52 protein-coding genes (1 of these 52 cut by a window edge) are annotated in these 55,407 nt (G+C 70.9%); 25 read left to right on the top strand and 27 right to left on the bottom strand.

Going from position 1 to position 55,407, the window contains the following annotated elements; genetic code table 11:
• Window positions 1-1,442: the 3' portion of a phospho-sugar mutase gene (locus ACWGJM_RS08835; protein WP_453410944.1), read on the top strand. Its footprint begins 190 nt before the window's first position; the window shows 1,442 of its 1,632 coding nt (coding positions 191-1,632); its start codon lies off the left edge, out of view; it ends in the stop codon at window positions 1,440-1,442.
• Between the two features lie 119 nt (window positions 1,443-1,561).
• On the opposite strand, the gene ACWGJM_RS08830 is transcribed toward ACWGJM_RS08835, so the two are convergent.
• Window positions 1,562-2,251 (bottom strand): PH domain-containing protein, encoded by a 690-nt coding sequence (locus tag ACWGJM_RS08830; RefSeq protein ID WP_453410943.1) that lies wholly within the window; start codon window positions 2,249-2,251, stop codon window positions 1,562-1,564.
• Window positions 2,252-2,377: 126 nt separating this feature from the next.
• Between ACWGJM_RS08830 and deoC the strand changes: the two genes are divergently transcribed.
• From deoC to ACWGJM_RS08815, 3 genes are read left to right on the top strand one after another with little or no spacing between them, the layout of a single operon-like run.
• On the top strand, window positions 2,378-3,340 hold the full coding sequence (gene deoC / locus ACWGJM_RS08825) for a deoxyribose-phosphate aldolase (RefSeq protein WP_453410959.1): 963 nt from the start codon (window positions 2,378-2,380) through the stop codon (window positions 3,338-3,340).
• 6 nt (window positions 3,341-3,346) lie between these two features.
• Entirely contained in the window at window positions 3,347-4,777 is a 1,431-nt protein-coding gene (locus ACWGJM_RS08820; RefSeq protein WP_453410942.1) for an aldehyde dehydrogenase family protein, read from the top strand.
• On the top strand, window positions 4,770-5,669 hold the full coding sequence (locus ACWGJM_RS08815) for an aldehyde dehydrogenase family protein (protein WP_453410941.1): 900 nt from the start codon (window positions 4,770-4,772) through the stop codon (window positions 5,667-5,669). The genes ACWGJM_RS08820 and ACWGJM_RS08815 overlap by 8 nt, the downstream gene beginning before the upstream one ends.
• 103 nt (window positions 5,670-5,772) lie before the next feature.
• On the opposite strand, the gene ACWGJM_RS08810 is transcribed toward ACWGJM_RS08815, so the two are convergent.
• On the bottom strand, window positions 5,773-6,180 hold the full coding sequence (locus tag ACWGJM_RS08810) for a hypothetical protein (protein ID WP_453410940.1): 408 nt from the start codon (window positions 6,178-6,180) through the stop codon (window positions 5,773-5,775).
• A gap of 127 nt (window positions 6,181-6,307) precedes the next feature.
• Between ACWGJM_RS08810 and ACWGJM_RS08805 the strand changes: the two genes are divergently transcribed.
• Window positions 6,308-6,946 carry a uridine kinase family protein gene (locus ACWGJM_RS08805; protein WP_453410939.1) on the top strand — a complete coding sequence of 213 codons (639 nt, stop codon included), beginning with the start codon at window positions 6,308-6,310 and terminating at the stop codon, window positions 6,944-6,946.
• Between the two features lie 25 nt (window positions 6,947-6,971).
• On the opposite strand, the gene ACWGJM_RS08800 is transcribed toward ACWGJM_RS08805, so the two are convergent.
• Complete coding sequence (locus ACWGJM_RS08800; protein ID WP_453410938.1) at window positions 6,972-7,379, bottom strand: peptidase inhibitor family I36 protein; 408 nt, start codon at window positions 7,377-7,379, stop codon at window positions 6,972-6,974.
• Window positions 7,380-7,553: 174 nt separating this feature from the next.
• Here ACWGJM_RS08800 and ACWGJM_RS08795 point away from each other — a divergent pair, with 174 nt between their 5' ends.
• The gene (locus ACWGJM_RS08795) at window positions 7,554-8,537 is read left to right on the top strand and encodes a hypothetical protein (protein ID WP_453410937.1); all 984 of its coding nucleotides are present in this window, start codon (window positions 7,554-7,556) and stop codon (window positions 8,535-8,537) included.
• 189 nt (window positions 8,538-8,726) lie between these two features.
• Here the strand turns inward: ACWGJM_RS08795 and ACWGJM_RS08790 are convergent, their stop codons facing one another.
• The gene (locus ACWGJM_RS08790; protein WP_453410936.1) at window positions 8,727-9,500 is read right to left on the bottom strand and encodes a SigE family RNA polymerase sigma factor; all 774 of its coding nucleotides are present in this window, start codon (window positions 9,498-9,500) and stop codon (window positions 8,727-8,729) included.
• 262 nt (window positions 9,501-9,762) lie between these two features.
• On the opposite strand from ACWGJM_RS08790, the gene afsQ1 reads away from it, so the two are divergent.
• From afsQ1 to ACWGJM_RS08765, 5 genes are all read left to right on the top strand, one after another.
• A complete protein-coding gene (gene afsQ1, locus ACWGJM_RS08785) occupies window positions 9,763-10,440 on the top strand; it encodes a two-component system response regulator AfsQ1 (RefSeq protein WP_361447381.1) in 678 nt (225 codons plus the stop codon).
• Window positions 10,437-12,005: an ATP-binding protein gene (locus ACWGJM_RS08780; protein WP_453410935.1), complete on the top strand. Its 1,569-nt coding sequence runs from the start codon at window positions 10,437-10,439 to the stop codon at window positions 12,003-12,005. The genes afsQ1 and ACWGJM_RS08780 overlap by 4 nt, the downstream gene beginning before the upstream one ends.
• Window positions 12,002-12,604 (top strand): hypothetical protein, encoded by a 603-nt coding sequence (locus ACWGJM_RS08775; protein WP_453410934.1) that lies wholly within the window; start codon window positions 12,002-12,004, stop codon window positions 12,602-12,604. Before ACWGJM_RS08780 ends, ACWGJM_RS08775 begins: the two co-directional genes overlap by 4 nt.
• Window positions 12,605-12,716: 112 nt before the next feature.
• Window positions 12,717-13,268 carry a VanZ family protein gene (locus tag ACWGJM_RS08770; protein WP_453410933.1) on the top strand — a complete coding sequence of 184 codons (552 nt, stop codon included), beginning with the start codon at window positions 12,717-12,719 and terminating at the stop codon, window positions 13,266-13,268.
• Window positions 13,269-13,361: 93 nt separating this feature from the next.
• Window positions 13,362-13,562 carry a PspC domain-containing protein gene (locus tag ACWGJM_RS08765; RefSeq protein WP_132856267.1) on the top strand — a complete coding sequence of 67 codons (201 nt, stop codon included), beginning with the start codon at window positions 13,362-13,364 and terminating at the stop codon, window positions 13,560-13,562.
• Window positions 13,563-13,640: 78 nt separating this feature from the next.
• On the opposite strand, the gene ACWGJM_RS08760 is transcribed toward ACWGJM_RS08765, so the two are convergent.
• Window positions 13,641-13,964 carry an ATP-binding protein gene (locus tag ACWGJM_RS08760; protein WP_453410932.1) on the bottom strand — a complete coding sequence of 108 codons (324 nt, stop codon included), beginning with the start codon at window positions 13,962-13,964 and terminating at the stop codon, window positions 13,641-13,643.
• Window positions 13,965-14,100: 136 nt separating this feature from the next.
• Entirely contained in the window at window positions 14,101-15,279 is a 1,179-nt protein-coding gene (locus tag ACWGJM_RS08755) for an adenosine deaminase (protein ID WP_453410931.1), read from the bottom strand.
• A 113-nt stretch (window positions 15,280-15,392) separates the two neighbouring features.
• Here ACWGJM_RS08755 and ACWGJM_RS08750 point away from each other — a divergent pair, with 113 nt between their 5' ends.
• Window positions 15,393-16,157 (top strand): alpha/beta hydrolase family protein, encoded by a 765-nt coding sequence (locus ACWGJM_RS08750; RefSeq protein WP_453410930.1) that lies wholly within the window; start codon window positions 15,393-15,395, stop codon window positions 16,155-16,157.
• 28 nt (window positions 16,158-16,185) lie between these two features.
• On the opposite strand, the gene ACWGJM_RS08745 is transcribed toward ACWGJM_RS08750, so the two are convergent.
• The gene (locus tag ACWGJM_RS08745; protein WP_453410929.1) at window positions 16,186-17,136 is read right to left on the bottom strand and encodes a LysR family transcriptional regulator; all 951 of its coding nucleotides are present in this window, start codon (window positions 17,134-17,136) and stop codon (window positions 16,186-16,188) included.
• A 63-nt stretch (window positions 17,137-17,199) separates the two neighbouring features.
• Here ACWGJM_RS08745 and ACWGJM_RS08740 point away from each other — a divergent pair, with 63 nt between their 5' ends.
• The 3 genes from ACWGJM_RS08740 (at window position 17,200) to ACWGJM_RS08730 (ending at window position 19,925) form a co-directional block, all read left to right on the top strand.
• Window positions 17,200-18,477 (top strand): MFS transporter, encoded by a 1,278-nt coding sequence (locus tag ACWGJM_RS08740; protein WP_453410928.1) that lies wholly within the window; start codon window positions 17,200-17,202, stop codon window positions 18,475-18,477.
• Between the two features lie 113 nt (window positions 18,478-18,590).
• The gene (locus tag ACWGJM_RS08735; RefSeq protein ID WP_453410927.1) at window positions 18,591-18,785 is read left to right on the top strand and encodes a hypothetical protein; all 195 of its coding nucleotides are present in this window, start codon (window positions 18,591-18,593) and stop codon (window positions 18,783-18,785) included.
• Window positions 18,786-18,908: 123 nt separating this feature from the next.
• A complete protein-coding gene (locus ACWGJM_RS08730) occupies window positions 18,909-19,925 on the top strand; it encodes a sigma-70 family RNA polymerase sigma factor (protein ID WP_453410926.1) in 1,017 nt (338 codons plus the stop codon).
• Here the strand turns inward: ACWGJM_RS08730 and ACWGJM_RS08725 are convergent.
• Entirely contained in the window at window positions 19,809-20,195 is a 387-nt protein-coding gene (locus tag ACWGJM_RS08725) for an STAS domain-containing protein (protein ID WP_453410925.1), read from the bottom strand. The genes ACWGJM_RS08730 and ACWGJM_RS08725 overlap by 117 nt on opposite strands.
• An 86-nt stretch (window positions 20,196-20,281) precedes the next feature.
• Here ACWGJM_RS08725 and ACWGJM_RS08720 point away from each other — a divergent pair, with 86 nt between their 5' ends.
• Entirely contained in the window at window positions 20,282-21,202 is a 921-nt protein-coding gene (locus ACWGJM_RS08720; protein WP_453410924.1) for an AEC family transporter, read from the top strand.
• A 3-nt stretch (window positions 21,203-21,205) separates the two neighbouring features.
• Here the strand turns inward: ACWGJM_RS08720 and ACWGJM_RS08715 are convergent, their stop codons facing one another.
• The 9 genes from ACWGJM_RS08715 to ACWGJM_RS08675 all read right to left on the bottom strand — a co-directional run bounded on the left by ACWGJM_RS08715 (window position 21,206) and on the right by ACWGJM_RS08675 (window position 31,863).
• The gene (locus tag ACWGJM_RS08715) at window positions 21,206-21,805 is read right to left on the bottom strand and encodes a Uma2 family endonuclease (protein WP_453410923.1); all 600 of its coding nucleotides are present in this window, start codon (window positions 21,803-21,805) and stop codon (window positions 21,206-21,208) included.
• A 119-nt stretch (window positions 21,806-21,924) separates the two neighbouring features.
• Window positions 21,925-23,202 (bottom strand): thymidine phosphorylase, encoded by a 1,278-nt coding sequence (locus tag ACWGJM_RS08710; protein ID WP_453410922.1) that lies wholly within the window; start codon window positions 23,200-23,202, stop codon window positions 21,925-21,927.
• A gap of 74 nt (window positions 23,203-23,276) precedes the next feature.
• Entirely contained in the window at window positions 23,277-23,687 is a 411-nt protein-coding gene (locus ACWGJM_RS08705) for a cytidine deaminase (RefSeq protein ID WP_453410921.1), read from the bottom strand.
• Window positions 23,684-24,946: an ABC transporter permease gene (locus ACWGJM_RS08700; RefSeq protein ID WP_453410920.1), complete on the bottom strand. Its 1,263-nt coding sequence runs from the start codon at window positions 24,944-24,946 to the stop codon at window positions 23,684-23,686. The genes ACWGJM_RS08705 and ACWGJM_RS08700 overlap by 4 nt, the downstream gene beginning before the upstream one ends.
• Entirely contained in the window at window positions 24,946-26,067 is a 1,122-nt protein-coding gene (locus tag ACWGJM_RS08695) for an ABC transporter permease (RefSeq protein ID WP_453410919.1), read from the bottom strand. Before ACWGJM_RS08695 ends, ACWGJM_RS08700 begins: the two co-directional genes overlap by 1 nt.
• Window positions 26,064-27,737, bottom strand: coding sequence for an ABC transporter ATP-binding protein (locus ACWGJM_RS08690; RefSeq protein WP_453410958.1), 1,674 nt, complete (start codon window positions 27,735-27,737; stop codon window positions 26,064-26,066). Before ACWGJM_RS08690 ends, ACWGJM_RS08695 begins: the two co-directional genes overlap by 4 nt.
• Window positions 27,738-28,035: 298 nt before the next feature.
• Window positions 28,036-29,085 carry a BMP family lipoprotein gene (locus ACWGJM_RS08685; protein ID WP_453410918.1) on the bottom strand — a complete coding sequence of 350 codons (1,050 nt, stop codon included), beginning with the start codon at window positions 29,083-29,085 and terminating at the stop codon, window positions 28,036-28,038.
• Window positions 29,086-29,311: 226 nt separating this feature from the next.
• Complete coding sequence (locus tag ACWGJM_RS08680) at window positions 29,312-30,340, bottom strand: BMP family lipoprotein (protein WP_453410917.1); 1,029 nt, start codon at window positions 30,338-30,340, stop codon at window positions 29,312-29,314.
• Window positions 30,341-30,633: 293 nt separating this feature from the next.
• Complete coding sequence (locus ACWGJM_RS08675) at window positions 30,634-31,863, bottom strand: amidohydrolase (protein WP_453410916.1); 1,230 nt, start codon at window positions 31,861-31,863, stop codon at window positions 30,634-30,636.
• Between the two features lie 288 nt (window positions 31,864-32,151).
• Here ACWGJM_RS08675 and ACWGJM_RS08670 point away from each other — a divergent pair, with 288 nt between their 5' ends.
• A complete protein-coding gene (locus tag ACWGJM_RS08670; protein WP_453410915.1) occupies window positions 32,152-32,832 on the top strand; it encodes a class I SAM-dependent methyltransferase in 681 nt (226 codons plus the stop codon).
• On the opposite strand, the gene ACWGJM_RS08665 is transcribed toward ACWGJM_RS08670, so the two are convergent.
• From ACWGJM_RS08665 to ACWGJM_RS08650, 4 genes are read right to left on the bottom strand one after another with little or no spacing between them, the layout of a single operon-like run.
• Window positions 32,829-33,980 (bottom strand): hypothetical protein, encoded by a 1,152-nt coding sequence (locus ACWGJM_RS08665; protein WP_453410914.1) that lies wholly within the window; start codon window positions 33,978-33,980, stop codon window positions 32,829-32,831. The two genes, ACWGJM_RS08670 and ACWGJM_RS08665, sit on opposite strands and share 4 nt — an antisense overlap.
• Before the next feature lie 59 nt (window positions 33,981-34,039).
• The gene (locus ACWGJM_RS08660) at window positions 34,040-34,978 is read right to left on the bottom strand and encodes an N-acetylneuraminate synthase family protein (RefSeq protein ID WP_453410913.1); all 939 of its coding nucleotides are present in this window, start codon (window positions 34,976-34,978) and stop codon (window positions 34,040-34,042) included.
• A gap of 13 nt (window positions 34,979-34,991) precedes the next feature.
• The gene (locus ACWGJM_RS08655; RefSeq protein ID WP_453410912.1) at window positions 34,992-36,395 is read right to left on the bottom strand and encodes a cytidylyltransferase domain-containing protein; all 1,404 of its coding nucleotides are present in this window, start codon (window positions 36,393-36,395) and stop codon (window positions 34,992-34,994) included.
• Window positions 36,396-36,415: 20 nt separating this feature from the next.
• Window positions 36,416-37,774, bottom strand: a complete 1,359-nt coding sequence (locus ACWGJM_RS08650) for a DUF6716 putative glycosyltransferase (RefSeq protein WP_453410911.1) — start codon at window positions 37,772-37,774, stop codon at window positions 36,416-36,418.
• Between the two features lie 198 nt (window positions 37,775-37,972).
• On the opposite strand from ACWGJM_RS08650, the gene ACWGJM_RS08645 reads away from it, so the two are divergent.
• The 5 genes from ACWGJM_RS08645 to ACWGJM_RS08625 all read left to right on the top strand — a co-directional run bounded on the left by ACWGJM_RS08645 (window position 37,973) and on the right by ACWGJM_RS08625 (window position 43,166).
• On the top strand, window positions 37,973-38,959 hold the full coding sequence (locus ACWGJM_RS08645) for a glycosyltransferase family 2 protein (RefSeq protein ID WP_453410910.1): 987 nt from the start codon (window positions 37,973-37,975) through the stop codon (window positions 38,957-38,959).
• Entirely contained in the window at window positions 38,959-40,290 is a 1,332-nt protein-coding gene (locus ACWGJM_RS08640; RefSeq protein ID WP_453410909.1) for an alpha-2,8-polysialyltransferase family protein, read from the top strand. Before ACWGJM_RS08645 ends, ACWGJM_RS08640 begins: the two co-directional genes overlap by 1 nt.
• A 182-nt stretch (window positions 40,291-40,472) precedes the next feature.
• The gene (locus tag ACWGJM_RS08635) at window positions 40,473-41,498 is read left to right on the top strand and encodes a glycosyltransferase family 2 protein (RefSeq protein ID WP_453410908.1); all 1,026 of its coding nucleotides are present in this window, start codon (window positions 40,473-40,475) and stop codon (window positions 41,496-41,498) included.
• Window positions 41,491-41,907, top strand: a complete 417-nt coding sequence (locus ACWGJM_RS08630; protein WP_453410907.1) for a GtrA family protein — start codon at window positions 41,491-41,493, stop codon at window positions 41,905-41,907. Before ACWGJM_RS08635 ends, ACWGJM_RS08630 begins: the two co-directional genes overlap by 8 nt.
• Complete coding sequence (locus tag ACWGJM_RS08625; protein ID WP_453410906.1) at window positions 41,904-43,166, top strand: NAD(P)/FAD-dependent oxidoreductase; 1,263 nt, start codon at window positions 41,904-41,906, stop codon at window positions 43,164-43,166. The genes ACWGJM_RS08630 and ACWGJM_RS08625 overlap by 4 nt, the downstream gene beginning before the upstream one ends.
• Before the next feature lie 54 nt (window positions 43,167-43,220).
• On the opposite strand, the gene ACWGJM_RS08620 is transcribed toward ACWGJM_RS08625, so the two are convergent.
• The 3 genes from ACWGJM_RS08620 to ACWGJM_RS08610 are packed head-to-tail and all read right to left on the bottom strand — an operon-like array spanning window position 43,221 to window position 48,735.
• Window positions 43,221-44,942 (bottom strand): hypothetical protein, encoded by a 1,722-nt coding sequence (locus ACWGJM_RS08620; protein WP_453410905.1) that lies wholly within the window; start codon window positions 44,940-44,942, stop codon window positions 43,221-43,223.
• Between the two features lie 2 nt (window positions 44,943-44,944).
• Entirely contained in the window at window positions 44,945-47,275 is a 2,331-nt protein-coding gene (locus tag ACWGJM_RS08615; RefSeq protein WP_453410904.1) for a glycosyltransferase, read from the bottom strand.
• Complete coding sequence (locus tag ACWGJM_RS08610; RefSeq protein WP_453410903.1) at window positions 47,272-48,735, bottom strand: glycosyltransferase family 29 protein; 1,464 nt, start codon at window positions 48,733-48,735, stop codon at window positions 47,272-47,274. The genes ACWGJM_RS08615 and ACWGJM_RS08610 overlap by 4 nt, the downstream gene beginning before the upstream one ends.
• 221 nt (window positions 48,736-48,956) lie before the next feature.
• Between ACWGJM_RS08610 and ACWGJM_RS08605 the strand changes: the two genes are divergently transcribed.
• Window positions 48,957-50,102, top strand: coding sequence for an acyltransferase family protein (locus ACWGJM_RS08605; protein ID WP_453410957.1), 1,146 nt, complete (start codon window positions 48,957-48,959; stop codon window positions 50,100-50,102).
• Here the strand turns inward: ACWGJM_RS08605 and ACWGJM_RS08600 are convergent.
• Window positions 50,087-50,737: a TetR/AcrR family transcriptional regulator C-terminal domain-containing protein gene (locus tag ACWGJM_RS08600; RefSeq protein WP_453410902.1), complete on the bottom strand. Its 651-nt coding sequence runs from the start codon at window positions 50,735-50,737 to the stop codon at window positions 50,087-50,089. The two genes, ACWGJM_RS08605 and ACWGJM_RS08600, sit on opposite strands and share 16 nt — an antisense overlap.
• Window positions 50,738-50,808: 71 nt before the next feature.
• Between ACWGJM_RS08600 and ACWGJM_RS08595 the strand changes: the two genes are divergently transcribed.
• On the top strand, window positions 50,809-52,182 hold the full coding sequence (locus ACWGJM_RS08595) for an FAD-dependent monooxygenase (protein WP_453410901.1): 1,374 nt from the start codon (window positions 50,809-50,811) through the stop codon (window positions 52,180-52,182).
• Between the two features lie 18 nt (window positions 52,183-52,200).
• Here the strand turns inward: ACWGJM_RS08595 and ACWGJM_RS08590 are convergent, their stop codons facing one another.
• Window positions 52,201-52,776: a Uma2 family endonuclease gene (locus tag ACWGJM_RS08590; protein ID WP_453410900.1), complete on the bottom strand. Its 576-nt coding sequence runs from the start codon at window positions 52,774-52,776 to the stop codon at window positions 52,201-52,203.
• A 93-nt stretch (window positions 52,777-52,869) separates the two neighbouring features.
• A complete protein-coding gene (locus tag ACWGJM_RS08585; protein WP_453410956.1) occupies window positions 52,870-54,450 on the bottom strand; it encodes an acyl-CoA mutase large subunit family protein in 1,581 nt (526 codons plus the stop codon).
• A gap of 82 nt (window positions 54,451-54,532) precedes the next feature.
• Here ACWGJM_RS08585 and ACWGJM_RS08580 point away from each other — a divergent pair, with 82 nt between their 5' ends.
• The gene (locus ACWGJM_RS08580; RefSeq protein ID WP_453410899.1) at window positions 54,533-55,354 is read left to right on the top strand and encodes a L,D-transpeptidase family protein; all 822 of its coding nucleotides are present in this window, start codon (window positions 54,533-54,535) and stop codon (window positions 55,352-55,354) included.
• Window positions 55,355-55,407: the final 53 nt, after the last annotated feature.

Below are 55,407 nucleotides of genomic sequence, written 5' to 3'. Positions count from 1 at the left end.
ACCGGGCCGTGGTCGTCCGGGCCGCCGCCGGACTCGCGGCGTACCTGAGGAAGAAGGGCCAGGCCGACGGAACAGTCGTCGTCGGCTACGACGCCCGGTACAAGTCGGCGGACTTCGCCCGGGACACCGCCGCCGTCATGACGGGCGCGGGCCTGCGTGCGGTCGTGCTGCCCCGGCCGCTGCCGACGCCCGTCCTGGCCTTCGCCATCCGCCACCTCGGCGCGGTCGCCGGCGTGGAGGTCACCGCGAGCCACAACCCGCCCCGGGACAACGGCTACAAGGTGTACCTGGGCGACGGTTCCCAGATCGTGCCGCCCGCCGACGCGGAGATCGCGGCGGAGATCGACGCGATCGTCTCGCTCGACGACGTGCCCCGGCCGGAGTCGGGCTGGGAGACGCTGGACGACTCCGCGCTCGACGCCTACCTCGCCCGTACCGACGCCGTCCTGGCCGAGGGCTCCCCGCGTACCGCCCGTGCCGTCTACACGGCGATGCACGGCGTCGGCAAGGACGTGCTGCTCGCCGCGTTCGCGCGGGCCGGTTTCCCGGAGCCGGTGCTGGTCGCCGAGCAGGCCGAGCCGGACCCGGACTTCCCGACCGTCGCCTTCCCCAACCCGGAGGAGCCGGGCGCGATGGACCTGGCCTTCGCGAAGGCCCGGGAGGCAGAGCCCGATCTCGTCATCGCCAACGACCCGGACGCCGACCGCTGTGCCGTGGCCGTCCAGGACGGCGGCGACTGGCGCATGCTGCGCGGCGACGAGGTCGGCGCCCTGCTCGCCGCCCACCTCGTCCGGCGCGGGGCGACCGGTACCTTCGCCGAGTCCATCGTGTCGTCCTCCCTGCTCGGGCGGATCGCCCGGAAGGCCGGCCTGCCGTACGAGGAGACCCTCACCGGCTTCAAGTGGATCGCCCGGGTTGAGGGGCTGCGCTACGGCTACGAGGAGGCCCTCGGCTACTGCGTCGACCCGGACGGCGTACGCGACAAGGACGGCATCACCGCCGCGCTCCTGATCACCGAACTGGCGTCCGAGCTGAAGGAGGAGGGGCGCACCCTCCTCGACCTCCTCGACGACCTCGCCGTGGAGCACGGTCTGCACGCCACCGACCAGCTCTCGGTCCGGGTGCAGGACCTGTCGGTCATCTCCGACGCCATGCGGCGCCTGCGCGAGCAGCCGCCGACCGAGCTGGCCGGGCTCACCGTCACCAGGGCCGAGGACCTCACCCGGGGGACCGACAGGCTGCCGCCCACCGACGGCCTGCGCTACACCCTCGAGGGCGCCCGGGTCATCGTCCGGCCCAGCGGCACCGAGCCGAAGCTGAAGTGCTACCTGGAGGTCGTCGTGCCGGTCGCCGCGCACGCCGAGCTCCCGGCCGCGCGCGCCCGGGCCGCCGAACTCCTCACGGCCGTCAAGCGCGACCTCTCGGCGGCCGCCGGCATCTGAGCCGTACGCACGACACAGCGGCAGAGCGCACCCGATGGGGGTGTCCCTGGGGGTGTCCCATCCCCAGGGACACCCCCATCAGCGGTACGTCCAGCAGCGGTACGCCCCTCAGGCGAAGGTCAGCCCATCGCGAGCAGGATCACCAGCAGGACCGCCCCGGCCACCGCCGGTGCCGCGATCTCGTACGCCCAGCGGACCGTAACCTCGCCCTGTGCCGTCTCCGCCTGCTCGCGGTCCTCCTGGAGCGCGCGCAGGTCGTCCATGACCTGGTCGGTCTCGGCCCGGGTCGGGCCGTCCGGCACGGTGGAGCCCCGCAGGCCGCCGATGCCGGGGCCGCCGCGGCCCGGCATCCCGGGTCCGCGGCCCGTCGGCGCGTCCGTCCCGGCGCGGGCCTGCTGCCGGGTGGCCTTCTTGCGGGCGCGCAGGGAGACGGGGATGGCCCACAGCTGGTACTTGGCGCCGGATTTGGCGACGACCTCGTTCGAGTAGCCGGAGCGCAGGGTGGCGATCTGGCCCCAGGGCAGCGTGATCACGCGGAAGGGGTTGCGCACGCGCAGCCGGTCGTCGTTCACGAAGACCGCCGGGCGCAGGGTGAAGGCGATCACCAGGGGGACGGCGAGGATGAGCCCGGCGAGCGCCAGCCACGGGGTGCGGCCGTTCCCCTTGATCAGCGCGTCGATGCCGAGCCACCCGACGATGGCGAGCAGCACGACACCGCCCACGACCGCCATAGAAGAGCGGTGGATCCGGTCCTTGGCGGCGGGCGCCGGGGGCTGTGGCGCGGGTGACTGGTGGTCCGGGGTCGTCATGGTCCCGATTCTGCCCGACGCCGCCGGCAGTGCTCGTACGAGGTGCTCGTCCGCCGTGGAGCGGCATGCGACGAGCACCCGGGGGTGTACAGCCGCTACGCGCGTAGATATGCTCGGCTGGTGACCATGCCCAGTACTGCACCCGCTGCATCCGCTGTTCTCGCTGACGTCACCGCGTCCGACAGCACGCTGCGCCGCTTCCTCCACGGGCTGCCCGGCGTCGACGCGGTCGGCCTGGAGGCGCGCGCCGCCTCGCTCGGCACCCGTTCCATCAAGACCACCGCGAAGGCGTACGCCATCGACCTCGCCATCTCGATGGTCGACCTGACCACGCTGGAAGGCGCGGACACCCCGGGCAAGGTCCGGGCGCTCGGCGCCAAGGCCGTCCACCCCGACCCGACCGACCGTACGACCCCCGCGACCGCGGCCGTCTGTGTCTATCCCGACATGGTGGCCGCCGCGAAGGAGGCCGTCGCCGGCTCGGGCGTGAAGGTCGCCTCGGTCGCCACCGCCTTCCCGGCCGGCCGCGCCGCCCTCGACGTGAAGCTGGCCGACGTCCGCGAGGCCGTGCTCGCCGGCGCCGACGAGATCGACATGGTCATCGACCGCGGGGCGTTCCTCGCGGGCAGGTACCTGAAGGTGTACGACGAGATCGTCGCGGTGAAGGAGGCCTGCGGGACCTCCGCCCGGCTGAAGGTGATCTTCGAGACCGGCGAGCTGTCGACGTACGACAACATCCGGCGCGCGAGCTGGCTCGGCATGCTGGCGGGCGCCGACTTCATCAAGACCTCCACCGGCAAGGTCGCGGTGAACGCCACGCCCGCCAACACCCTGCTCATGCTGGAGGCCGTGCGGGACTTCCGCGCGCAGACCGGGGTACAGGTCGGCGTGAAGCCGGCCGGCGGCATCCGGACCACCAAGGACGCGATCAAGTTCCTCGTCCTGGTCAACGAGACCGCCGGCCAGGACTGGCTGGACAACCACTGGTTCCGCTTCGGCGCCTCCTCGCTCCTGAACGACCTGCTGATGCAGCGTCAGAAGCTGGCCACCGGCCGCTACTCCGGCCCCGACTACGTGACGGTGGACTGATCCATCATGGCTTTTGAGTACGCACCCGCCCCCGAGTCCCGCGCGATCGTCGACATCGCGCCCTCGTACGGCCTGTTCATCGACGGCGAGTTCACCGAGGCGGCCGACGGCAAGGTCTTCAAGACGGTCAGCCCGTCCACCGAGGAGGTTCTCTCCGAGGTCGCGCAGGCCGGTGCCGAGGACGTCGACCGTGCCGTACGGGCCGCCCGCAAGGCATTCGAGAAGTGGTCGGCGCTGCCCGGCCCGGAGCGCGCCAAGTACCTGTTCCGCATCGCCCGCATCATCCAGGAGCGCAGCCGTGAGCTGGCCGTCCTGGAGACGCTGGACAACGGCAAGCCCATCAAGGAGACCCGCGACGCCGACCTGCCCCTGGTCGCCGCGCACTTCTTCTACTACGCGGGCTGGGCGGACAAGCTCGAGCACGCCGGGTTCGGCGCGAACCCGCGGCCGCTGGGCGTGGCCGGCCAGGTCATCCCCTGGAACTTCCCGCTGCTGATGCTGGCGTGGAAGATCGCCCCGGCGCTGGCGACCGGCAACACGGTCGTGCTGAAGCCGGCGGAGACCACGCCCCTCTCGGCGCTGTTCTTCGCGGACGTCTGCCGCCAGGCGGGCCTGCCGAAGGGCGTCGTCAACATCCTTCCGGGGTACGGCGACGCGGGCGCCGCGCTCGTCGCGCACCCGGACGTGAACAAGGTCGCCTTCACCGGCTCCACCGCCGTCGGCAAGGAGATCGCCCGCACGGTCGCCGGCACCCGTAAGAAGCTCACCCTCGAGCTGGGCGGCAAGGGCGCCAACATCGTCTTCGACGACGCACCGATCGACCAGGCCGTCGAGGGCATCGTCACCGGCATCTTCTTCAACCAGGGCCAGGTCTGCTGCGCGGGCTCGCGCCTGCTGGTGCAGGAGTCGATCCACGACGAGCTCCTCGACTCCCTCAAGCGCAGGCTGTCCACCCTCCGCCTGGGCGACCCGCTCGACAAGAACACCGACATCGGCGCGATCAACTCCGCCGAACAACTGGCCCGGATCACCACGCTCGCCGAGCAGGGCGAGGCGGAGGGCGCCGAACGCTGGTCCCCCGCCTGCGAACTCCCCACCGCCGGTTACTGGTTCGCGCCGACACTCTTCACGAACGTCACCCAGGCGCACACCATCGCCCGCGACGAGATCTTCGGCCCGGTGCTGTCGGTGCTGACCTTCCGCACCCCGGACGAGGCGGTCGCCAAGGCGAACAACACGCAGTACGGCCTGTCGGCGGGCATCTGGACCGAGAAGGGCTCGCGGATCCTGGCCGTCGCGAACAAGCTGCGCGCCGGTGTCGTCTGGTCCAACACGTTCAACAAGTTCGACCCGACCTCGCCGTTCGGCGGCTACAAGGAGTCGGGCTTCGGCCGCGAGGGCGGCCGTCACGGCCTGGAGGCGTACCTCGATGTCTGAGAAGTCAGAAGCGCGGCTCAGCGTGTTCAAGACCTACAAGCTGTACGTCGGCGGGAAGTTCCCGCGTTCCGAGAGCGGCCGGGTGTACGAGGTGTCGGACTCGAAGGGCAAGTGGCTGGCGAACGCGCCGCTCTCCTCCCGCAAGGACGCCCGTGACGCGGTGGTCGCCGCGCGCAAGGCGTTCGGCGCCTGGTCCGGAGCGACGGCGTACAACCGGGGCCAGGTCCTCTACCGCGTCGCGGAGATGCTGGAGGGCCGCAAGGCGCAGTTCGTCCACGAGGTCGCCGACGCCGAGGGCCTGTCGAAGTCCAAGGCCGCCGATCAGGTGGACGCGACCATCGACCGCTGGGTCTGGTACGCGGGCTGGACCGACAAGATCGCCCAGGTGACCGGCGGCGGCAACCCGGTGGCGGGCCCGTTCTTCAACCTCTCCTCGCCCGAGCCGACGGGCGTGGTGGCGGTGCTGGCCCCGCAGGAGTCGTCCTTCCTCGGCCTGGTCTCCGTGCTGGCCCCGGTGATCGCGACCGGCAACACGGCGATCGTGATCGCGAGCGAGAAGGCCCCGCTTCCGGCGCTCTCGCTGGGCGAGGTGCTGGCCACCTCCGACGTGCCCGGTGGCGTGGTCAACGTCCTGTCCGGCCGTACGGCGGAGATCGCGGCGCCGCTGGCCGCGCACCAGGACGTCAACGCGATCGACCTCGCGGGCGCCGACGAGGCGCTGGCGAAGGAGCTGGAGATCGCGGCGGCGGACAACCTCAAGCGCGTCCTTCGTCCACAGCCTGTGGACGACTGGTCGGCGGCTCCGGGGCTCGACCGCATGACGGCCTTCCTGGAGACCAAGACCGTCTGGCACCCGACGGGGTCGCTCGGCGCGTCCGGCTCGTCCTACTGACGGCCGGCCGCCCCAGACGGGAGCCGCGCTTCCCCTCCGTCCGGGGGAGGCGCGGCTCTCCTTGTGCGGGGCGCCGACCGCGCGGACGTCGGCCTCGCGGGCGTCAACGCCGTGCGCCGCCCCGCGCCCCCGTCACCTGCCGGACCACCGGCACCGAGCCGACCGACCGGGCATCCGTCACCGGCCCGGTCAGCGCCTTCGAGCTCATCGGCCGGAAGTCGGCGACCTCGGTGCCGACGTCGTTGTTCAGCGGGTCGGAGCCCGTGCCCGCGAGGGGGTTGGGCTTGAGGTCCGCGACCGAACCGGTGGTGTAGGACACCGAGTCGTTCACCGCCCGCAGGCCCGCCTGCGGGTCCATGCTTTTGAGCGACAGCGGGCCGTGCGCGCCCTCGGCGGCAACGGTCTTCGCGGACGCCGTCGTCGCGCCCGCGCCCAGGACCGCTCCGGCGGCCGCGAGGGTGATCAGGGCGCGCTGCACCGCGAGGTTGTGGGGGGACGCGTCTCGTGCCATTGCTGGTGCCACCTTCTGGTGCGCAGGGTAATGCGGTCGACACGAAGGGTAGTTGAGGTGTGACGCGCGCTCCAAAGACGACCCGCGGTGTCGGCAGCGGGCCCGCCATACGTCAAACTGGTGTTCCGTGAGCATTCATCCCCCGTCCCCCGCCCGCGTCGTGCTGCTGTGCGGCCCCTCGGGCTCGGGCAAGTCACTCGTCGCCGCCCGTTCCGGGCTCCCTGTCCTGCGCCTCGACGACTTCTACAAGGAGGGCGACGACCCGACGCTGCCGCTGGTGGAGGGGAGTTCGGACATCGACTGGGACCATCCGCTGTCGTGGGACGCGGACGTCGCGGTCGAGGCCATCACCCGGCTGTGCGCCACGGGGTCGACGCCCATACCGGTGTACGACATCGCGCTGAGCGCCCGTACCGGCGAGGAGACGCTGAGCATCGGCCGTACCCCGCTGTTCATCGCGGAGGGCATCTTCGCCGCGGAGATCGTCGAGCGCTGCCGTGAGCTCGGGGTGCTGGCGGACGCGCTCTGCCTGACCCGCGGCCCGGTCACCACATTCCGGCGGCGCTTCCTGCGGGACCTGAAGGAGGGCCGCAAGTCGGTGCCGTTCCTGCTGCGCCGCGGCTGGCGGCTGATGCGGGCGGAGCGCACGATCGTCGCCCGTCAGGTCTCGCTGGGCGCCCATGCCTGCGACCGGGACGAGGCACTGGGCCGGCTGGCGGCCGCGGCCTCCGGCCGCCGCGCCACGGCGCGGACGACGGCGGCCTGAGGCCTGGTGGCGCTGTCCCGGTGGCTCAGCCGCCCGGACAGCCCGCGGTCGAATAGGTCCAGCAGTGCGAGGACCACTTGTTGTCGTCCGACCCGCTGAAGTTCGTGCTGGCGCCGGGCGGCAGACCCCAGGTGTCACCGGCCCAGTTGTCCAGCTGGTAGAACCACAGGTTGTGGTTGGCGTCCTTGTTCCTGGCCGAGCTCGCCTTGTTGTCGATGGTGGTCGACGTGCCGTGGAAGACGAGTCCGCTGTAGCTCTTCTTGCTGGACAGCGTGTCGTAGATGCCGCCCGCGTAGTCCTGGAGACGGTAGATACAGGCTTCACCCGTGTTGCAGGTGCCGTCGTTGCTGGCGGCCTGCGCGGGGGTCATCGCGGCGAAGACGCCCGCGACGGACATCACCGATGCCGCGAGGAGTGCGCGTCCTCTTCTCATGTCTGTTTCCTTTCGGTACGGAGCACGTGACCCTGACACACGGGGTGAGACCGGATGGGACCCCGTTCCCGCGATTGACCGAAAGATCGACAATCATGGCCGAAAGGCATGTGTTCGAACTGCCCTTCACTCCAGGCGACTTGACGGCGCGTCCCACCAGTGATCATCTGAAACATGCGTAACTGGACGATCTCGGCCGACGGCACGGGCGCGACGATCACCCTGGCGGCCGCTCTGGCGGTCCTGGCCACGGCCTGCGCGGGCGGGAAGACGGACGGAAAGGGCCGGGAGACCCGGGACAGCACGCCGGCCGTCGTCACCTCGTTCGCCCACGCGCCGAAGGACTACCCGCTGGACGCGTACCGGCCGACCACCGCGGAGACCGGAACCGTCGACCACGCGGTCGTCATCCTGGCCCGTTCCTGCATGCGGAAGTTCGGCGCAAGCTGGCCCGCGTACCAGGCTCCACCGGGCAGCATCCCGCTCAACGCCCGCAAGTACGGTCCGACCGACCTCGCGTCGGTCCGCGTCTACGGCTACAAGCCGCCGCTGCCCGACGGCATCACCCGGCAGCAGGCGGTGGTCGCCCAGCAGCGGGCCACCGCCGCGGAGAAGACGATCACTCCGGTCGCGAAGGCCGTCTTCACCGGAGCCGCGGCGGAGGGCGCGAAGGTCCCCCCGGGCGTCCCCGAAGGGGGCTGCCACGGACAGGCCCAGCGCTCGGCACGGGCCGACGGGGCGGCGGACGACCTCATGGAAGTACAGACGCTGTTCCTCCAGGCGTCCCGCGGCACCGCGAAGGACCCGGCCACGGTCGCCCTGGACAAGCGGTGGAGTGCCTGCATGCGCGAGGCCGGGCTGGACTACCCCGATCCGCTCACCGCGGTCGACGACTCGACCTGGCGCGAACAGAAGACCAGCGCCTACGGCCCCCACCCGGCCTTCCCGGCCCCTTCCCGCAAGGAGATCTCCACGGCCGAGGCCGATGTGCGGTGCAAGGCCGAGACCGGCTACGTGGCGAAGCGGTACGCCGTCGAGGCCCGCCGCCAGCGGCAGCTCATCAAGGAGCACGGGACCGCGCTGGCCGCGGTGCTGGAACGTAAACGGCGCATGGTGGAACGGGCCGAGGCCGTGGTCGCGGCCGACAAGGGGAAGTAGGGCACGCGCACGTCGCCGGACACACGAAAGCGGGACTGGACGGACCCCCCGGCCCTCCAGTCCCGCCACTCCGTCCACGTCCCCCGTGACGGAGTTCCCCGCTGTTTCCCCCGATCCCCCGTGCTTTCCCCTGTTCCCCCGTATTCCCCCGTGTTCCCCCCAGGTGGGACTCCCCCGTCCCCCCTACCTTCAGGCAACCAGCTCCCCGAAGGCGTATTCCTCGTCACGGCCGAAGCTGAGGACCTCGTCCTCGCGCAGCCGGCGGAGCGACCGCCAGATGCTGGACTTCACCGTGCCGACACTGATGTCGAGGATCTCCGCGATCTCCGGGTCCGTGCGGCCCTCGTAGTAGCGCAGGACCAGCATGGTGCGCTGGAGTTCGGGCAGCCGGGCCAGCGCCTGCCACAGGACCGCGCGCAGCTCGGTGCCGCGCATCGCGTCCGTGTCGCCGGGCGTCTCCGGCAGTTCCTCGGTCGGGTACTCGTTGAGCTTGCGGCGCCGCCAGGCGCTGATGTGCAGGTTGGTCATGGTGCGGCGGAGGTACCCGCCGACCGCCGCCTTGTCACTGATCCGGTCCCACGCCTTGTACGTCGAGAACAGCGCGCTCTGGAGCAGGTCCTCGGCCTCGTAGCGGTCACCGGTGAGGTGGTAGGCGGTGGCGTACAGGGAGGCGCGGCGCTCCTGGACGTAGGCGGTGAACTCCACCTCCGTCAGCGAGCGGCGCTCCCCCGAGGCCTCCCCGTACGCGGCTCCCCCGTGCGATTCCCCCGTGTGCCCGTCAACCACCGACATGTAGGCCGGGTGCTGACGCCCGGTGCCGCGAGCGCACCCCCGCCCTCCCCCACGCTCGAATACGCTCGCGCGGGAGGGACCCCCATCAGCACCGGACTTCTCGGAACCCCGGTTCACGTCGTGCAGACGCGTGACCACTGCCCTGGTGCTGATGCCGTGCAGCGTGTTCATCTCGCGCCCCCCGTCGTGGACTTCCGGTGTTCGTCTCGCTCAGGCCGGTGTTCCTTGCCTGTGCCGAAAAGCTTGCCGACGGGACTTCATGGCCGTGTCCGCCGACTGTCACAGACCTGTCACAGGGGTCGGCCACACCGCTGTCACACAGTGCGCACAGGTGGTGGCGGTACGAGCCGGTCCGGCGGCCGGGGTCACCGGAAGTGGGGTCACAGCGGCCCACAGGTCGTCCAAGAGGCTCTCCATGGGCCAGAATGAGCCCGTGCCTTCCCTGTTGCTGATCGAGGACGACGACGCCATCCGTACGGCCCTGGAGCTGTCTCTTACGCGCCAGGGCCACCGGGTTGCCACCGCTGCCACCGGCGAGGACGGGCTGAAGCTGCTGCGCGAGCAGCGGCCGGACCTGATCGTGCTGGACGTGATGCTGCCCGGCATCGACGGGTTCGAGGTGTGCCGGCGCATCCGGCGCACGGACCAGCTGCCGATCATCCTGCTGACCGCCCGCAACGACGACATCGACGTGGTGGTCGGGCTGGAGTCGGGAGCGGACGACTACGTCGTCAAACCCGTGCAGGGCCGGGTCCTCGACGCCCGGATCCGGGCCGTGCTGCGGCGCGGGGAGCGGGAGTCCAGCGACTCGGCGACCTTCGGCAGCCTCGTCATCGACCGCTCGGCGATGACCGTGACGAAGAACGGCGAGGACCTCCAGCTGACGCCGACCGAGCTCAGGCTGCTGCTGGAGCTGAGCCGGCGGCCCGGGCAGGCGCTGTCCCGGCAGCAGCTGCTGCGGCTGGTCTGGGAGCACGACTACCTGGGCGACTCGCGGCTGGTGGACGCGTGCGTCCAGCGGCTGCGCGCCAAGGTCGAGGACGTGCCGTCGTCCCCGACGCTCATCCGTACCGTGCGCGGTGTCGGCTACCGGCTGGACAACCCTCAGTGACCGACACGCAAGGGGGGTTCCGCGGCTGGTCCGCGGGTCGTAAGGGAGCTGTGTCGCGGCTGCGCTTCACCAGTCTGCGGCTGCGGCTGGTCCTGGTCTTCGGGCTGGTCGCCCTCACCGCCGCCGTGTCGGCGTCGGGCATCGCGTACTGGCTGAACCGGGAGGCGGTGCTGACCCGCGCCCAGGACGCGGTGCTGCGTGACTTCCAGCAGGAGATGCAGAACCGGGCCGGTGCGCTGCCCGCGCCCGCCACCCAGGACGAGCTGCAACACACCGCCGGTCAGATGGCGGCCAGCAGCCAGCGCTTCAGCGTGCTGCTGGTCGCGACGGACGCGAACGGCAAGACGCTGTACGGCAACTCCGGCGGCCTGAACGGGTTCTCGCTGGAGGACGTGCCGCTGTCGCTGCGGGCCGCGGTGAACAAGCAGCAGAAGGTGGCCGACGGCAACAAGTCTCCGTACCACCTGTACTGGCAGCGGGTCGTCGACCACGGCACCCCGTATCTGGTGGCCGGGACGAAGGTGATCGGCGGCGGACCGACCGGGTACATGGTCAAGTCGCTGGAGCCGGAGGCCAAGGATCTCAACTCGCTCGCCTGGTCGCTCGGCATCGCCACCGGGCTGGCGCTGATCGGCTCGGCGCTGCTCGCGCAGGCCGCCGCGACGACCGTGCTGAAGCCGGTGCACCGGCTCGGCGTCGCCGCCCGCCGGCTCGGCGAGGGCAGGCTGGACACCCGGCTGAGGGTATCCGGCACCGATGAACTCGCCGATCTGTCGCGGACGTTCAACAACGCCGCGGAGGCGCTGGAGAAGCGGGTCGCGGACATGGCCGCGCGGGACGATGCGTCCCGGCGGTTCGTGGCCGACATGTCCCACGAGCTGCGCACACCGCTGACCGCCATCACCGCCGTGACGGACGTGCTGGAGGAGGAGCTGGAGTCGGAGGCCGGGGGCATCGACCCGATGGTCGAGCCCGCGGTGCGGCTGGTGGTGAGCGAGACCCGGCGGCTGAACGACCTCGTCGAGAACCTGATGGAGGTCACCCGCTTCGACGCGGGCACCGCCCGCCTCGTCCTGGACGACGTCGACATCGCCGACCAGATCACCGCCTGCATCGACGCCCGTGCCTGGCTGGACGCCGTGGAGCTGGACATCGAGCGCGGCATCCACTGCCGGCTCGACCCGCGCCGTCTGGACGTCATCCTCGCCAACCTGATCGGCAACGCGCTCAAGCACGGCGGGTCACCGGTGCGGGTCTCGGTGCGCATCGACGGCGACGACCTGGTCGTCGCGGTGCGCGATCACGGGCCCGGCATCCCCGAGGACGTCCTGCCGCACGTCTTCGACCGCTTCTACAAGGCCAGTGCCTCGCGGCCGCGCTCCGAGGGCAGCGGACTCGGCCTCTCCATCGCGATGGAGAACGCCAACATCCACGGCGGCGGTATCACCGCGGCCAACTCGCCCGAGGGCGGCGCCGTGTTCACGCTGCGGCTGCCGAAGGACGCCTCGGCGCTGACGGAGGAGAACGACGCCAAGGTCGACGGTTCCAAGGAGGGGGCGTCATGAACGTACGACGCCTGCTGGCGGTCCCGGCGCTCGCCGCGCTGCTCACGGGCTGCGGGATCCGGGCCACCCAGGTGCCGACGGACTTCGGCGCGGCGCCCTCCCGGGTGCCGTGCTCGCTCACCCAGCCGGACCTCGCCACGCAGTCCTCGCACGGGGTGCCCGTGCAGGTCTTCCTGCTGTGCGGTTCGTCGCTGGTCACCGTGGACCGGTCGGTACGCGTGCCGGACGGCGCCGCGGACGCCAGGCGGCGGGTGATCGTGGCCCAGGAGCTGCTGGACCAGCTCGCCCAGTCACCGTCCGCCGGCGAGAAGGACGCCGGCTACAGGACGTACGTGCGCGGCGGCATGACCGTGGGCGGGCCGCGCCCGAAGGACCCCGAGGACGCGCTGCGCCTGAGCACCGCCCCCGGCCGGCTCACCCCGTACGCCCTCGCGCAGATCGTGTGCACGTTCTCCGACTCGGCGGCGGCCGAGGGGGACGGTTCGGTGATCCTGGGCGGGCCGGGCGGCGAGCCGCTGCGCCGGTACGAGTGCACCGACGACGTCCGCTCCCAGCCGGGCAGCGCGAAGCCGCCGTCCAGCGAGGTCACGGCGGGCTGACGAGGCTACGGCGAGCTGTCGGGCCGGCCGACATGAGGTGTGGCGAAAGCCGCACGCACGTACGCCTGCCGGATCCGGAACCGATCGTGCACGCGGGCGCGTCTTGGGGGGCGTGCAGCGTCAAGGCTCCATCGGCGGCAGCGCCGCGATCCGCGTCCGTGTGACAGGGGGTGCTCTCCTGGTCGCACACCTCGCGCTCGTCGCCTGGCTCATGCTGCGACCGCTGGACGTCCCCTGGGTGATGCCCGCCAACCTGCACCCGCTGGCCGGGATCCGGGCCGACCTGGCGCTGGGCCGGCCCGAGGCGGCCCGCCGGATCGGTGAGGGCCTCGCGCTGCTGGCCCCACTGGGTGTGCTGCTGCCGATGGCGCACGGCAGGCTCGCCGTCTCCCCGCTCGCCTCCCTGATCCGTACGGCCACCACGGGCGCCCTGATCTCCACGGGCATCGCACTGCTCCAGACGGGAGTGCCCGGCCGGGTCGTCGACGTGGACTCGCTGCTGCTGAACACCGCCGGTGTGGTCCTGGCCCATCTGGCCCTGGTCCCGGCGGGCCGGTCCTGGCTGCGCCGCAGGGGCGAGCGTGTCCGACGTACGACGGCTCCGCAGGAGGAGACCTCTCAGGGTCGGACCCCGACGATTCCCAGGGTCGGGATCGCACCGTAGAGCGACGCTTCGTCCCCTTCGTCTCCGTACCGTGGATGTCAGATGAGGCAGCCGCACCGGCCGCCTCCGCCGACGCTCACGAAGGAGCCGACCATGACCGCCCTTGCCCGCCCCACCAACGGCCGCATGATCGGCGGAGTGTGCGCAGCGCTGGCGCGGCGCTTCGGCACCTCCGCGACGACGATGCGGGTGATCTTCCTGCTGTCCTGCCTGCTGCCGGGCCCGCAGTTCCTGCTCTACATAGCGCTGTGGATCCTGCTGCCCTCGGAGGACAAGGCGCGCACGGCCTGGTAGGCCCTCCTGCCGTGATACGCCGCTGGGGCACGCCCGGTACGTGACGGGCGCGCCCCAACGGCGGGCGTGGCGGCTCGGTCAGCCGAGCGGGAGGCCCTTCAGCAGCGGCAGGCCACCGAGCAGCTGGCCGACCGGCGAGGTCGGACCCTGCTTCATCGCACGCTTGCCGGCCGGCTGGGCGGCAGCGCCCGGCACGGCCGCGGGCCGGGCCTGGGCGATCGTCGATCCGGCACCCGGCAGCGCCTTGCTGACGCTCTCGGTCGGGACCGTCTTGGAGACCTGGTCCAGCGCCTGGGCGGTGTTCGGGAGGGACGGGGCCGCGTTGGCCGTACCCGCGCCGACAGCGGCGATGGCGACGCCGACGACGGCGGCACCGAGGGACTTGGCAGCAGACTGCTTCATGGTGAATGCGTCCTAAAGTGGATGACGAGGACTGAGCGGTCCACGACCGTAAACACACCAGGCCAGACCCGCAAACATCGAAATGCGGACGGTTTGTGAATCCCCGTCCGCATTCCGTGCAGCCCATCGACCCCCGTCAGCTCCCGGAATCCACAGAACCGCTGGTAGACGCCGTCTGACGGAACAGCCATTCGGATTTCAGTTCGGCATATCCGGGCTTGACGACGTCATTGATCATCGCCAGTCGTTCATCGAAAGGGATGAACGCCGACTTCATGGCATTGACGGAGAACCATTGCATGTCGTCGAGCGTGTAACCGAACGCGTCGACGAGGTGCTCGAATTCCCGGCTCATGCTGGTGTGGGACATCAGACGGTTGTCGGTGTTGACCGTGGTCCGGAAATGCAGGCGGCGAAGCAGCCCGATCGGGTGCTCGGCGTAGGAGGCGGCGGCCCCGGTCTGAAGGTTGGAGCTCGGGCACAGCTCCAGTGGGATGCGCTTGTCCCGGACGTAGGAGGCCAGCCGTCCGAGCTTCACGGAGCCGTCCTCGTGGACCTGGATGTCGTCGATGATCCGCACCCCGTGCCCGAGCCGGTCGGCGCCGCACCACTGGAGGGCCTGCCAGATGGACGGCAGCCCGAAGGCCTCGCCGGCGTGGATGGTGAAGTGGTTGTTTTCTCGCTTCAGAAATTCAAAGGCGTCCAGGTGCCGGGTGGGCGGGTATCCGGCCTCGGCGCCCGCGATGTCGAAGCCGACGACACCCAGGTCACGGAAGCGGTTGGCGAGTTCGGCGATCTCCAGGGCGCGGGCGGCGTGCCGCATGGCGGTGAGCAGGGCACCGACCCGGATGCGGTGACCGTTCCGGCGGGCGATCACCTCTCCCTGCCGGAAGCCCTCGTTGACGGCCTCGACGACCTCCTCGAGGCTGAGTCCGCCCTCCAGGTGCTGCTCGGGCGCGTAGCGGATCTCGGCGTACACGACGCCGTCCTCGGCCAGGTCCTCGGCGCACTCGCGGGCCACCCGGAGCAGCGCGTCGCGGGTCTGCATCACGCCGACGGTGTGCGAGAAGGTCTCCAGGTACCGCTCCAGGGACCCGGAGTCGGCGGCCTCGGCGAACCAGGTGCCGAGCTTGTCGGGATCGGTCTCCGGGAGCTGGTCGTAGCCCGTCTCGCGGGCGAGTTCGACGATGGTCCCGGGGCGGAGGCCTCCGTCGAGATGATCGTGCAGCAGAACCTTGGGCGCCCGGCGGATCTGGTCCGGCGTCGGGACGCCACCGGTCGATGCCGTCTGGCTCGGTGCAGTCTGGCTCGTCATTTTCGCACTCTAACTCCTACGCGCGTAGATCGCCGGGTGTACGAATTCGTCGATACGTAACGGTGACCGCACGGACGGGTGGCGTACACCGCTACTTCTGACACTGTTCTGTCATGGCACAGGATGTGACGCCGGCCCGAACGGCCCGGCTGGGCAGGGCAGTCGGCCCGGAACCGTCGTCGGTGAGCGGCGCGGTTCTGCTGCTGCCCGGCGGCGAGGAGGTATCCGCCCGAAGGCCGTCCCCCGTCTGGGCGACGGCCTTCGTCCGCGCCCTCGGACGCCGGCTCGCGCGCGCGGGCCGCGAGGAGGGGCTCGCCACCCATGTCGTCCACTACCGCTATCGCGGCTGGAACGGCAGCGAGGCGCATCTGGCGGGCGACGCGTCCTGGGCGGCGGACGAGGTCGTACGGCGCTACGGCGACGTCCCCGTCTGCCTGATGGGCGTCGGCATGGGCGGCCGGGCGGCGCTTCGGGCGGGCGGGCACGAAGCCGTCAACTCCGTCGCGGCGGTCGCTCCGTGGCTGCCCGAGGACGACGTGGCCGCTCCCCCCGAACCGGTGAAGCAGCTGGTGGGACGGCGGGTCCTGATCGTGCACGGTACGAACGACGAGCGCAGCGACCCGGAGCTGTCGTTCCGGCTGGCGGTCAGGGCGAAGAAGGCCAACCGGGAGGTGTGCCGGTTCGAAGTGCACTCGGACGGACACGGGTTGCACCAGTACCGGAGTGAAGTGCAGGCACTTGTCTCGGACTTCGCGATGGGGTCGTTGTTCGCGCACTCCTTCGCACGCCCCCTGGAGGACGCGCTGGCCGCGCCGCCGCCGATCGGGTTGCGGATGCCGCTGGCCGCGGGGTTCGGGCAGTCGATCCGCAGGCTGTAGGACCTGTTGCGCCAGGCGGACAGGCCCTCTAGGGGAGCAGGCTGCCTCTTCTGGAGAGCAGGAATTTCTTGAACGCCGCCACCGGGGGCGTGTCCGGGTGGCCCTCCAGCCAGGCGACGCCGATCTCCCGTGCCGCTCGCGGTGCCGTGACCGTCAGTTCCACGACTCCTGGGCGCGGGAACACCGGGGGCGGCAGGAGGGCCACGCCCAGTCCCGCCGCCACCAGTCCGCGCAAGGTCTCCGCCTCCTCGCCCTCGAAGGCGATACGGGGTTTGAAGCCCGCCTCCTTGCAGAGGTCGTCGGTGATGCGGCGCAGACCGTAGCCGGGCTCCAGGGTGACGAAGGTTTCGTCGGCCGCCTCGGCGAGACGGATGCGTCTGCGGGCGGCCAGGGGGTGGTCGGCGGGGACGACCAGGCGGAGCTTCTGTTCGTCGAGGCGGCGGGCGACCAGATCAGGGGCGTCGGGCACCGGGGAGGTCAGGCAGAGGTCCAGTTCACCGGCGCGCAGACCCTCCAGCATCGCCTCGCCGTAGTTCTGCACGAGGCTGAAGCGGACGCGGGGGTGATCGGCGCGGAAGGCCTGGAGGAGGCCGGGGACCGTCTCCGCGCCCATGGTGTGCAGGAAGCCGAAGGCGACCTTGCCGGTCGTCGGGTCGGCGTCGGCGCGCACCTCGTCGGCGGCCCGCCCGATCTCGGCGAGGGCCCTTTCCACGGAGGTGAGGAAGGTGCGGCCGGCGGGGGTGAGGGCGACGGTGCGGCCGCGGCGGGCGAACAGGTCGACGCCCAGGTCCTGCTCCAGGCGGGCCATGGCCCGGGAGAGCGTGGACTGCGGGACGTTCATCTCCTGGGCGGCGCGGGTGACGTGTTCGGTGCGGGCGACGCCGGCGAAGTACGCCAGGCGTGGCGCGAGTGTTGTGACGATGTCTTCTGTGTCACTGGACTGTGACAGACGCTCTTGTGACCTCGGCTGATGCACCATGGGAACGATTATGGCGTTTCCATGCATTGGACGGATGAGCGGGATCGTCCGTAGGTTCGAAGCATGTCTCCCGCCGATACCGGGGCGTCCACCGTCGTGGGCGCCGCAACGTCCCTCCCCTCCTCCGATTCCCGCATGGCCCCGGGCGGGCCCGGCTACCGCCGGATGAGTTTCGCGCTCTTCCTGGCCGGTGTCGCGACCTTCGCGCTGCTGTATTCCACCCAGGCCCTGCTGCCGCTGATCTCCGGCGAGTTCGGGGTGGCGGCGAGCGAGGCGAGCTGGACGGTGGCGGCGGCGACCGGCGGCCTCGCGCTGTTCGTACTGCCGATGAGCGCGCTGTCCGAGCGCTTCGGCCGCCGTACGGTGATGACGGCCTCGCTGGTGGTGGCGGTGAGCGTCGGAATGCTGGTGCCCTTCGCGCCGTCGCTGGGCGTGCTGGTGGTGCTGCGGGCCCTCCAGGGGGCGGCGCTGGCCGGGCTGCCCGCCTCGGCCACGGCGTACCTCGCGGAGGAGGTCCGGCCGGGGGCGCTGGTCACGGCGATCGGACTGTTCGTCGCGGGCAACAGCGTCGGCGGCATGAGCGGCCGCGTGATCACCGGCTGGGTGGCCCAGGAGTGGGGCTGGCGGATCGCCGTCGGCGTGGTCGGCGCGATCGCCGTCGCCTGCGCGGTGGCGTTCCGCCTGCTGCTGCCGGCCCCGAAGCATTTCACCCCGGGCTCGCTGCGCCCGCGTGTGCTGGCCCGCACGGTCCGCGACCACCTCGCCAACCCGCTGCTCCGCCGCCTGTACGCGATCGGCGCGCTGTTCATGACCGTCTTCGGCGGCGTGTACACGGTGATCGGCTACCGCCTGACGGAGGAGCCGTTCGGGCTGCCGCAGGGCATCGTCGGCTCGATCTTCCTGGTGTACCTGGTCGGTACGGTCTCGGCGTCGACGGCGGGCCGGCTGGTCGGCCGCCTGGGCCGGCGCGGCGCGCTGTACCTGGCCGGCGGCACCACGGCGACGGGCCTGCTGCTGTCCCTCGCGGCCTCGCTCCCGCTGGTCCTGCTGGGCCTGGTCCTGATCACCGCGGGCTTCTTCGCGGGCCACGCGGTCGCGTCCTCGGCGGTCAGCAAGACGGCGACGACCGGCCGGGCCCAGGCCTCGGCGCTCTACCAGTCCTCCTACTACATCGGCTCCAGCGTCGGCAGCACGCTCGGCGCGACGGCCTTCCACGCGAGCGGCTGGGCCGGCACGGTCGGGGTGGGCGTCCTCGCGGTGCTCGGCGTCGTGACGATCACGGCGGTCGGCTCGCACGCGGCCCGGGCGGCGACACGCCGGGAGCCGGTGGGCGCGCACTGAGTCCTGACCGGGCCCCGACCGGGTCCTGACGGCATTCCCCCTGCTCGGGGCCGGTTGTCAGTGGTCGCTTGTAGCGTCCGCGCGTCAGCCGGGCCGAGCAGGGGGTTTGTCGTATGGAGTTCCGGATCGAGCGCGGGGATCTCGCCGAGGCCGTGGGGTGGGCGGCACGGGCACTGCCCGCACGGCTGCTGGGGGCGGGTCAGCGGGCGCTGCTGAGCTCGGGCAGGGAGGACGGCGAGGACGGCGGGGACGGGGAGTCGTTCGAGGCCCACCGGCATCTGCTCATGTCCGTCAAGCAACTGGTCTGACCGGGGCCCGTCATGGCTCTGACCTGGCCGCCTGCGCGCTCAGGGGGCCATTGTCAGTGGGCTGCGGTAGCTTCCGAGGTGCTGGGCGCGAAGGCGCGCGACAGGGACGGCCAGGGGTGGACGATGGGCGACAGCGGCACGGCGACGACGGATCTCGACCTCGCACTGGAGAAGCACCGGACCGAGCTGACGGGGTACTGCTACCGCATGCTGGGTTCGTCCTTCGAGGCGGAGGACGCGGTACAGGACACCCTGGTACGAGCCTGGCGGAGCTACGACAAGTTCGAGGGCCGCTCCAGCCTGCGCTCCTGGCTGTACCGGATCGCGACGAACGTCTGCCTGGACATGTTGTCCGCGGGCAGCAAGCGCGCACGGCCGATGGATCTCACGGAGTCGACGCCGCTCGCCCAGGCGGCCCTCTCCCCCCGCCCCGACCACACCTGGCTGGAGCCGATGCCGGACGCCCGGGTGCTGCCGGCGGTCGAGGACCCGGCGGAGGCCGCCGTCGCCAAGGAGTCGGTGCGGCTCGCCTTCATGGCGGCGCTTCAGCAGCTGCCGCCCAAGCAGCGGGCCGTGCTGATCCTGCGCGAGGTGCTGGCCTGGCGGGCGAGCGAGGTCGCCGAGCTGCTCGGCACCACGGTCGCCTCGGTCAACAGCGCGCTCCAGCGGGCGCGGGCGACGCTCGCGGAGCGGGACGACAAGGCCGCCGGAGCGGCGGTGTCCGATCCGCTGGACGAGGAGCAGCAGAAGCTTCTGGAGCGCTATGTGAAGGCGTTCGAGGGGTACGACATGACGGCGCTGACGGCGTTGCTGCACGAGGATGCCGTCATGACGATGCCGCCGTTCGACCTGTGGCTGACCGGCCACGACGACATCACCGGCTTCATGACGACCCTCGGCGCGGCCTGCGCGGGCTCCCGGCTGCTGCCCGTACAGGTCAACGGCCTGCCGGGCTTCGCCCAGTACAAGCCCGACCCGGATACGGGCGGCTTCGCCCCCTGGTCCGTCCAGGTCCTGGAGATATCAGACGGCCGGCTGACCGGGTTCCACTTCTTCCTCGACACCAAGCGCTGGTTCCCGCTCTTCGACCTGCCCCTCCACCTGGAAGCGGAGCCCGACGAGGCCGAGCAGGGCGCGTAGCGCCGGAGTCGGGTCCCTCAGGCGTATCCGGCCCCCGGCCCGGCGGGCGGCCAGCTCGAGACGGGCGAGGAGGTCGACGACGCCGAGCCCTGGGGGCCCGAGCCCGGCCACATCGCACACGACGACCTCGGCCCCGGAGGCGTTCAGCAGCGCCCGCACATCGTCACAGAGCCCGTTCACCTCGTCCTTGCTGACGGGGCCGGGCAGCACGAGTACGGCGGGTGTGTTGGCGTCCACGTGCTGTAGACCGGTGGGACGGCCCCAACTCATCGCGGGTCTTTCGCCCGCCCCACCCGGCGAAGATCACATGGACCCGCGATTGACCCGCTCTCCCGCTCCCCCGGAGGGTTGGCTCCGTGCAGGGGGTGCTGAGCGGGTTCGCGGTGATCGCGGTCGTCATCGGGGTGGGCTATGTGCTCGGGCGGCGCGGCTCGCTCGGCGATCAGGGCCGTGAGGTGCTGACCGGGCTGGCGTTCACCGTGGCGGGTCCGGCGCTCCTCTTCACCACCCTGGCCAAGGCCGACCTCGCGGTGCTGTTCTCCAGCCGCCTGCTGGTGACGGCCCTGAGCACGGCTGCCGCCTCGGGCGTCTTCGTCGGGCTCGGCGCGCTGCGCCACTGGGGCGTGGGCCGCACGACGATCGGGGCCCTGTGCTCGGGTTACGTCAACTCGGGCAACCTCGGCATCCCGATCGCCGCTTACGTCCTGGGCGACGCGTCCCTGGTGGCGCCGGTGCTGCTGTTCCAGGTCGTCCTGGTGACTCCCGTCGCCCTCACGGTGCTGGACCTCTCCGGCATGGGCGAGAAGGGCACGGTGTGGCGCCGCCTGCTGACCCCGCTGCGCAACCCGATAGCGGTGGGCTCCCTGACCGGAGTCCTGGTGTCGGCGGCGGGCTGGAAGGTCCCCGGCCCGGTCATGGATCCCCTCACCCTGATCGGCAACATGTCCGTCCCGGCGGCCCTGCTGGCCTTCGGCATGTCCCTGCACGGCAGCGCGGCTCCCGGCCGGGGGCGGGACCGTCACCTGGTCCTGCTGTCGGTGGCGCTCAAGTCGGTGGGCCAGCCGGCGGTGGCGTGGGCGCTGGCGAGGGGCGTCTTCGGGCTGCACGGTGCGCCGTTGCTGGACGTGGTGGTGACCTCGGCGCTGCCGGCCGCGCAGAACCTGTTCACCTACGCGAGCCGCTATCGGGTGGCCGAGGCCCTGGCCCGCGAGTCGGTTCTGTTGTCGACGGTGGTTTCGGTGCCGGTGTTGGTGGGGGTGGCGGCGGTGTTGGGATGAGGGTCAGCCGACAGGGAAGTCGCTGGTGTCGAGGTCGAGTTCGAGTTCGAAAGGCTTCGGCAAGAAGATGGTGACGCCGAACTTTCCTGCGCGCAGGACGCGGTACACCTGGCCTTGGGGCTCGCCGTACAGCGTGATCGTGGGTCCTCCAGGAGCCCAGTTGTCGATGAGGAGATAGAGCGGGACTCCGGCCTGGGCGTAACCTGCGGCCTTCTTGATCCGATCATTGTTCGCGTTCGACTTGGAAGTGATCTCCACAACGAGCTCGGCCGCAGCTGCGGAGATGTAGCTGCTCTTCTGGGCTCGCAGCACCTCCCGCGGCGCTACGGCGATGTCCGGGATGTAGAGCCCGCCACGAGAGGGCACGGCCGTACCCAGCGTCTGGTAGATGCCCCAATTCTTGGGGATCACCGCGTACAGGCTGCGCTGCACGAGGTCGGCAATGTCGTTGTGGTCGTTGGACGGCGGTGGTGCCACGGTGACGAGTCCCTCGATGATCTCCACCTTGCAGCCCTCGGGTGCGTCCGTCTCCTCCCAGATCCGGACGAGGCCGTCCCACTCGTGGCCGCTGGCCGTCGAGTGATCAACGGTGAGTGCGCTCATGGCGGTCTCCCATCGGTGCGTCACCGGTCCCAGCATGCCGAAGGGGACCGGTGCAGGTCCACCGATCCCCTTCACCCGAACGGGGCGTGACACCAGCGGCCTCCGGCCGCGGGCCCTGGTCAGGCGATGCGTTCCAGCACCACCGGCGTCGCCGGGAACTCCGTGCCCTCGGGCGCGATGTCGAAGGAGCCCTCCACCGACTGGAGTGCGTACTCGAAGCGCTCGGGGGTGTCGGTGTGGAGGGTGAGGAGGGGCTCGCCCTCGCGGACCGGCTCGCCGGGCTTGGCGTGGATCTCCACGCCGGCGCCCGCCTGCACCGGGTCCTCCTTGCGGGCGCGGCCCGCGCCGAGGCGCCAGGCGGCGACGCCGATGTCGTAGGCGTCGAGGCGGGTGAGGACACCGGAGGCCGGGGCCTTCACCACGTGCTGCTCCCTCGCCGTGGGCAGCGGGGCGTCCGGGTCGCCGCCCTGGGCCGCGATCATGCGCCGCCAGACGTCCATCGCCGAGCCGTCGGCCAGGGCCTTCGCCGGGTCGGCGTCCTTCACGCCGGCCGCGTCGAGCATCTCGCGGGCCAGGGCGATGGTCAGCTCGACGACGTCCGCCGGGCCGCCGCCCGCGAGGACCTCGACCGACTCGCGGACCTCGAGGGCGTTGCCCGCCGTCAGGCCCAGCGGGGTGGACATGTCCGTGAGCAGCGCGACCGTCTTCACGCCGTGGTCCGTGCCGAGGCCGACCATCGTGGAGGCCAGTTCGCGGGCGTCCTCGATGGTCTTCATGAAGGCACCGGAGCCGACCTTCACGTCCAGGACCAGCGAGCCCGTGCCCTCCGCGATCTTCTTCGACATGATCGAGGAGGCGATCAGCGGGATCGCCTCCACCGTGCCGGTGACGTCACGGAGCGCGTACAGCTTCTTGTCGGCCGGGGCCAGGCCGTCGCCCGCCGCGCAGATCACCGCGCCGGTGGTGTCCAGGACGTGCAGCATCTCCTCGTTGGAGAGCAGGGCGCGCCAGCCGGGGATCGACTCCAGCTTGTCCAGGGTGCCGCCGGTGTGGCCGAGGCCGCGGCCGGAGAGCTGCGGGACCGCCGCGCCGCAGGCGGCGACCAGCGGGGCCAGCGGCAGGGTGATCTTGTCGCCGACGCCGCCCGTGGAGTGCTTGTCGGCCGTAGGACGGGAGAGCGCCGAGAAGTCCATGCGCTCGCCGGAGGCGATCATCGCGGCGGTCCAGCGGGCGATCTCACGGCGGTTCATGCCGTTGAGCAGGATGGCCATCGCGAGCGCGGACATCTGCTCGTCGGCGACCTCGCCGCGTGTGTACGCGTCGATGACCCAGTCGATCTGCTCGTCGCTGAGCTCACCGCGGTCCCGCTTGGTGCGGATGACGGAGATGGCATCCATGGCCATGTGTTTCCCTTCCGGGGGTTGCGAAGGTGCACGGCCCCCCTGAACGCGTCAGAGGGGCCGTACGGGAGTTACTTGGTGAGATGGTCCGGGCCGAAGGCCTGGGGCAGCATCTCGGAGAGCGGGAGCACGCCCGCGGGGGTGTCCAGGAGCAGGTCCGGGCCGCCGAACTCGTACAGCAGCTGGCGGCACCGGCCGCACGGCACCAGCAGGCCGCCGGTGCCGTCCACGCAGGTGAAGTGCGTGAGACGGCCGCCGCCCGTGCGCTGGAGCTGGGAGACCAGCCCGCATTCGGCGCACAGGCCCAGCCCGTAGGAGGCGTTCTCGACGTTGCAGCCGGTGACCGTGCGGCCGTCGTCGACCAGGGCCGCGACGCCGACCGGGTAGCCGGAGTAGGGGGCGTAGGCGTGGGACATGGCCTCCCGCGCCTCGGCCCGCAGCGCTTCCCAGTCGAAGCCGGCGGCGGCCGGGGCCGGGGTCACTTGCCCTGCCCCTTCCGGTACGGCAGGCCGTCCGCCTTCGGCATGCGCAGCTTCTGCGCGGACAGCGACAGGACGAGCAGCGTGACGATGTACGGGGTGGCCGTCACCAGCTGACGCGGAACCTCGTTGGTGGAGGTGTACCAGAGGAACATCAGGGCGGCGACGACGACCGTGACGACGGCGGGGACGTACTTCTTCTTCCACGCCAGGTAGGCCGCGCCGAAGACCAGCAGGATCGCCAGCAGCAGGATCAGCGCGTGGACGTTCACCGTGCCGCCGCGCAGGTTGAGGCTGTCGGTGTAGCCGAACAGGCCGGCACCGAGGGCGAGGCCGCCCGGCATCCAGTTGCCGAAGATCATCGCGGCGAGACCGATGTAGCCGCGGCCGGCCGTCTGGCCGTCGAGGTACACGTTCGAGGCGACGATGGACAGGAACGCGCCGCCGAGGCCGGCGAAGCCGCCGGAGATGATCACCGCGATGTACTTGTACTTGTACACGTTGACGCCGAGGGACTCGGCCGCCACCGGGTTCTCGCCGCAGGAGCGCAGGCGCAGGCCGAAGGAGGTCCGCCACAGCACCCACCAGGTCGCCGGGACCAGGGCGACCGCGACGACGGTCAGCGGCGACAGGTCGGTGACCAGACCGCCGAGCAGGCCCGCGATGTCCGAGACCAGGAACCAGTGCTTCCCGTTGAGCGTGTTCAGCCAGTCCGACAGGCCGGGGATGCTGAAGTCGCCGAGGGAGTCGATCGGCGGGGACTGCTTGGTGGAGCCCTGCGGGGCGTTGGCGAAGGTGAACTTCGACAGGTAGCGGGTCACGCCGAGGGCCAGGATGTTCAGCGCCACACCGGAGACGATGTGGTTGACGTTGAACGTGACCGTGGCGATGGCGTGCAGGACGGCGCCGAGCGCACCGCCGATGATGCCGAAGACGACGCCGGTCCAGGGGCCCCACTGGTAGCCGGCCCAGGCGCCGAACCAGGTACCGAGGATCATCATGCCCTCGAGGCCGATGTTGACGACGCCCGCGCGCTCGGCCCACAGGCCGCCGAGGCCCGCGAGACCGATCGGCACCGCGAGCTGGAGCGCGGTGGACATCTGCCCGACCGAAGTGATGCCGTCCGCGCCGGTGATCAGGCGGACGATCGAGGTCAGCGCCAGCACACCTGCGATGACCAGCAGGAGTACGGGGAGCGACATACGGCGGCCGCCCTTGCCGGGCTGCTTCGCCTGCGGCTTGGCGATGGTCGCGGTGGACATCAGGCAGCCACCTCCTTGTTGGTGTTCTTGGCGGCGGCCGCGGCCAGCTCGGCGCCGACCTGGCGCTGCTGGCGGCGCAGGGCCCACTGCTGTACGGCCGCGTACGAGATGACGACCGCGAAGACGATCAGGCCCTGCATGATCGTGGCGATCTCCTTGTCGTACGCCACGGGGGTCGCGTAGTCGAGGGCGGGCGAGGCCTTGTCGAGGAAGGCCCACAGCAGGGCGGCGAGTGCGATGCCACCGGGGTTGTTGCGGCCGAGCAGGGCGATGCCGATGGCGGTGAAGCCGAGGCCCGCGGGGAAGCTCAGGCTGTAGGTGTGGGTGTCGCCGAGCAGCAGCGGCAGGCCGGACAGGCCGGCGATGGCGCCGGAGATCAGCATGGAGATCAGCACCATGCGCTTGGCGTCGACGCCGGAGGCCGCGGCGGCGGTCTCCGAGGCGCCGGTGGCGCGCAGGTCGAAGCCGAAGCGGGTGCGGTTGAGGACGATCCAGTAGCCGACGCCGAGAAGGACGGCGAGGAAGACCAGGCCGTAGATCGAGCCGACGTCCGAGCCCAGGTTGATGCCCGGGAACCAGCCGGACCTCTTCATGACACCGGTCGTCACGTTGTCGCCGACCTGCACGCCCCACACGTCGGTGAGGGTGACGTAGCCGATGACGGCGGTGGCGATCGAGTTCAGCATGATCGTCGCGACGACCTCGCTGACGCCGCGGGTGACCTTCAGGACACCGGCGATACCGGCCCAGAAGGCACCGGTTGCCATGGCGACGATCAGCAGCAGCGGGACCTGAAGGACGCCCGGCAGGGCCACGTGCGCGCCGACGACGGCGGTCATCACCGCGGCGAGGCGGTACTGGCCGTCGACGCCGATGTTGAACAGGTTCATGCGGAAGCCGAGGGCGACCGCGATGGCGGCGATGTAGTACAGCGACGCCTGGTTGATGATCAGCACCTGGATGTCCGAGTACGGCAGCTGCTGGAGCATCAGGATGTACGGCTCGATCGGGTTCTTGCCCGAGGCGAGCAGGACCACGGAGGTCAGCACGATCGCCAGGACGAGCGCGATGACCGGTCCGGCCACCGCGACGAGCACCCGCTCCTTGTCGAACTTCTTCATCGGGCCTCGTCCTCCGGACCGGCGTTGTCGTCGCCCTCGGGGGCGGTCTCTTCGTGCTCCAGGTGACCGGACGCGGCACCCGTCATGGCCGAGCCCAGCTCCTCCGGCGTGATGGTGGCCGGGTCGGCGTCGGCGACCAGCCTGCCGTCGTAGATGACGCGCAGGGTGTCCGACAGACCGATCAGCTCGTCCAGGTCGGCCGAGATCAGCAGCACGGCCAGGCCCTCGCGGCGGGCCTCACGGATGCGGTCCCAGATCTGCGCCTGGGCGCCGACGTCCACACCCCGGGTGGGGTGTGCCGCGATCAGGAACTTCGGGTCGTGGCTCATCTCCCGGCCGACGATCAGCTTCTGCTGGTTGCCGCCGGACAGGGAGGCCGCGGTGACGTCGATGCCGGGGGTGCGGACGTCGTACTCCTCGACGATCCGGCGGGTGTCGGCCTGGGCGCCCTTGGGGTTCAGCCAGAAGCTCTTGGCATTGGGCTTCTCGGTGACGTGGCCGAGGATGCGGTTCTCCCAGAGCGGGGACTCCAGCAGCAGGCCCTGGCGGTGGCGGTCCTCGGGGATGTAGCCGACGCCGGACTCACGGCGCTTGCGGGTGGGCCAGGGGGTGATGTCCTCGCCCAGGAAGTGGATCGAGCCGGAGTCCGCGTGCTTGGTGCCGATCAGTGCGTCGATCAGCTCGGTCTGGCCGTTGCCCTCGACACCGGCGATGCCCATGACCTCACCGGCGTGGATGGTGAAGGTGACGTCGTCGAGGACCTTCTTGACCTCGCCGGCGGGCGCGAACTCGGTGAGGCCCCCGGCGGTGGGCTCGTCCTCCGTGCCGAGGGAGACGTGGCCACGGGCGTGGACGGTGAGGTTCCTGACCTCCAGCACGGCCCGGTCGGTGACCGTGGACTCGGCGGTCTCCGGGGTGGGCAGCTCGCTGCCGACCATCAGCTCGGCCAGCTGACGCGGGGTGGTCTCGGACGGGATCGCGGTCCCGACCGTCGTACCGCGCCGGATGACGGTGATGTCGTCGGCGACGGACAGCACCTCACCCAGCTTGTGGGAGATGAAGATGACGGACAGACCCTCGGACTTCAGCTCGCGCAGGTTGTCGAAGAGCGCGTCGACCTCCTGCGGGACGAGCACGGCGGTCGGCTCGTCGAGGATCAGGGTGCGCGCGCCGCGGAAGAGGACCTTGAGGATCTCCACGCGCTGACGGTCGGCCACGCCGAGGTCCTCGACCAGGGCGTCCGGGCGGATGCCCAGCCCGTACCGGTCGGAGATCTCCTTGATCTTCTTGCGGGCGCCGGCGCCGATGCCGTGCAGCTTCTCGCTGCCGAGCACCACGTTCTCCAGCACGGTCAGGTTGTCGGCCAGCATGAAGTGCTGGTGGACCATGCCGATGCCGCGGACGATGGCGTCCGCGGGGCTGGAGAAGCTCACCTGCTCGCCGTCGATCGCGATGGTGCCCTCGTCCGGCTTCTGCATGCCGTAGAGGATCTTCATCAGGGTCGACTTGCCGGCGCCGTTCTCGCCGACGAGGGCGTGGACGGTGCCCTTGCGGACCGTCAGGTGGATGTCGTGGTTGGCGACGACACCCGGGAATCGCTTGGTGATGCCCGCGAGCTCTACCGCGACTGTCGACTGAGCGGTGAGCGGAGGGCTGCTGGACGCGTCGATGGCGCACTCTCCTCGGGAAAGGGGCCACTCTACGCGCGTAGCGCCCCTGCTTTAAATAGTGCCCGGATCTGATCGAACTTGATCAAGAAGCTTCTCTCGAGCAAGAACCCGATCCGTTCCGAGCATTCTGCCGCGCGAACGGGGGCGTCCCTGCCGTTGTCTCCCGTTGTCCGCCCGAAGGGCGGCAGACGGGAGACAACGGCAGGGGCGCAGGCAGGTCATCCTCTCCGCACCCCGTTCCGTGGCCGTAACGCTGCCATTACAGCGCTCTGTTGGCCAAGGCCTCCGACCGGGATCGTCAGGAGGTCTTCACCTTGATGCTGCCGTCCTTGATGCCGGCCTCGGCCTTCTTGATCGCGGCCTGCATGTCGGCGTTGTTCTTGAAGGTCGGGTTGGAGTCGGCCAGGCCGACGCCACCGTTGTCCAGCGAGCCGCGGATGTCACCCGAGAGCGGCTTCTTGTCCTTGATGACGGACTTGGACAGCTCGTAGACCGCACCCTCGACGTTCTTCAGGGCCGAGGTCAGGATGTAGTTCTTGTACTTGGCCAGCGCGGCCTGCTTGTACTGGTCGGAGTCGACGCCGATGGCCCACACCTTGTGCTCGGCGGCGGACTTGATCACGCCCTGGCCGGAGAGGCCGGCGGCCGCGTAGACCACGTCGGCACCCGCGTCGATCTGGCCGTTGGCCGCGTTCTCGCCCTTGTCGGGGCTGGAGAAGCCACCCTCCTGGGCGGTCTGCGTCAGGTACTGCGACTCGACCTTGATCTTCGGGTTGACGGACTTGGCGCCCTGCTCGTAACCCGCCTGGAACTTGTGGATCAGCGGGACGTCCACGCCGCCGATGAAGCCGATGTGGTTCTTCTTGGTGGCCTTGGCGGCCGCCACACCGGCGAGGTACGAGGACTGCTCCTCGTGGAAGACCATGTCGGCGACGTTCTTCGCCTGGGTCTGGTTGTCGTCGATGATGCCGAAGGTGACCTTCGGGAACTTCGCGGCGGCCTCCTTCACGGCGCCCGCGTAGGCGAAGCCGACGCCGATGACCGGGTTGTAGCCCGCCTTCGCCAGGGTCACCAGGCGCTGCGTCTTGTCCGCGTCCGACTCGTTGTCCGTCGGCTCGACGTCCCGGCCGCTGACACCGAAGTCCTTCTGGGCCTTCTCGAAGCCGGCGTAGGCGGCGTCGTTGAAGGACTGGTCGCCCTTGCCGCCGACGTCGTACGCGAGGCCGATGCCCTTCGACTTGCCCTCACCAGCGGAGGAGGAGGTGGACGAGCTGCCACAGGCAGAGACGGTGACGGCCAGCGCTGCGGTCGCAACGCCTGCAATCGTGATACGGGACACCCGGCGCATGGAACGTGACTCCTTTGTGCAAGCGCCCAACCCAGGCGCTGGTTCCGCGGCAGCGTAACGCGCGTAGACCTGACGGAAAACCCCCAATGTCCGGTCCGTTATCTAGCTGTGGCCACAGTCACGGCTCCAGGTTACGTACAGCAGTGCGCCCCTTGCGGGTGGCAAGGGGCGCACTGCTGAAACATGGTTCTACGGCGCGTACCGGTGAGGTCACCGACCGGTCAGATCACTTGGTGTTGACCGTGATCTTGCCGTCGATGATGCCCTGCTTGGCCTTGTCCACGGCGGAGACCACATCGGTCAGCGCCTTGTACTTCGGGTTGGAGTCGGCGAAGCCGACGCCGCCGGACTTCAGGTCGCCTCGGACGTCGCCGCTGAGCGGCTTGCCGTTGTAGACGGACTTGGCGAGGTCGTAGACGGCGCCGCCGACGTTCTTCAGGGCGGAGCCGAGGATGTAGTCCTTGTACTTGGCCAGCGCGCTCTGCGAGTACTGGTCGGAGTCCACACCGATGGCCCACACCTTGTGCTCGGCGGCGGACTTGATCACGCCCTGCCCGGAGAGGCCGGCCGCGTGGTAGATGACGTCGGCGCCGGCGTCGATCTGGCCGTTGGCCGCGTTCGCGCCCTTGTCCGGGCTGGCGAAGCCGCCCTCCTGCGGGGTCTGGGTCAGGTACTGCGACTCGATCTTGATCTTCGGGTTGACGGACTTGGCTCCCTGGTCGAACCCGGCCTCGAACTTGTGGATCAGCGGGATGTCCACGCCGCCGATGAAGCCGATGTGGTTCTTCTTGGTGGCCTTGGCCGCGGCCACGCCCGCCAGGTACGAGGACTGCTCCTCGTGGAAGACCATGTCGGCGACGTTCTTCGCCTGGATGGTGTTGTCGTCGATGATGCCGAAGGTGACCTTCGGGTACTTGGCGGCGACCTGCTTCACCGCCGGGGCGTAGGCGAAACCGACTCCGATGACCGGGTTGTAACCGGACTTCGCCAGGGTCTCCAGGCGCTGGATCTTGTCCGCGTCGGACTCGTCGGCCTGCGGCTCGACGTCCCGTCCGCCGATCTTGAACTCGGCCTCGGCCTTCTGGAAGCCGGCGTAGGCGGCGTCGTTGAAGGACTGGTCGCCCTTGCCGCCGATGTCGTAGGCCAGGCCTATGCCCTTGCCGGAGTACTTGCCGTCCTTGGAGCTACTGGTGCTGGACTCCGTGCTGGACTTGCCGCATCCGGCGGCCGCGAGGGCGACGACCGCGACGGTCACCGCAGCTTGGGAGAATCTCGTCCTCCGAGAGATCAGACGCACAGCAAGCACCCCTTCAACCCCACGGCACCGTCACCGGCCCGTTCTTCCCCAATGTGCCGCCCGGTGGCGAAGTGCCGCCTGTGGTGGCGAGTCCGGCGCACAGTAACGCGCGTAGAAGAGGAGGGGAACGGGGTTTCCCCGGGCCGTTACCGATTCGTGCCGCCCCCGGGTAACAACCGCCGACCGCCGGTTACACCCAGGTGACACAGGGGGACGAAGGGGTGCCATCCGGGCACCCCTCCCCCACCGTCCTACTGCACGGCATCCAGCAGCGCGGCGGCGGTGAACAGCTCCACGCCCACCGTGATGGCCCGCTCGTCGGCGTCGAAGTCGCCCTGGTGCAGGTCACGCACGGTCCGCTCACCCGGGGTGCGGACGCCGAGCCGCGCCAGGGCTCCCGGCACGTGCTCGAGGTACCAGGAGAAGTCCTCCCCGCCGAGGCTCTGCTCGGTGCTCTCGATGGACTCGATGCCGCGCCGCGCGGCCATGGCGTCCCGCAGCAACTCGGTCACCTCGGCGTCGTTGACGACCGGCGGCACTCCGCGTACGTAGTTGATCTCGGACTTGGCCCGGTGCAGGGTGGCGACCTCGTCGATCGCCGCGTGCAGCACGTCGGGCGCCAGCCGCCAGGCGTCGATGTCGAGGCACCGTACGGTCCCGGAGAGCTCGGCGTGCTGCGGGATCACGTTCGGCGCGTGCCCCGACTCGATCCGCCCCCAGGTCACCACGAGGCCGCTGCGGGTGTCGACCCGCCGGGCGACCAGCGCGGGCACGTCGACGGCGACGCGGGCCGCGGCGGTCACGAGGTCGGTGGTCAGGTGAGGCCGGGCGGTGTGGCCGCCGGGCCCGTCGAGCGCGATCTCCAGCCGGTCGCAGGCGCTGGTGATCGGCCCCGGCCTGAGCCCGACCCTGCCCACGTCGACCCGGGGATCGCAGTGCACGGCGATGATCCGGCCCACCCCCTCCAGCGCCCCGGACGCGATGACGTCGGCGGCGCCCCCGGGCAGCACCTCCTCGGCGGGCTGGAAGATCAGCCGTACGGGCCGGGGCAGCAGGCCCTTCTCGTGCAGCTGGGCGAGCACGAGCCCGGTGCCCAGCACGACCGCGGTGTGCACGTCGTGGCCGCAGGCGTGCGCCCGGTCCGGCACGGTGGACCGGTACGAGCACTCGGTCTTGGTGTCCGGGATGGGCAGCCCGTCGATGTCGGCCCGCATCGCCAGGACGGGCGTGCCGCCCAGGCCCTCGGGCTCCGCCCCGATGTCGCAGACGAGCCCGGTCCCGGTGGCGAGGACACGGGGCCTGAGCCCCGCCTTCTCGAGCCGCGCCTTGATCGCGGCGGTGGTACGGAACTCCTGGTTGCCCAGCTCGGGGTGCATGTGCAAGTCGCGCCGGAATGCCACGAGCTCGGCGTGCAGCGACTCGCTCAGCAGACCGGGGAGCACGGCATCGCCGGGAAGGTCGGCCTCGGACTGTCGGGACATCAATTGGTTCACCCTCTGAAGGGTAGAACGCCGGACCGGTCGACTGACCCGGGATCAACAAAACTTCAACCCGTTAGGGGAAGAAAAACCGACCGCCCGACGCATAGCCGTTGTCTTGGATGGGTAAACTGGCGCGGTTTCCCCGCACCGGGATCACCCATCCTCCTTTCCTCAACGGATACCACGCAGCGCCTAAGCCACGCTGGAGCGGTCCGCGTACCGGAACTTCCGGGAGGAAAACCCGCAGGTGGGGGCGGGGCCAGGTGAGCGGCGGTAATCTGCGCCCCCGTGAGCCGACCGAACGCGGACTTCCTGCACGCCACCCGCTCCTCCTACGACGCGATCGCCAAGGAGTACGTGGACCGCTTCCCCGACAGCCTTGACTTCCACCCCGTGGACCGGGCCCAGATGACGGCCTTCGCCGAGCTGGTGAGAGCGGGCGGTCCGTCCCCGGTCGCCGACCTCGGCAGCGGTCCCGGTCATGTCACCGCCCGTCTGCACGGCCTCGGTGTGCCGGTCTTCGGGGTCGACGTCTCACCCAGGATGGTCGAACTGGCCCGCGAGGCGCACCCGCACCTGCGGTTCCACGTGGGCTCCATGACGTCGCTGGACCTGCCGGACGGGACGCTGGGCGGGATCATGGCGCTCTACTCGGTCATCCACGTCCCGGACGAGCACCTGCCGACGGCGTTCGCGGAGTTCCGCCGCACCCTGGTCCCCGGCGGGCATGTGCTCCTGGGCTTCCAGACCGACGGCGACGGCGACGGCCACCTGCACCTCACGGAACGCTTCGGCCACCAGATCGACCTGGACTACTACCTGCGTACCCCGGACGCCGTCTCCGCCGCGCTCGCCGCAGCGGGGCTGGAGCCCGTGGCCACGACCGTCCGCGCACCCGTCGCCGACGAGAAACGCTCCCGCGCCTTCCTGCTGGCCCGGAACCCGGACGAACCCGGCGACGCCTCCTAGACCGCGCTCACCGCCGCCAGCCGGTGCACGTCGCGGGCGGTGCCCGTGACGCCGGACAGGAAGCCCTGGGCGCGGGGGGAGGCGTGTTCCGTCAGCCAGGCGGGGTCGATGTCGCACACGGCGACCCGTACGCCCGTGCCCACGAGGGCCAGGGGCAGGGTGTGGACGACCGTGGAGGGGAAGCTCAGGACCGTCCGCCCGATCGGACCGCGCCGGGCGATCAGCTCCAGCGGCAGGTCGGGGCGGACGATCTCCAGTCCGGTCTCCGCGGCGAGCCGGTGGAGCTTCTCGGTGCTCTCCCGGCGGTGGGCGAAGTAGCGGGTGGCCCCGTGGGCCTTGGCCAGGGTGCGGACCGCCTCCAGGTACCGCTCCCCGTCGACGACGCCGGTCTCGACCAGCGAGGTGCCGACCATGTCGGCGCTCGTGGTGATGCGGGGCGGGCCGAAGCGGGCGCGGGTCCAGCCGAAGTCGTTGGCCGTGACCGTCACCCCGTCCGGTCTCTCCTCCACCGGCATGGAGGAGAAGACCTCCACCCGGCGGCCGGCGCTCGGCGTCAGACGGCGCCGGGCCGAGGAGGACACCGGCGCGAACAGCAGGTCGCGCGCGCCGGGGCGGCCGCCCTTGCGGTGCCAGCGCACCAGGCGCTCGCCGCGGGCGAGCTGGGCGACGAACTCCATCGTCGCCGTGCCGTCGTCGACCACCACCAGGTCCTTGGCCCGGGTGATCGTCAGCAGCAGCTGTACATACCGGGAGAAGGGGTCCCCCATGACGATCCGGTCCGCCCGCCGCAGCTGTCCGGCGAGCCCGCCGATCGTGTGGAAGGGCGCGGCCGGACCGCCCCGGGCCTCCTCCCAGCGGACCCGGTAGCCCTCGTCCCGGGCCAGGTCGGTCATGCGGCGCAGCTGGCCCCGGGTCATGGGGTCGGTCGGGGCCAGGACGACGACGGTGAGCTCCGCGCCGGCCGGCGGCGGACCGCCGTCCACCGAGCGCCGTGCCTGCGCGGGCAGGGGCAGCGCGCGGCCCGCGCCGGACGTGTCCGTCCCGCGCAGGCCGTGGACATGCGCCCACTCCAGCACGTTCAGCAACTGCACCGGACTCTCCACGAACGCGAGAGTGCGGGGACCGGTTCTCCCGGCGCGGGGGCTCATCGACGTACGACCGTCCCGTCGTAAGGGGCTCACAGTGGCCCGGTGAGGGTGGCGCGGTGTCAGACCGCGACCGGCTCGCCCGCCGCCGCCGCGATCTCCGCCTCGGCGACGACGCCGTTGACGCGGCGCAGCTTCTTCATCGGGCCGAGCTCGGAGTCGTAGACCTTCTTGACGCCGTCGCCGAGGGAGGCCTCGATGGTGCGGATGTCGCGGACCAGGCGCGTCAGGCCCTGCGGCTCGACGGAGGCGGCCTGGTCGGAGCCCCACATCGCGCGGTCGAGGGTGATGTGGCGCTCGACGAAGGCGGCGCCGAGGGCGACGGCGGCCAGCGTGGTCTGGAGACCCGTCTCGTGGCCGGAGTAGCCGATCGGGACGTTCGGGTACTCCGTCTCCAGCGTGTTGATCACGCGGAGGTTCAGCTCCTCGGCCTTGGCCGGGTAGGTGGAGGTGGCGTGGCAGAGCAGGATGTTCTCGCTGCCCAGGACCTCGACCGCGTGGCGGATCTGCTTCGGGGTCGACATGCCGGTGGAGAGGATGACCGTGCGGCCGGTGGCGCGCAGGGTGCGCAGCAGCTCGTCGTCGGTCAGGGAGGCCGAGGCGACCTTGTGGGCCGGGACGTCGAACTTCTCCAGGAAGGCGACGGCCTCGGTGTCCCACGGGGAGGCGAACCAGGCGATGTTCTTGCTCTTGCAGTACTCGTCGATCTGGCGGTACTCGTCCTCGCCGAACTCCACGCGGTGGCGGTAGTCGATGTAGGTCATCCGGCCCCAGGGGGTGTCGCGCTCGATGTCCCACTGGTCGCGCGGGGTGCAGATCTCCGGGGTGCGCTTCTGGAACTTGACGGCGTCGCAGCCGGCTTCGGCGGCCACGTCGATCAGCTTGAACGCGTTCTCCAGCTCACCGTTGTGGTTGATGCCGATCTCGCCGCAGATGTAGACGGGGCGGCCGGGGCCGGCCTCGCGGGAACCGAGGGTGCGGATACGGGAGTTGGTGCTCATGGCGGAGATGTCCTTACTGGGTGAGGGAATCGAGAGAGGGGCCGAGGATCCAGCTGGCGATCTCTCGGATCGCGCCGTCGCCACCGGGGACGGTGGTGACCGCGCGTGCGGCGCCGCGTACGACGTCGTGGGCGCTCGCGACCGCCACGGGCCAGCCGACGAGGGCGAAGCACGGGAGGTCATTGACGTCGTTGCCGACGTAGAGCACGCGCTCGGGCGCTATGCCCTGCTCCTCGCACCAGTTCTTGAGGGCGAGGTCCTTGCGGTCGATGCCGTGCAGTACCGGGAGCTTGAGCTTCCGGGCGCGGGCGGCGACGACCGGGTTCTGTTCCGTGGACAGGATCAGCATCTTCAGTCCGCTCCTGCGCAGGGCGGCGATGCCGAGGCCGTCGCCGCGGTGCACGGAGACGAACTCCCGTCCGTCGGAGTCGATCAGCACCCGGTCGTCGGTCTGGGTGCCGTCGAAGTCCAGTACGACCGCGTCGATGTCGTCTGCGGTCGGCAGCGAACCGATGGGGGTCCCCCCGCTCGAGCGAAGCCGAGAGTGGGGGAGGTCCGCGTCGAAGAGGGGGGCCAGCGCGCGGGCGCGGGCGAGGTCGTGCGGGTCGTCGATCTCCAGCACGCGCGCCGGGTCGGTGCGCACGAGTTCCGTGCGGCCGAAGAAGCGGTGCTGGTACTTGCGGAAGCCGGCCGCGTCCATGGCGTAGGCGGCGCCGGTCTCCAGGAAGTCCTGGGGGCGGTCCTGGCGGCGCGGGCGGAAGGACTTGTCGTGGTTGACGCCGGAGCCTCCGGCGGCCGGTTGGGGACCGGCCTGGCTGTCGGCGGCCGCCGTGACCACCGGGCCGGCGCCGAGCGCGGCCGCCGGGCGCGTGCCGGCCGCGTCCTCCGTCACCGTCCGGTCGTCGGCCGCGGCACCGGCGGCACCGGCCTCGCCGTGTGCGGCGAGTGTGTCGGCCGCTTCCCGCCAGACGAATCCGTGGAACGGTGCGACCGTCAGCGCGGTGTCCGCACCGCCTTCCACCACCGCCGAGGCCACCCCGTCGATGTCCTCCCGGAGGATGAACGGGCTGGTGCACTGCACCAGCAGCACCACGTCGACGGCCGCGCCGTGCAGGGCCTCGTGGGCTTCCATGGCGTGCAGGACCGCGGCCTCCGAGGTCGCTGTGTCCCCGGCGATGTCGGCGGGCCGCAGCACGACCTCCGCGCCGGCCTCCCGGGCCGCCGCCGCGATGGCCTGGTCGTCGGTGGAGACCACGACGTCCGTGACCAGACGGGTGGCCCGGCACTCGCCGACCGCCCGCGCCACCAGCGGCACTCCGCCGACCGGCGCGAGGTTCTTCGCGGGCACTCCCTTGGAGCCGCCTCGCGCGGGGATCACGGCGAGGATGCGGCGCACCCCAACTGACGTGTCGGACATGGGCATTTCTCCTTGTGGACTCACAGCTCCCCCATCCGCCGGATGACGGGGGCCACCCGCTGCACTCCGTGGCGGTAGGCGCCGCGCGCCGCCCGGCGGACGATCTGCCGGACCGGTCCGGGCTCCTTGTCGGCGGCGGGTGCGCCGGGCAGCGGGCTGCCGTCCGGGCCGAGGTGGTGGCGGGCGAGGATGCCGGGCAGGTAGCCGGGCGCGGTCGCGGGTGTGTAGTACGGGGTCAGCGGCGGCAGGCCGCCGGGCTGGGCGAGCAGCTTGGCGATGCGCTCGCGCGCCGCGTCGAAGGCGGTGGCGTACGAACCTCCCCCAAGACCCCCAGCGGCGACGCCCTGCCGGGCCACCCAGCCCGGCTCGGGTGCCGGCCGGTGTCCGGCGTCGAGCTGGTCCCAGGAGGCGAGGCAGCCGGAGCCGACGAAGTGGTGGTTGCCGAGGGTCTCGCGGACGCCGAGGTCGGTGAGGACGACGGTCGGGATCCGGCGGTGCAGGGACTCCAGCGCGGCCGTGGAGCTGATCGTCACCAGCAGGTCGGTGCGGTCGAGGACCTCGCCCATGTTCCCGTAGACCAGGCGGAAGTTGGCCGGCGGGTCCAGTCGCTGAGCCAGCTTCTGGTAGGGCAGTTCCTCGATGTGGGTGGTGTGTTCGCCCGGCTTGGAGCGCAGTTTGAGCAGTACTTCGCGGTTCGGGTGCAGCCGCGCGTGCCGGACCAGGCGCTCCAGCAGGTAGGTACGGTCCTTGCGGCTGTCCGGTACGGAGGGCTGGGCCGCGAACACCACGGTGTAGGGGTCGTGTTCACCCTCGTACGGGGTGCCGCCGAGGAACGGCAGCGCCACCTCGGTGACCGCGGAGGCGTCGGCGCCCACGCCCTCGTACACGGCCCGGAAACGGTCCGCGTCCTGGCGGGAGTTGGCGAGGACGAGGTCCGCGCCGTGCCGCAGCAGCAGGCCGTCGGCGAGCTTCTCGTAGACGACTCCGACGTAGCCGGTGACGACGACGGGCCGCTCGCTGCGCCCCTCCCAGACCCGCTTGAGGCCGTGCAGCACCGCCTGCACCCCGCCGCCGACGAGGGCGAGCACGACGATGTCGTACGTCTCCTCGGCCATGGCGCGCAGGAACTCGACGGACGTGACCTCCCTGAGGGAGTCGGCGGTGACGCCCACCTCGGCCAGCTGGCGCGCGGTGGGTGTCGCCCGGCCGCGCAGCAGGAATCCGCGTAGCTCGAGGCCGACTTGCGCGCCCTCGTGCGCTGCGGCTTCCATGGACTGACCCGGCGCGACGCGGGCCGCGGTCAGCGCACCCCATTTCCATCGGGTGTCGGAGTCCGCGAGTACCGCGATTCGCGTGGGCTTCGGTGTACTTGGTGGCACAACGAAGACGCTAGGAAGCAATTCCTAGGTAAAGCCCAACCGCACCTCAACAAAAAGTTAACAACACATCGCCGCGAACCCAACTGGCCCGTTGAAGCCCAGGAAGTACACGGGGTGCACCGTTCCGACACACTGAGTTCACCCTCCGTACGAATACCGGAAAGTTTCGCAGCCGGGCGGCCTCCTAGGCTTTCTCGAGTGCCAAAGCTTTCTGTGATCGTGCCGTTCTACAACGTGCAGCAATACGCCCCGGACACCCTACGGAGCCTTCGACTGAACGCCCGTTCCGATTTCGAGTTCGTCCTGGTGGACGACCATTCGAAAGACGAAACACCGGCGATTCTCGAACGCGCGGCCGAGGAGCTCTCCGACGTCGCCCAGGTGCGTTACATCCGCCATGAGAAGAACGGAGGACTCGCCACCGCGCGCAACACCGGCCTGGACGCGGCGCAGGGCGAGTACCTGACGTTCCTGGACGGCGACGACTGGCTGGCCCCGGGCTACTACGCCCAGCTGGTGGCCGCCATCGAGGAGCTGGGCTGCGACTTCGTCCGCACCGACCATGTCCAGGCCACGGCCCGCGCGCGCACCGTGCAACGGGTGCCGCACGGCCGGCGCCGCCGGGTCATGAGCCCGCGCGACGCGATCCTGCCCGCCGACCGGACGACCTCGGTGGACTACGCCTACGCCTGGGCCGGCGTCTACCACCGCCGGCTGCTGGAGAAGCGCCTGCTGCACTTCACCGACGGGCTGCGCACGGCCGAGGACCGGCCGTGGATCTGGAAGCTGCACCGCGAGGCGCAGTCGTTCGCCGTGGTGAGCCTGCTGGGCGTGTTCTACCGGCGCGGGGTCGCCTCCTCCCTCACGCAGATCGGTGACGCCCGTCAGCTGGACTTCATCCGCGCCTTCGACCAGGTCCTCGAGGAGACGGCCGCGGACCCGGACGCCGACCGGCTGCTGCCGAAGGCGGTGCGCACCTACTGCGCGATCATCGCCCACCATCTCTCGGACGACTCCAAGTGGGAACCGGCCGTGGCCAAGCAGCTGCGGTCGATGAGCGCGGCGGCCATCCAGCGCATGCCGCAGGAAGCGCTCGGCGACGTGCTCGACACCATGGACTTCGACCGTTCCTCCAAGCTGCGGCGGCTGCGGCGCCGGATCACCACAGCGAAGGCGGCTGCCTGATGCCCCGTACCACGCGGATCTTCTGCGTATCCACGCTCTACGGCGCCGCCACCCTGGCCGCCGCGCTCGAATCCGACTGCTTCGAGGAGGAGGACCGCAGACTCCTGCTGGTCCTCAACAACTCCACGACCCCGGAGACCACCCCGGCCGTCGACGCCATGCCGGGCTTCGAGCCGCTGCGGGACCACTTCGACGACGTGCTGTCCTGGAACGAGGTCATCCGCCCCTTCCACCCCGGCGCCTGGGCCCCGCGCGCGGACGACGTCCCGCTGTTCGAGCGCCATCTGCGGCTGCTGTGGGACCTCGGTGACGACGATGTGGAGCTGGTCCTGGAGTCCATCCAGGTCGCCCCCGCCCTGACCGTGGCACAGCTGTTCCCCGAGGCCGTCATCGACGTCTACGCCGACGGCCTGATGAGCTACGGCCCCACCCGCAACAAGCTCGACCCGCTGATCGGCACCCGGGTGCGCCGCCTGCTCCACCTGGACCTGGTGCCGGGGCTGACGCCGCTGCTGCTCACCGAGTTCGACGTACCGGCCGAGGTCGTGCCGACGGAGGCGTTCCTCAAGGTGATGGGCGAACTCACCGCCACCGTCACGGACCTGCCCGCGCTGCCCGAGAACGCGGCGCTGCTGCTCGGCCAGTACCTGTCCGCGCTGAGCATCCTCTCCCCCGAGGAGGAGGAGGACCTGCATGTGCGGATGATGCGGGGGGCGGTCGAGCGCGGCCACCGCCGAATCGTCTTCAAGCCGCACCCGACCGCGCCGGCCCGCTACAGCCGCGCCCTGGAGACCGAGGCCGCGAAGCTCGGCGTGGACCTCACCGTCCTGGACGTGCCCGTGCTCGCCGAGGTGCTGTTCGAGAAGACCCCGCCCGCACTGGTCGTCGGCTGCTTCTCCACGGCGCTGTTCACCGCCTCCGCGTTCTACGGCCTGCCGGTCGCCCGGGTCGGCACCGCGACGCTCCTGGACCGCCTGACGCCGTACCAGAACAGCAACCGGGTGCCCGTCGTCCTGGCCGACGCGCTGGTGCCGGATCTGGCGGGCGGCCAGGGCGAGGACCCCATCGCCGCCGGCACCCTGGGCGAACTGATCACCGCGATCGGCTTCGCCATGCAGCCGCAGATCTACCCGGGGCTGCGCTCGGCGGCCGAACGCCACCTCTCCGCGCACCTCGGCCCGCGCACCCGGCGCTACTTCAAGCGCAAGCGCCTCACCGCCCTCGGCCTGCCCGGCGGCATCCCCGAGCGCCTGGCGTTCCTGCCCCGCAACGCCGCGGCCCGGCGGGTGGTACGCCGGGCGAGGGCACTGCGCAAGGCGGTACGGCGGTAGGGCGCTCCGGACGCCTCCACGCGGCTCTTTGGGGCGTCCTGGGCGAAAGGGATGAAGAGCAACGGGAAGGACGGCTTCTGGTCGGGAAGCGTTGGGTTGGGGTTCACGGAGCCTCCATAGCTTCCCCCAATGGTGCAGACAGCCTTCCCGTCCATACCGTTCGACCCGGCGGGCGGACCGCGATGACCCAGCAGGACGTACGTCCGCCCGCCCACGCCCCGGCTCCCGTGGTGCTCGCCCCCGTGGCGCCGGCCCCGGTCCGGCGGCCGCGCATCTCCTACGTGCTGCCCGTCTACAACGAGCAGGACGGCATCGCCGCGTTCCACGCCGAGCTGACCGGCGCGCTCGACGGCCGCCCGGAGATCGACTTCGAGCTGGTCTACGTCAACGACGGCTCCAGCGACGGCTCGCTCGCCCTCCTGAAGGACCTCGCGGCGAAGGACGGCCGCGTCCGGGTGGTCGACTTCGCCCGCAACTTCGGGCACCAGATCGCCATCACCGCGGGCCTGGACGTCGCGACGGGCGACGCGGTGATCGTCATGGACACCGATCTCCAGGACCCGCCACGGGTCAGCCTGGAGCTGGTCGACGCCTGGCGCGAGGGCGCCGAGATCGTGCACGCCCGCCGCCGCTCCCGGCAGGACACCGCCTTCAAACGGGCCACCGCGCACCTGTACTACCGCGTCCTGCGTGCCTCCACCGAGGTGGACATCCCGCTGGACACCGGGGACTTCCGGCTGCTGGACCGCAGGGTCGCCGACGAGCTGCGCAAGTACCGCGAACGCAGCCGCTTCGTGCGCGGCATCGTCGCCTCGATGGGCTACCGGCAGACCGAGGTGGCCTTCGACCGCGACGAACGCTTCGCGGGCGAGACCAAGTACCCGCTGCGCAAGATGGCCAGGCTCGCCATCGACGGCGTCACCAGCTTCTCCACCGCGCCGCTGAAGATGATCACGCGGTTGGGCTTCACTGTCCTGGCGCTCTCCCTGGCCGGCATCGTCTACGCAGTGGCGATGAAGTTCTTCCGGCCCGACATCACCGTCTCCGGCTGGACGATGCTGATGTGCGTCGTGCTGTTCCTGGGCGGCGTCCAGATGCTGTCCCTCGGCGTCATAGGCACCTACATAGGCCGCATCTACAGCGAGGCGCAGGGCCGTCCGCTGTATCTGGTGCGCGAGGTGATCGGCGGTTCCAGGGCCGATGACTGAGACCACGGCCAGGATCCAGGCGCCCCCGTCGTCCTCCGGGACCATGCGCCAACTGGTCCGCTACACCCTCATCGGCGGCAGCGGGGTCACCCTCGACCTCGTCGTCTTCCTGCTGCTGCACAACTGGGCGGGGATGGACGAGCAGTTCGCGAACGCGATCAGCACCACGCTCGCCATCACCAACAACTTCGCCCTCAACGCACGGTTCACCTTCGAACGCCGCGACCGGCTGGTCGTCCGCTTCCTGCGCTTCTACGCCGTCGGCCTGACCGGCATCGCCCTGACCGACCTGCTCTTCCTCGCCTTCACCGACGGACTCGGAATCAACGCCAACATCGTCAAGCTGGGCTCGATGCCCCTGGTCCTGGCGCTCCAGTTCGTGCTCAACAAAAAATGGAGCTTCGCATGAACCTCGGCATCATCGGCGCGGGTGCCACCGGGCTGACGGCCGCCTGGGACGCCGTACGGGCCGGGCACCAGGTGACCATCCTGGAGGCCGCCGCCGAACTCGGTGGTCTCGCCGCCTCGCTGGAGGTGGGCGGGGTTCCGCTGGAGCGCTACTACCACCACATCTTCCGCAGCGACAAGGCGATGATCGCCCTCATCGGGGAGCTGGGGCTCGGGGACGCGCTGCGTTTCCACAAGCCGACCACCGGCATCTACCGGAGCGGGAAGCTCATCGACTTCACCACCCCCTTCGACATGCTCCGCTTCCCGGAGTTCTCGCCGGTGGACGCGGTGCGCTTCGCCGGCTCGTCAGCGGTGCTGAAGGCCGTCCGCAGCGGCGAGCGGTACAACGACCTCACCGCCCTCGCCTGGCTGCGCAAGCACGCCGGGAAGAAGGCCACCGCCGCCATCTGGGAGCCGCTGCTGCGGGGCAAGTTCGGCGACCGCGCCGAGCAGGTGTCGATGGCGTGGCTGTGGGCCCGTATCCACTGCCGGACCTTCGAACTCGGCTACGTGGACGGCGGTTTCGAGCGCGTGTACGCCGCCCTGCGGGACAGGGTCGAGGAGCGCGGCGGGAAGGTCGAGTTGGGCAAGGCCGTCGAGACCATCCGGCAGGAGGGTGACACTCCCGTCGTCACCTGCGCGGACGGGTCGACGTACCGCTTCGACCGGCTGATCGTCACCACCCCGCAGCCCGCGTTCGCCAAGGCGGCGGGGCTGCCCGCCGACGACACGGTGTGGAAGAACCAGTACCTGGGCGCGACCTGCTTCGTGCTGGAGCTGGACCGCAGCGTGATCCCGTACTACTGGCTCAACATCAACGAGCCGGACTTCCCGTTCCTCGCGGTGGTCGAGCACACCCGGATGATCGACCCGTCCGTCTACGGCGGCCGGCACATCCTCTACGTCGGCAACTACGTGGAGCGCGACGACTGGCGCTTCACCACCGAACCGGCCGGGCTGCTCACGCGGTTCGTGCCGTACCTGCGGCGGATCAACCCGGACTTCGACGAGTCCTGGATCAAGGACTGGCACTTCTCCAGGGCCGGGTTCGCCCAGCCGGTGGTGACGCCCGAGTACCGCTCGCTGATCCCGGGCCACGACACGCCGATGAGCCGGGTCACGCTGGTGACGATGGCGCAGATCTACCCGCAGGACCGGGGACAGAGCTACTCGGTGGCGCTGGCCCGCGAGGTCACCGCCTCGCTCGGGCTGCGGTGACCGCGGCGAGGAGATCGGGGCCCCGGTGTGCCGGCCGGGGCCCCTGACACCGGGTCAGCCGTGCTGCCCGGCGCCGCTCTTGCGCACGCACAGGACCATCCTGGCCCCGGCGTCACCGCGCGGGCAGTCGTACACGGCGGTGACACGCCGCCAGAGTTCCTGATTCACCTTGCCCGGCCGGAACCAGCGCCGCTCCAGCACCGCGTACGGGGCGGGGTGGTGGTCGACGCAGTCGGCGTTCTCCTTGAACGACGGCAGGTCGGCGACGTCCGGGAGGTAGCGGGTGCGCTGGAGGAAGGTGGCGATCGGGTAGCGGCACCGGGCCGGGTGGTCGACGTAGTACGTCGTGTCGCCGAAGGCCAGGTACAGCACCGGGGCGCCGGCGGGCATCCGCGCCCGCAGCCGGTCGGCCTCCTGCTGGGTGCGCCGCATCTCGGTCAGGTAGTCGGCGCTGGTCATCGTGACCCTGCCGTGCAGCACCAGGTGCGGGGAGCCGGGCCAGATGCTCGCGGTCAGGCACACCACGCCGGTCAGCGCGACCAGCACGGCGGACCGCACTCCCCGCGCGGGCCGCCTTCTCTCCAGCAGGGCGTCCGCCAGCGCCGCGAGCAACGCCACCAGGCCCGCCGTCCAGACCACCCACGGCCGCTGCACGCCCTCCGGCGCTCCGGCGTACAGCACGGGCAGGACGCCGTACCCGAGGGACACGGCGCCGAAGCACCACGGCGGCGAGCGACGGGCGCCGCCCACGGCCAGGCCCCAGGCCGCGGCGGCCAGCACCGGCAGCTGGGCCGCGTGGTACAGGAACCAGTTGCCCTGCACCACCACGACCGCCTGGGCGGCCAGGCCGATCAGCAGCGCCACCCCGAGCAGTTCGGCCCGCCGCCGGCGCCCGCGCACCCGGGCCAGGAGCAGTAGCAGCGCCCCGGGCAGGAGCAGCAGCACCGGACTGGCGACGGCCCGGTCGGCCAGGAAGTCCACCGAGCGCTCGAGGATGAACCCCGGGTGGATGCCGGTACGGCTGAGCGCCGACTGGTTGATCAGCGGCATGTCCTCCATCCACTGCCCCTCGTGGGAGCCGGTGAGGAGACTGAGCGCCAGCAGAGCCACCGCGGCCGGTACGCCGAGCACGGCGAGCCGGACGGCCCTGCCCCGGTCGACGGCGTAGACCAGCAGCACGCCGATGGCGGCGGTGGCGGCGGTGGAGTACTTCATCGTCACCGCGAGCCCGAGCGGCACCGCGGCGAGGAGCGCCGCCCGCCAAGGCCGCTCGGGACCGACGGCGGCGGCGACGGCGACCACCGCCAGCACGACCGCCGCCCACTCCGGCTGGAGGAAGTCGTTGCGGGGCGCGAGGGCCAGGGCGAGCCCGGTCGCGCCCGCCGTGAGTGCGGCCTCGCGCCCGGTGACCCGGCGCAGCAGGGCCACGTACAGGGCGTACGCGGCAGCGGCGGCGAGCAGGACGCCCGCCGCCCCCATCAGGGCCTCGCGCACCGCGGTACCGCCGAAGGCGATCCGGTCGAGGCCGGCCACGAACCAGCGGTAGAAGAACGGCCGGTGGGTGAAGACCTCAGACGGCGAGTAGCCGGCCGCGCGGCCGGTACGGAGGGCGGCGAGGACGTAGTGGAGGTCACCGGTCAGCCGCCGGGTGACCACGGTGTACACCACGGCGGCCGCGGACGGCAGGGCGACCGCCGCCCACCACAGGGGTGAGCGGCGGTCGCCCGGGCGCGGCCGGACGGCGACCGGCGGATCGCCGGCCAGGGCTGTCGCCATGTTCAGCCGCCCAGGATGATCCGCAGGTCGGCCGCGTTCGCCTCGGTGGTCTTCCACAGCTCCTGCTGCCGGCCGTGCACGTCGGCGACCGTCTTCGCGTGGTCGGCGAGCAGGTCCTTCGAGCGCTCGACCAGCCGGGCGGCGAGGTGGCGGTCGTGCACGGACACGCCCCACTCGGGCCGTTCGATGTCGCGCAGGAAGTACGCCATCTTCGGGTGCGAGATCAGGCTGATGATGGGCGTGCCGCAGCCGAACGGGATCATTCCGGCGTGGCCGCGCATGCCGATCACCAGCTTGGTGCGCGCGTACAGGTCGCGGATCTGGTCGTTGTCGAAGTCGTACATCGGGATGACGGGCATCGAGATGCCGTGCTCGCGCCGCAGGTCGAAGGCGATCTTCTCGTCGTCGAGGGAGTGCGCCGCGCACCGCACCTCGGCCAGCTCGCCCAGGTCCCGGACGGCCTGCGCCATCTGGGCCAGGAAGTAGCCGTAGTCGTGGCCGAAGCGCAGGCCCGCCCGGTCGTAGGCCGCGTTGATCAGGATGGTGTCGTCGCGGCGGGCCGGGTCCTGCCAGCCCGCCACCAGCTGCCGGGTGACCGTCGTGGGGCAGGGCTGGAAGCGCACCTTGTCGTGCAGGTGGGCCGGGAGCATCGCCCGGACCTTCTCGATCGAGCCGTGGTTGCGCAGCCCGAAGAAGGAGGACTTCTCCACGAGCAGGCGCAGCGACTCCCGGAACCGGTTGGCGCGGTAGGACTGGCCGTCGAAGGCGTTGAAGCCCACGGCGAAGACCGCGATCGGCACGTCGATGCGGTTCAGCAGCTCGTCCGGGACGTTCCACTGCCAGGCGCTGTTGCCGTTGGGCATGGTGTCCGGGATGAACAGGCCGCCGCCGCCGATGACCAGGCCGCGGCGGGCGTTGACCCGCGTGAGGGCGGCCTCGTCGAAGAGGCGGTGGGCGTGCACCGGGTGCCAGCGGCGGGAGCCGGTTTCGGGTCCGAAGGCGAGCCGGACGCTCTCCGGGAGCAGCTTGTCGCCCGCGTTGCCCTGCCGGTCCATGTAGAAGGCGACGTGCGCGAGCTGGTCCTCGGCGCTGCCCTGCTCCTGGGACGGCACGGCGGAGGCGCGCTGCGCCCACAGGCGGCTGGAGCGGTGGGTGGGGTCGACGGAGATGCCGGCCGTGGCGTGCTTGAGGGCCTGTGTGTTGTCGCCGTGCACCCAGGCGATCTGGGCGAGCCGGGCGTACGAGGTGGCGGCCCGGTTGGGGGCGGCGGTGGCCAGCAGCAGCTGGGCCTTGGCCTCCTCGTACCGGGAGACGCTCATCAGGGCATGGCCGAGGACCTCGTGCGGCCAGGCCTCGTCGAGCGGGATGCGGACACCGCTGAGGATGTCCACGGCGTCCTGGTAGTCGCCGGCGCCGATGTGTGCGGCGGCGACCTTGCGGGCGGTCTCGACGTCGCCGGTGCGGGCGATGTGCGGGGTGCCGTAGTGGACGAGCAGGTCGTGGTGGAGGCCGCCGGAGGAGGCGAGGTAGGCGGCGTGGAAGTCGGCGTCGGACAGCTCGAACTCGCGCCAGCGGTCCTCGGCCTGGCTGTAGCCGGCCTCGCCGCCCTGCCAGGGCTTGTGGCGGCCCGTGAAGTGCAGGATCGCGGTGTCCTCGGGGACGGGCAGGTCGCCGGACAGCCGCCGCTTGACGAAGTTGTAGCGGGCGTCGAGGCGGATGAAGTCGCCGTCCAGGACGGCGTTCAGGATGCCCTGGTCGTGCTTGTCGAGCTCGTAGTCGCCGCTGCGGCCGGTGGCGTCCAGCTTGGCGCAGAACGCGTCGCTGAGGTACTCGCGCTGGATGACCAGCAGGCCGGAGTTGAGCTTGTGCTGCCCGTAGAAGAACTGCGGGACGGCGGCCAGCCCCTCCCGGAGCTGGAGCAGTTCGCCCAGGTCGCCGAGGACGACCATGTCGGTGTCGAGGGTGATGACGGTGTCGTACTCGCGGATCCGGAACACGTCCAGGATGAAGTACGCCTTGCGGACCAGGTAGTTGTCCTGGTCGCCCTTCTTGTACGAGTCGTAGTGGTCGGCGTCGACACGGCGCAGCACGATGCGCGGGTGCAGGGCGCGGATCTTCGCGATCGAGCCGGGGCGCAGGTCGTCGTAGAGGACGACGAAGTCCTCGCACACGCCCGGGTTGGACAGGGCGAGGCTGCGCAGCAGGACGAGGAAGCCGGGCAGGTAGTTCTCGTCGACGTAGGAGGCGAAGGCGATGCGCCGCTTGCCGGTGAGCGCGTGCGTGTCGGTCAGGGGGGCCTGGGTGGCGGCCGTGTTCGGGGAGGTGATGGTCATCGCAGGGCAATCCTCATGTCGGTCACGCTCTGGGCCCGCTCCATGACCCATGCCTTCTCGCTGGTGTATTCGTGCACGGAGGTGATGGCCAGCTTCATCGCTTCCTGGACGCGGTAGGCGCCGCTCTCGTAGAAGTCGAAGCCGATCAGGTCGAGCTTCGGACTGACGTCGAGGAAGTCCAGCAGCCAGAGCATGTTGAAGCCGGTGGTCGGGATGCCCGACCAGACGTCGGAGCCGAGCTTGCCGATGTTGCGCACGGGCCAGCGCAGCGACTCGTCGCCGAGGTGGGTCTGGGCGCCGGGCACCAGGCGGTTGCGCAGCGAGTACTTCCAGTCGCCGGAGACGCCGCCGAAGACGAGCCGGGTGGTGACCTGCTTGTCCCAGTTGAAGCCGTGCTTGTGGATGGTGGCGTGGATGTCGGTGCGGCTGCCGGTGTGCCCCGGGTCGATCCGGTACGAGTTGAAGCGGACCACCAGGTCGTAGGCGTCGATCTCGGCGCCCATCGAACTGGCGCCGACGCGACCGGAGTTGGCGATCAGGCAGATGGACTTGCCGGCGATCTGGTTGCGGAACTCGCCGAGGCTCATCCAGTGCACCCCGCCGATGGTCGGGTCGGCGACCGGGCCGCGCATCCGGGCGCGGCGCTGCTCGGCGTAGAGGGCGAGGGCCTCGGTGAGCGCGGCGAGGTCGACGCCGGGGACGGTGGTGCGCAGGTCCAGGTACTGGCTGAGCAGCTCCTGCCGGTCGGCCACCGGGGCGTCGTCGGCGGCGAGCCCGAGGAGCGCTCCCACGAGGCGCGGCTCGGCCTCGGTCCAGTCGCCGACGGCGTGCGCGGCCAGGCCCTCGGCCCACACGTCGGTGGCGGGGCGGCGGGTGAACTCCCCGGCGCGCGGGTTCTGGCGGCGCAGCAGGCCGAGCAGCTCGCGCTCCTTCTCGCCGGCGAGGCGCAGTCCGGCGATCCGGGTGCGGACGCCGAAGCCGTCGTCGTCGGTGAGGGCGAGGTATTTCTCGTACGCCTCCAGCGCCTCGTCCTCGTCGCCGAGGGTCTCCAGCAGGCGGGCGCGCAGCCGCCAGCCGGCGCGGGAGTTCTTGCGCTGGGCGAGCACGGTGTCGCTGATGACGAGTGCGAGGCTGAGTTCGTCGTCGTAGCCGCACTCGAGGGCCTTGTTGGCGACCGCGAGCAGGGCGTCGAGCAGTTCTCCGGCGATCCCCCCGGCCGGAGCGGCCGTGCCCTTGACGGCACGCTTGAGCAGCGCGGTGGCGCCGGCCGGCGCGGGCGCGGCGGCGGCCGTGCCGGTGGTGCCCCACACCACGAGCAACTTGCGCAGCTGCTCGGCGAGTTCGATGCGGCGCCGGTCGATGCTGCCGACCAGCTTGCCGCTGTGCACCGCGCAGGCGCGCAGGCAGTCGTCCAGCTCCCCGCCACGCGCACGTGCACGCCTCTTCTGGACCGTCGTCATGACACTCCTGGTTCTTTGCCAAGCAAAGCTTTGATCAGGTGGGTTTACTGTTCCGTGGGGGGATTCTGGAAAAAATTAGAAAGCTAAAACGACATTCAGGTGAACGCCCCGGGACCGGGCGGCTAATCGTTGGGTCGTCAACCAAGGCATGTCTGTGAATCGGACTAATGTGCCTTGGTACACCCACAGGAACGGCCGTCGAGGGGAATTTCGTGACCAGCATGACCGCCCCACCGGCGATCGAGATTTCCCGTCGGCCGGAGCGGGCCGGGCCCCGGCCTGAGCCGCGACTGCGGGCACTGGACGGGCTGCGGCTGATCGCCGCGCTGATGGTGGCCGCGTACCACTACGGCGGCCGGGGCGGCGATGTCACCAAGGCCTGGGGGAGTTCCGCGCAGCACCAGTTCCCCACCCTGCACACGTATTTCGCGTACGGCTGCCTGGGGGTCCAGGTCTTTTTCGTGATCAGCGGGTTCGTGATCTGCATGAGCGGCTGGGGCCGGCCCCTGAAGTCGTTCTTCGCCTCCCGCGCGTCCCGGCTCCTGCCCGCCTACTGGGTGGCGATCGTGCTCGTGACGGCGGTGTTCGCGCTGCCCGCGGTCACCTTCAAGGCGGTGTCGCCCAGCGACGCCCTGGTGAACCTGACCATGCTCCAGCAGCCGCTGGGCGTGGAGCGGGTGCTCGGGGTGTGCTGGACGCTGTGGGCGGAGATCCGCTTCTACGCCCTCTTCGCGCTGCTGGTCGTGCTGCCCGGGGCGAGCCGGCGGCGCGTGATCTTCTTCTGCGCGGGCTGGATCCTCGCGGCGGCGATCGCGCAGGGCGCGCACCAGCCGCTGCTCGACATCGTGCTGATGCCGGAGTACGCGCCGTTCTTCGTCGGCGGCGTCGGCCTCTATCTCGTCCACCGCGACCGGAGTGACGTCTACGCCTGGGGCATCGTGGCCGTCAGCTGGCTGATCGGGCAGCACTACGCGGTGCGCGGCCTGTGGAACGCCTCGGACCCGCACGCCTTCGCCCACCGCACCTCGTTCGGCATCATCCTGGTGGTGACGCTCGGCTTCCTCGCGGTCGCGGCGATCGCCCTCGGCTGGCTGCACTGGGCGAACTGGCGCTGGCTGACGGTGGCCGGGGCGCTGACCTACCCCTTCTACCTGGTCCACGAGCACCTGGGCTGGGTGGTCATCAAGGTCCTGCACCGCAGCCTGCACATCCCGTCCTACGGGGCCTTCCTGCTGACGATCGCCTTCATGCTGCTCCTCGCCTGGCTGATGAACCGCTATGTGGAGAAGCCGCTGACCCCGAGGATGCGGGCGGCGCTGGCGAAGGTGACGCTGAACTCCTCGCCGGCGTCTCAGTCGACGCCGTAGCGCGCCCGGATCCCGTCGATCACCAGCGCCAGGCCTTCCTCGAACTGGTCGTCGTAGTCGTCGAAGAGCAGCTTCCCGGCCTCGGCCGCCAGTGGGTAGTCGGCCATCCGCCGGGCGCGTTCCTCGATGTCGTAGCCCTCCCGGCGCTCGTCCGGGAGGGGCCGCACGCCCTGCTCCTCGGTGACGAAGCCGATGGTGTACATGTTCGCGGTCCGCGCCGCCTGGACCGTCTGCGGCAGGGTGAAGCCGGCGGCCGTGAAGAGGCGCAGGGTCGCCTCCATCTCGCGCCCGTGGTCGACGCCGGTGAAGCGTGAGCCGCTGAAGACCTTCGCACCGTCGCGGTAGCCGAGCAGTGCGGCGCGCAGCCCGCGGTTCGCCTTCAGCAGCCGCTCCTGCCAGGTGTCGGCGGGGTCGAGCGCGGTGCCGGCGACCATCCGGCGGTACATCTCCGTCGCCATCTCGTCGAGCAGCGCCTGCTTGTCCTTGAAGTGCCAGTACAGGGCGGGCGCCTTGACGCCCAGTTCATTGGCGATGGCGCGCAGGGTCAGGCCCTCCAGGCCCACCTCGTTCAGCAGCTTCAGGGCGGTGTCCGCGACCCGGGTGCGGTCGAGGGGCGCTCGGCGTTCCGTACTCACGCTTGACAGCTTAACAGCGTTAAGGGCACTCTCGTCGTCGACGGCACTTAACAACGTTAAGGAGACTCGTGATGGATGTCCTGATCGTGGGGGCGGGCCCCACCGGACTGGCCCTGGGGATCGACCTCGCCCGGCGCGGGGTGGACGCACTGGTCGTGGAGCGCGCGGACCGGCTGTTCCCCGGATCGCGCGGCAAGGGAATCCAGCCGCGCACGCAGGAGGTCTTCGACGACCTCGGCGTCCTCGACGCGATCCGCGCGGCGGGCGGGCCCTACCCGGTGCGGATGATCTGGAAGGACGGCGAACGGGTCGGCGAGCAGCCGATGTTCGAGGCCGTGGCGGCGGAGGAGGGCGCGCCGTACACCGAGCCGTTGATGGTGCCGCAGTGGCGGACGCAGGAGGTCCTGTACGCGCGGCTGGTGGAGCTGGGCGGACAGGTGGCCTTCGGACGCGAGGTGACGGGTCTGGAGCAGGACGCCGAGGGCGTGAGCGTCCGGTTCGCCGACGGCAGGACCGCCCGCGCGCGGTACGTCGTCGCGGCCGACGGCGGGCGGTCGGCCGTGCGGCGGGCGGTGGGTGTGGGGATGACCGGCGAGACGGTCGACCCGAGCCCGTTCCTGGTGGCGGACGTGCGGGTGAAGGGTCTCGACCGGGAGTACTGGCACACGTTCCCCGGGGCCGACGGCACCGGCCTCGCGCTGTGCCCGCTCGCCGGCACGGACGACTTCCAGCTGTCCGCGAGGTTGCCGGGGGGCGCCGAGCCGGAGCTGACCCTGGACGGCATCCGCGAGCTGGTCGCCGCGTACACGCACCTGGACGCCGAGGACGTCACCGAGCTGCGCTGGGCCTCGGCCTTCCGGCCCCGGGCGGCGCTCGCGGACCGCTTCCGGGTGGGCCGCGTGTTCCTCGCGGGCGACGCCGCGCACGTGCACTCACCGGCCGGCGGGCAGGGGCTGAACACCAGCGTCCAGGACGCGTACAACCTGGGCTGGAAGCTGGGTGCGGTGCTGCGGGACGGGGCGCCCGAGGCGCTGCTGGACACCTACGAGGAGGAGCGGCGCCCCAACGCCGAGGCCATGCTGGGCCTGTCGACGGGCGTGCACCGCGGCGAGGTGCGGCGGGGGAAGGCGACGGTCCAGCTCGGCCTGGGGTATCCGGAGTCCTCCCTGAGCGAGGACAGGCGTGCCGCCCCGTCCGGCGTAGGGGCGGGTGACCGGGCGCCCGACGGCACGGTGGACGGGGTGCGGCTGTTCGACGCGTTCCGGGGGCCGCACTGGACGCTGCTCGGGGCGGCGGCGCCCGTCGCGGGGGTACGGGAGCTTCCGGCCGCCCCCGAGTCGTACGGCCCGGGAGTGTTCCTGGTCCGCCCGGACGGTTACGTCGGCTGGGCGGGGGACTCGGAGGCGGGGCTCGGGGAGTACCTCACGCGTGTGCGCCGCAGGTGAGGCTCAGCTCACGGGCGATCACCCGTCGAGGAGGGTGTCCACCGGGAGTTCCAGGTGGACACCGACGGACTTCGGGACGGGCACGCTCTGGCCGCGCTTGAACCGCTGGGGCTCGGGGTACTTGCCGTCGACCGGTTCGGTGTGGAGCAGCACCTCACCGTGCTTGCGGTCCGCGACGAGGTAGGTCCGGATGCCGGCTTGGGCGTAACACTCGACCTTGGGGCCGAGATCGTCGGACCAGTTCGACGACGTCACTTCCACGACCATGCGGAAGACGTCGGGGGCGTAGTAGTTCTTGGTGACGTGGGCGTCTCGAAAGTCCTCGTCCACGATGGAGAGATCGGGGATCGCGAAGTCTTCGGGAAGTGTTGGCAGCCAGAGGCCGACGCCTTGGACCCGCTCCGCCCCGCTTCCCTCGATACCGGCGAGGTCCAGCGCCCGGCACGCCTTGGTCAACGACAGAGCGTGCGAGCCGTCCGGCGGCGGTGTCGCAGTGAGCCTCCCCTGGAGAATCTCCACGCGGTGGCCAGGCAGTGCACGGGCGAGCATGTCGGCAGCCTCGCCCAGGGTCAGCTCCTGCTGCAGTACGGCCATGGCGTCCCCCTCTTCGGGGCCCACTCTGCAACGAGAGTAACCGGGGGCGTGCGGGCTTCGTCCCCGATCACTCATTCGGAGGAACCCCCCAGCTCAGAACGCATCGCTAGGCACGTAACTCCCCCAAACCTCCCGCAGCGCATTGCACACCTCCCCCACCGTCGCCCGCCCCCGCAACGCCTCCTTCATCGGGTACAGCACGTTGTCCTCCCCCTCCGCCGCCTTCTTCAGCGCGGCCAGGGCCGAGTCCACCGCCTCCTGGTCCCGCTCCGCCCGCAGCCGGGCGAGCCGCTCCGCCTGCTGGGCCTCGATCGCCGGGTCCACGCGGAGCGGCTCGTACGGTTCCTCCTCGTCGAACCGGAAGCGGTTCACGCCCACGACGACCCGCTCACCCGCGTCCGTCTCCTGGGCGATGCGGTACGCGTTGCGCTCGATCTCCTCCTTCTGGAAGCCCCGCTCGATCGCCGCGACCGCGCCGCCCAGGTCCTCGACCCTCCGCATCAGGTCCAGGGCCGCCGCCTCCACGTCGTCCGTCATCCGCTCGACGGCGTACGAGCCCGCGAACGGGTCGACGGTCGCGGTCACGTCGGTCTCGTGGGCCAGCACCTGCTGGGTGCGCAGGGCGAGCCGGGCGCTCTTGTCCGTGGGGAGCGCGAGCGCCTCGTCGAAGGAGTTGGTGTGCAGGGACTGCGTGCCGCCGAGCACCGCCGCCAGGGCCTGGACGGCGACCCGGACGAGGTTCACCTCGGGCTGCTGGGCCGTCAGCTGGACGCCCGCCGTCTGGGTGTGGAAGCGCAGCATCAGCGACTTGGGGTCCCGCGCGCCGAACTCCTCCCTCATCACCCGGGCCCAGATCCGGCGCGCGGCCCGGAACTTGGCGACCTCCTCCAGGATCGTCGTACGGGCGACGAAGAAGAAGGACAGGCGGGGCGCGAAGTCGTCGACGTCCATGCCGGCCGCGACCGCCGTACGGACGTACTCGATGCCGTCCGCGAGGGTGAAGGCGATCTCCTGCGCGGGCGAGGCGCCCGCCTCGGCCATGTGGTAGCCGGAGATCGAGATGGTGTTCCACCTGGGGATCTCGGCCTTGCAGTACTTGAAGATGTCGGCGATGAGCCGCAAGGAGGGCTTCGGCGGGAAGATGTACGTGCCGCGCGCGATGTACTCCTTCAGGACGTCGTTCTGGATCGTGCCGGTCAGCCGGTCCGCCGGCACGCCCTGTTCCTCCGCCACCAGTTGGTAGAGGAGCAGCAGCAGGGCCGCCGGCGCGTTGATCGTCATGGACGTCGAGACCTCGCCCAGCGGGATCCCGCCGAACAGCACCCGCATGTCGTCGATCGAGTCGATGGCCACGCCGACCTTGCCGACCTCGCCGTGGGCGAGGGGCGCGTCGGAGTCGTGGCCCATCTGGGTGGGCAGGTCGAAGGCGACGGACAGGCCCGTCGTGCCGTGCTCGATCAGCTGCCGGTAGCGGGCGTTGGACTCGGTGGCGGTGCCGAAACCGGCGTACTGGCGCATGGTCCAGGGCCGGCCGGTGTACATGCTGGGGTACACGCCCCTGGTGAAGGGGTATGCGCCCGGCTCGCCCAGCTTCCCGGCCGGATCCCAGCCGGACAGGTCCTGCGGCCCGTAGACCGGCTCGATCGGCAGTCCGGACTCCGACTCACGCGCCATGGTGTGTGCCTCCGAGTTGCGTTCGGTACTCCTCACCATGCCCCGTTGTTCGGCGGCGGTCACGCTGGGAAGCATCTGGGGCATGAGCCGCATCGGACGCTCGACCGCCGCACTCTGCTCCACCGTCGCGCTCGCCGCCCTCTGCGGCTGCACGGTGCGGGCCCCGGACGCCGACGGCAAGCAGCGCTCACCGGTGCACATCCGGCTGCCGAGCAGCCGGGCGTCCGCCCCGGCGGCCCCGGAGTCGAGCGCCGGCCCCGCCCCCGCGCCGGCCGACGTGCTGTGGGCGCGCGGCGACAGCGGCACGGACGTACGCGAGCTACAGGCCCGGCTGCGGCAGATCGACTGGCTCTTCGACGGGCCGACGGGGACCTACGACGATCTGACCGAGCAGGCCGTCAAGGGCTTCCAGCGCAAGCGCGGACTGCCGCAGACCGGCCGGACCGACACCGTCACCTGGCGACGGCTCATCGGCATGACGCACCAGCCGGGCACGTGGGAGCTGTACCTGATGGGCGGTCAGCCGGCCGCCGCGCCGGACCCGCGCTGCCTGACCGGCCGGGCGGTGTGCATCAGCAAGACCACCCGGACACTGCGCTGGATGATCGACGGGCGGACGGTGTCCACCATGGCCGTCCGCTTCGGCACGCAGTACACCCCGACCCGGGAGGGCGTGTTCCACGTCTACTGGAAGTCACGGCACCATGTGTCGACGCTCTACGACTCCCCCATGCCCTACGCGATGTTCTTCAGCGGGGGCCAGGCGGTGCACTACTCGTACGACTTCGCCGCGCGCGGTTACGCCGGCGGCTCCCACGGCTGCGTCAACGTGCGGGACGAGGCGGCGATCGCGGAACTGTTCGCGCAGGTGAGGAACGGCGACAAAGTCGTCGTCTACTGGTGAGCGCCGAGGAGTGAGGGATTGCGGGGCGCGGGCGGGACCGGGGGAACGTGTCC

It is taken from the genome of Streptomyces sp. NPDC054834 (assembly GCF_053611185.1).
The sequence above is the reverse complement of the archived record's forward strand: the minus strand, read 5'-3'. Positions and strand labels throughout refer to the sequence as shown.

Excerpts from the sequence above, each read along its gene's own strand:
- ACWGJM_RS08830 (WP_453410943.1), bottom strand. The coding sequence starts at position 2,251 with ATGACGACCCCGGACCACCAGTCACCCGCGCCACAGCCCCCGGCGCCC.
- deoC (WP_453410959.1), top strand. The coding sequence starts at position 2,378 with ATGCCCAGTACTGCACCCGCTGCATCCGCTGTTCTCGCTGACGTCACC.
- ACWGJM_RS08820 (WP_453410942.1), top strand. The coding sequence starts at position 3,347 with ATGGCTTTTGAGTACGCACCCGCCCCCGAGTCCCGCGCGATCGTCGAC.
- ACWGJM_RS08815 (WP_453410941.1), top strand. The coding sequence starts at position 4,770 with ATGTCTGAGAAGTCAGAAGCGCGGCTCAGCGTGTTCAAGACCTACAAG.
- ACWGJM_RS08810 (WP_453410940.1), bottom strand. The coding sequence starts at position 6,180 with ATGGCACGAGACGCGTCCCCCCACAACCTCGCGGTGCAGCGCGCCCTG.
- ACWGJM_RS08800 (WP_453410938.1), bottom strand. The coding sequence starts at position 7,379 with ATGAGAAGAGGACGCGCACTCCTCGCGGCATCGGTGATGTCCGTCGCG.
- ACWGJM_RS08795 (WP_453410937.1), top strand. The coding sequence starts at position 7,554 with ATGCGTAACTGGACGATCTCGGCCGACGGCACGGGCGCGACGATCACC.
- ACWGJM_RS08790 (WP_453410936.1), bottom strand. The coding sequence starts at position 9,500 with ATGAACACGCTGCACGGCATCAGCACCAGGGCAGTGGTCACGCGTCTG.
- ACWGJM_RS08775 (WP_453410934.1), top strand. The coding sequence starts at position 12,002 with ATGAACGTACGACGCCTGCTGGCGGTCCCGGCGCTCGCCGCGCTGCTC.
- ACWGJM_RS08765 (WP_132856267.1), top strand. The coding sequence starts at position 13,362 with ATGACCGCCCTTGCCCGCCCCACCAACGGCCGCATGATCGGCGGAGTG.
- ACWGJM_RS08760 (WP_453410932.1), bottom strand. The coding sequence starts at position 13,964 with ATGAAGCAGTCTGCTGCCAAGTCCCTCGGTGCCGCCGTCGTCGGCGTC.
- ACWGJM_RS08755 (WP_453410931.1), bottom strand. The coding sequence starts at position 15,279 with ATGACGAGCCAGACTGCACCGAGCCAGACGGCATCGACCGGTGGCGTC.
- ACWGJM_RS08750 (WP_453410930.1), top strand. The coding sequence starts at position 15,393 with ATGGCACAGGATGTGACGCCGGCCCGAACGGCCCGGCTGGGCAGGGCA.
- ACWGJM_RS08745 (WP_453410929.1), bottom strand. The coding sequence starts at position 17,136 with ATGGTGCATCAGCCGAGGTCACAAGAGCGTCTGTCACAGTCCAGTGAC.
- ACWGJM_RS08740 (WP_453410928.1), top strand. The coding sequence starts at position 17,200 with ATGTCTCCCGCCGATACCGGGGCGTCCACCGTCGTGGGCGCCGCAACG.
- ACWGJM_RS08735 (WP_453410927.1), top strand. The coding sequence starts at position 18,591 with ATGGAGTTCCGGATCGAGCGCGGGGATCTCGCCGAGGCCGTGGGGTGG.
- ACWGJM_RS08730 (WP_453410926.1), top strand. The coding sequence starts at position 18,909 with ATGGGCGACAGCGGCACGGCGACGACGGATCTCGACCTCGCACTGGAG.
- ACWGJM_RS08725 (WP_453410925.1), bottom strand. The coding sequence starts at position 20,195 with ATGAGTTGGGGCCGTCCCACCGGTCTACAGCACGTGGACGCCAACACA.
- ACWGJM_RS08715 (WP_453410923.1), bottom strand. The coding sequence starts at position 21,805 with ATGAGCGCACTCACCGTTGATCACTCGACGGCCAGCGGCCACGAGTGG.
- ACWGJM_RS08710 (WP_453410922.1), bottom strand. The coding sequence starts at position 23,202 with ATGGATGCCATCTCCGTCATCCGCACCAAGCGGGACCGCGGTGAGCTC.
- ACWGJM_RS08700 (WP_453410920.1), bottom strand. The coding sequence starts at position 24,946 with ATGTCCACCGCGACCATCGCCAAGCCGCAGGCGAAGCAGCCCGGCAAG.
- ACWGJM_RS08695 (WP_453410919.1), bottom strand. The coding sequence starts at position 26,067 with ATGAAGAAGTTCGACAAGGAGCGGGTGCTCGTCGCGGTGGCCGGACCG.
- ACWGJM_RS08685 (WP_453410918.1), bottom strand. The coding sequence starts at position 29,085 with ATGCGCCGGGTGTCCCGTATCACGATTGCAGGCGTTGCGACCGCAGCG.
- ACWGJM_RS08675 (WP_453410916.1), bottom strand. The coding sequence starts at position 31,863 with ATGTCCCGACAGTCCGAGGCCGACCTTCCCGGCGATGCCGTGCTCCCC.
- ACWGJM_RS08665 (WP_453410914.1), bottom strand. The coding sequence starts at position 33,980 with ATGAGCCCCCGCGCCGGGAGAACCGGTCCCCGCACTCTCGCGTTCGTG.
- ACWGJM_RS08660 (WP_453410913.1), bottom strand. The coding sequence starts at position 34,978 with ATGAGCACCAACTCCCGTATCCGCACCCTCGGTTCCCGCGAGGCCGGC.
- ACWGJM_RS08655 (WP_453410912.1), bottom strand. The coding sequence starts at position 36,395 with ATGTCCGACACGTCAGTTGGGGTGCGCCGCATCCTCGCCGTGATCCCC.
- ACWGJM_RS08640 (WP_453410909.1), top strand. The coding sequence starts at position 38,959 with ATGCCCCGTACCACGCGGATCTTCTGCGTATCCACGCTCTACGGCGCC.
- ACWGJM_RS08635 (WP_453410908.1), top strand. The coding sequence starts at position 40,473 with ATGACCCAGCAGGACGTACGTCCGCCCGCCCACGCCCCGGCTCCCGTG.
- ACWGJM_RS08630 (WP_453410907.1), top strand. The coding sequence starts at position 41,491 with ATGACTGAGACCACGGCCAGGATCCAGGCGCCCCCGTCGTCCTCCGGG.
- ACWGJM_RS08625 (WP_453410906.1), top strand. The coding sequence starts at position 41,904 with ATGAACCTCGGCATCATCGGCGCGGGTGCCACCGGGCTGACGGCCGCC.
- ACWGJM_RS08620 (WP_453410905.1), bottom strand. The coding sequence starts at position 44,942 with ATGGCGACAGCCCTGGCCGGCGATCCGCCGGTCGCCGTCCGGCCGCGC.
- ACWGJM_RS08615 (WP_453410904.1), bottom strand. The coding sequence starts at position 47,275 with ATGACCATCACCTCCCCGAACACGGCCGCCACCCAGGCCCCCCTGACC.
- ACWGJM_RS08610 (WP_453410903.1), bottom strand. The coding sequence starts at position 48,735 with ATGACGACGGTCCAGAAGAGGCGTGCACGTGCGCGTGGCGGGGAGCTG.
- ACWGJM_RS08605 (WP_453410957.1), top strand. The coding sequence starts at position 48,957 with ATGACCGCCCCACCGGCGATCGAGATTTCCCGTCGGCCGGAGCGGGCC.
- ACWGJM_RS08595 (WP_453410901.1), top strand. The coding sequence starts at position 50,809 with ATGGATGTCCTGATCGTGGGGGCGGGCCCCACCGGACTGGCCCTGGGG.
- ACWGJM_RS08590 (WP_453410900.1), bottom strand. The coding sequence starts at position 52,776 with ATGGCCGTACTGCAGCAGGAGCTGACCCTGGGCGAGGCTGCCGACATG.
- ACWGJM_RS08585 (WP_453410956.1), bottom strand. The coding sequence starts at position 54,450 with ATGGCGCGTGAGTCGGAGTCCGGACTGCCGATCGAGCCGGTCTACGGG.
- ACWGJM_RS08580 (WP_453410899.1), top strand. The coding sequence starts at position 54,533 with ATGAGCCGCATCGGACGCTCGACCGCCGCACTCTGCTCCACCGTCGCG.